The following is a 57,671-nucleotide window of genomic DNA, read 5'->3' on the forward strand; positions in this document are numbered from 1 at the left end:
CCCCCCAAAAGTTTATCAGGCATTTTCCCCCTACTTTTATATCTTTGGGGTTTTATCATTATTGGCTGTGATGATATTTGGTGAAGTCCGCATGGGCGCTCAACGTTGGATTGATATTCCTGGTTTTGGTAGTGTACAACCCAGTGAATTCATGAAAATCGGCATGCCAATGATGATTGCATGGTTTCTTTCACGTAAAGCATTACCACCGAGCTTTTCTCAGGTCATCCTTTCTTTAATGCTGATTGTTGTTCCGTTTTTATTAATCGCTGAACAACCTGACTTAGGAACTTCATTACTTGTACTTGCAAGTGGAATCTTTGTCCTGTTTTTAAGTGGACTTTCATGGAAATTGATCGCTGCTGCCGCGGGCGCTGCAGGCATAATTATTCCGATCGCTTGGGAATTTTTACTACATGATTATCAACGTCAACGTGTTTTAACACTTTTTAACCCTGAGGCGGATGCACTAGGTACAGGTTGGAATATTATCCAATCGAAAACCGCTATTGGTTCAGGTGGTTTTTCAGGCAAAGGTTTCTTAGAAGGTACGCAATCACATCTTCACTTCTTACCAGAAGGACATACCGACTTTATTATTGCAGCTTATTCTGAAGAGTTTGGCTTGATTGGTGTTACCCTACTTATTCTGCTTTATTGTGCAATTATTATTAGAACTTTCCAAATCGGTTTACAAAGCTTCCATAACTATGGTCGCTTAGTTGCGGGTGCATTTGGTTTGTCGTTTTTTGTTTATGTATTTGTAAATGCAGGTATGGTCAGTGGTATTTTACCTGTTGTAGGTGTGCCTTTACCCTTTATGAGCTATGGCGGTACTGCAATCATCACACTGATGTCTACTTTTGGACTGGTTATGTCTATTCATACACACCGATAATGAGGAACTTAAAAAACATATGTTTCATCAAACTTTAAATAAAACTTTTAAATTTTTGACTTTAGGTGCCAGCTTATTTTTGAGCAGTAATTGGGCACAAGCAAACGAGTTTTATACTAATCCGAATTATCCAGCTTTTAAACAAAAAGCGATGACAACATATGGCTTGAGTAGTGAGCAAGTTGATGCAGCAATGAGTGGTGCTCGCAACTTACCTAATATTTTAAATATCATGACTCGCCCAGGTGAAAGTAAACCTTGGTATGAATATCGCTCTATGTTTTTAGTTGAAGGTACAATTCAACGTGGTGCTCGCTTTAAAGGTCAGTATGAAGATGCGCTCAATCGCGCAGAACAGCAATTTGGTGTCCCTAAAGCAGTCATATTGGGTATTTTAGGGGTAGAAACTGGATACGGTGCAAATAAAGGCTCTTTCATTACTCGAGATGCACTTGCGACACTTGCTTTTGGCTACCCACGCCGTGCTGAGTATTTTGGTGATGAATTAGCTGCGCTTATCTCTTGGACTTATAAAGAAGGCTATCCAACAAATAGTATTGTAGGTTCATACGCTGGTGCGATTGGCTATCCACAGTTTATGCCTAGTAATATTCAGAAGCTTGGTGTCGACTATGATGGAAATGGTCATATTGATCTAAGAAACTCTGCTGTTGATGCAATTGGTTCTATTGCAAACTATTTAGCTCAACATGGTTGGCAACGTGATCGACCAATTGGCTTTCAAGCACGCTACTTAGGCAATAACCCAGATAGTATAATTGCAAAGGATTTAACTCAACCAACTCCTTACGGAGAGTTGAAAAGATTAGGTATTGCGCCTATTGATCCACTTGTAAAAATTGATGATTTAGATTTGGTAAATGTCATCCAACTGCAAGATCAATTTGGTCCAATTTACTATATTACTTATCCTAATTTCCAAGTGATAACGACCTACAACAAAAGCCGTATGTATGCAACTGCAGTATGGTTATTAGGCACAGAAGTAGCTAGTCGATAGACTAGCTTTTTTACAACATTCTGAAAAGTCAATAAATTTTTAATTAAAAAAGTTTAAACAATCAGCAAAATTCATATTTTGTTACAATATTGGTTGTTTTTTAACCAGAAACTGTAAGTTTTTGCCCTTTTTGTAACTATTTATCGTTAAAGACTAGACACACTTCGTAAGCGCTGAATATTATCGCCACAAGTTAAAGTAATTGCAAAAGTGAATAATTAGACATGTGCACTATATTTCAAGGTGGTTTTATTGAAATAGAAAAGCATGATCTCTAGGAGTTTATACAATGCAGTTTTCGCTAAAATATATTCTAGCGCTGACGGCAGGCTTAAGTTTAAGCCCGTTACATGCAGAAATGGTACAATCTTCATCATTAACTAATGATGTGGAAGGTTCCAACCTAGCTGCACGCGTTCTAAGCAAAGATTCTCAAAATTTTAATTCTCGTTTCTCTAACGTTAATAGTCTTTCAATCACTGAGAGTTCAGGTGACAAAGTCCGTCGCCAGACGATTGCTGCAAAGATCGATATCCCTGAAGAAGAGCCTTCAGTGATTGAAAAACTGAATACTGTTGCTTCAAACACCGTTCGTAAATTTACCCAAAATGGCGTTGCATCTTGGTATGGTCGTCAATTCCATGGTCGTAAAACTGCAAGTGGTGAAACATTCGATATGAATGCAATGACTGCTGCACACCGTAGCCTTCCTTTAAACTGTTACATCCGCGTAACAAATAAAGACAATGGTAAAAGCGTAGTTGTGAAAGTAAATGATCGCGGCCCATTCCATGGTAATCGTGTGTTAGATTTATCTTATGCTGCTGCGAAGCAACTAGGTATGTCTAGTGCAGGTACAGGCAATGTAAGTATTGAACGTGTTGATGGTCCAAACTCTTAATTTTTAAGTTTAGATACTCAACCAATAAAAGCCACTTATAAAAGTGGCTTTTATGTTTTCAGCGTCTTGTTTTATTTTTGACCGCTATTAAATTCTTCGGTATATTGATGACATAACACATTGTCATTATTGCAAGGAGTGCGTACTGTGAAATCAATCGATGAATGGTTTGATGAGTATAGCGATAGCCACCAAAATCAAACCAATAAGAAAATTCACTGGGTGTGCGTCCCTGCTATTCTATTTTCAATAATTGGCATTCTTTCCCATTTTAGTATGCTACTTACCGCATTATTGCTTGTACTTACTTTAGTATTCTATGCTCGTTTAGATATCGTTTTAGCTGTTGCTATGGCAGCTTTACTTGCTGTAATGGCTTGGTTGATTGTGATTTTACCTGTAGGCGTTGGATTTTATATCGGCGTTTTTGTGATTGCTTGGATTGGACAATTTTATGGTCACAAAGTTGAAGGCAAGAAACCTTCATTCTTTAAAGACCTCCAGTTCCTCCTGATCGGCCCCGTATGGTGTATGGATGCTTATTTAGCTAAAATCCTACCTAAATGGAAATCTCGTCAAAAATTGGCGCTTACAAGCTAATCTAGTGCATATTTAAAAAATTAAAATTTAGGGAAGGTATTATTGATATACCTTTCCTTTATATTTCAACCACCCATCAATATGTTTTCCGCGTGGATCATGATGAGTCCAATGAATAACACCACCTTTTTCGCTATATTCATATTCACCGTAGAACTCAACGATATCTCCTTTTTTAAGCCCCTCTATTCTTGGCGCTAAATCAATATTGTGCGCAATCAGAACGGTTAAACCATTCTCTAGCTTAAGAATCATTTTTTGATGTCTTGAACCTTCATTATCATCAGCCAAGATTGCTTTTACTTCACCTCTGGATTGAGCTTGAATATTGCTGCGTTGCTGCTGATAAGCTTGCATGATCTTTTGCTGATCATCTATGCTAAGTTGTTGCGCAGAATCCTGAAGATCAGAATTATTTAATGCGTTTTGTTTTAAATCTATACCGAAATATGTGGCAATAAGTAGAACTATAATTGCAACGATTACTAAATTATTTTTTTGAGTTTTCATATCAACCTTTTTTATCCAAAACAAATAGCAAAATGCCAATCATATAGATTGGCATTTTAATCTTACAATGTCTGTATCGCTTAGAATAGTCGATTCATACCATTCAAAGCAGCCACACGATATGCCTCAGCCATGGTTGGGTAGTTAAATGTGGTTTCTACAAAATATTTTAAGGTATTGTTTGGGCTATGCATAACGACCTGACCAATGTGAATAATCTCAGCCGCATTGTTACCAAAGCAGTGAATACCTAACACCTCTAATGTATCGCGGTGGAATAAGATTTTTAATTCACCAACAGTATCCCCCGTAATTTGCGCACGCGCTAAATGACGGAAAGATGCCTGACCTACTTCATATGGTACTTTTTCTTCAGTTAGCTCTTGTTCAGTTTTACCGATCGAAGAAATTTCTGGAATGGTATAAATTCCAGTCGGCACATCTTTGATTGGTTTAACATTCTTTTCGCCAACCATGTTAGCACCAGCACAGCGCCCTTGGTCATATGCTGCTGAAGCAAGTGATGGCCAACCGATTACATCACCTGCAGCAAAAATATTTTCTGCTTCAGTTTGATATTGATCATTTACCGTTAATTGACCACGGCTGTTCGGCACTAAACCAACATTTTCCAAACCTAGACCATCGGTATTTCCTGAACGACCATTACACCATAGGATCGCATCCGCTTTGATTTTCTTACCACTTAATAAATGCAGAACGACATGATCATCAAAAGTTTCAAGTCGATCAATTTGCTCATTATGGCGAATCAATACACCTTGTTCACGTAAGTGATAAGAAAGCGCATCTGCGATTTCATCATCTAAATAACTTAATAATTTTTGCTGAGTATTGATCAAATCAACTTTATGATCTAAACCGATAAAAATTGACGCGTATTCACAACCAATAACGCCTGCACCATAAATGATGATTTTTTGAATTGCGAAATCCAAATCAAGGATCTTGTCCGAATCAAAAACACGTGGATGAGTAAAATCTAAACCTTGCGGTTGATAAGGGCGACTACCTGTTGCAATCACAATTTGCTTGCAGATGATCGTGTCTTTGATTCCATCTGGTCCAAAGATCAAAACAGTATTTTTATCTTGGATGTATGCACGACCGTGAAATACATCAATTTTGTTGCGATCATAGAAACGAGTATGCGTATCTACTTGTTGTTGAATCACTTTATGAGCATTACGTAATACTTGTTTCATAGTGAATTGTTTCCATTCACCTACTTTTTGAAACATTGGATCACGTTGATAACGGATAATACTTGATACTGTTTGACGCAATGCCTTACTTGGGATTGTACCTACGTGTGCACAGTTACCACCGAGTTGATCACGAACATCAACAATTGCAACACGTCTACCTGCTTTAGCTAGCTTCATTGCCGCGCCTTCACCAGCTGGGCCAGAACCGAGAACTACTGCATCAAATTTAACAATGTTCCCACCAACGACCTCTTTCTTACGTGGCATTCAAAGCTCCTTTAATTTCTAACCGTTTATTGCTTAATATATGATAACTAATATGCAGCGGGTTGATGTATTTCTCAACCATATATTTTTATATATTCACATTTTCAAAATGAATACCTGTTTTCAACCTAAAAACCTATAAATTTGACTATAATATTCCAGTATTTCAAGTCAAAGGTTGTGGAAAATATATGTCTGAACACCGTAAACCTGAACAGGGTATAAAACTTCGTGGCGCAGAAAAAGTCGCAAGAATTCCTGTTAAAGTTATTCCTACGGTTGAAGTACCTCGTAAACCAGACTGGATTCGCGTCAAAATGACTGCACCTGAAGAGGTTCAGCGTATAAAAACAACTCTACGTTCGCAAAAACTCCATACTGTTTGTGAAGAAGCTGCCTGCCCTAACCTACCTGAGTGTTTTGGTGGTGGTACTGCGACTTTTATGATTATGGGCGATATTTGTACTCGCCGTTGTCCGTTCTGTGATGTTGCACATGGTCGACCAAATGCTCTCGATCCTGATGAGCCACGTCACATGGCAGAAACCATTTCTAATCTAGGTCTTAAATACGCAGTGATTACCTCTGTAGACCGTGATGATTTGCTAGATGGTGGTGCTCAACATTTTGTTGACTGTATTAAAGAAGCTCGTGAGTTAAGCCCAAAAACATTATTAGAAATTTTGGTTCCTGATTTCCGTGGTCGTATGGATATTGCCTTACGTATCATGACTGAATGCCCACCAGACGTTTTCAATCATAATATTGAAACTGTTCCTCGTCTGTATAAGGCAATGCGTCCAGGTTCAGACTATCAGCACTCTTTAAATCTATTAAAAATGTTTAAAGAATACTGCCCTGATGTCCCAACTAAATGTGGTTTGATGGTCGGCATTGGTGAAACTGAAGAAGAAGTTATTGCATTACTCGATGATCTTCGTGCGCACGATGTAGATTACGTGACCATTGGTCAATATCTACAACCATCGAAGCAACATGCTCCAATTGACCGTTTTGTGACACCAGAAGAGTTTGAGCGCTATGCTGAACATGGTCGTAAACTCGGTTTCCGTAACATTTGGTCTGCGCCAATGGTTCGCTCAAGTTACTTTGCTGATCGTCAATATCACGGCGAACCAGTTCCAGCAGTACGTCGTAAAGTTGACCCAGCTAAAAAGATCGCAGTTCAAACTGTAGAAGCCTAAGCTTTGATCCTAATAAAAAGAGAACACAAGTGTTCTCTTTTTATTTCCAAAAATTTACATTGATTATAAATCCAATGGTTCTTAGCACCCGTGAATTCGGCGTGAATAATTACAACATAGAACTCAAATACAGAAAAATCACATAAAAACATTGTTTTACTTATTGCTCCCCCACGAATAACCTATTTACAAGAAAAAAGATCATTGAAAATAAAAAGCTAGAAAATTTTCAGTTTTTTTATTCAAAACTTTTTACTGAGCATAAAACAACACAAGAAGCGAAAACTTTAATTGCGTTATTGGATCAGTTAACGCTTTCTTAGCAAACAATATCAGGATGAAAATAATGAATAAACAACTTGCTACACTGACCGTAACTGCGCTGACGAGTCTGGCACTATTCGGCTGTAACAGTGATTCAAACAATGATACTGAATCATCAAGCTCCAATACCGGTGATACCTTAATTCTCACCAGCAACGGTATGATTAGTTCAGTTGACCGTATGATGCCAAATAAAATCGTATCCAACATGAAAGTTAAAGGTCTTCAATCAGGAGATGAACTTGTAGGTATAGATTACAGACCTAAAAATAGTATGCTCTATGCAGTAGGATTATTAGGAAATATCTATACCCTTAACCCATCAACGGGTGTTGCTACTTTTGTAAAAAAACTAGTTGCTGATCCAAATGATACGACTGACGGAAATGCGCCTTTTAGTAAAATTATGGGTGATGCCAATTTAATTACAGTGAACTTCAACCCAGTCGCGGATCGACTACGGGTCATGACCAACACAGGACAAAACTTACGAATAAATGTTGATACTGGTGCCACAATTACAGATGGTACTCTTAGTTTAACGGGTAGTAGCCCAGCAGTCATTGCAGGAGCATACACCAATGCATTTGACGGTACTGGCTCAACTAAGCTCTATAGTATCGACCAAAATTCTGATCGAATTTATCTACAAAATGCCAATGCAGGCACACTTGGTATATCTACCATGCTGGGTGACGATGTAAATACAAATGGTGGCGGTGGCTTCGACATTGATCCCGTCAATAATGTTGGATTTGCAGCATTAAAACTCAACACTGGGAATTATAAATTTTATCAACTTAATCTTGCCAATGTCGGAACAAGCAATGCTGCTATTTTTGCAATGGGTGATTTAGCAACAAGCTTTAACTCAATGGGTGTTCGAGGTATTGCACTAAAACGGGCCAACGATGCAATGGCACAAGGGTTTGGTCTTACTCAAAATAATAAATTAGTAAGTTTTGCTTTAAATAACCCAAATATGGTGACAGAAAAAAATATTACAGGTCTGTTAGTTGATGAGAAATTTATCGGGATTGATTATCGCCTTAGAATGATGACAGATCATTCAGGAAAATTGTATGGTCTGACCAATAAAGCCAATATTTATACAATTAATACAGATTCAGGTGTTAGCACCTTGGTTTCTTCTCTAAAAGCAGCAATGGGAAGTAGCTATACAACTTTAGATGGTACAAGCTTCGCTGTAGACTTTAATCCAGCGGCTGATCGTTTACGTGTGATAAGCAATACTGGGCAGAATTTAAGAATCAATGTCGATACTGGAGACACCATTAAAGACGGTGATTTGAATGGCATAATGAACGCCAAAGTTACAGCGGCGGCTTATACCAATAGCTTTAAGACTTCAGTGACAGGTTTGGGTACAGAATTGTTTGATTTAGATCAGATGAGTCAAATGCTTCTTAAACAAAGCCCACCAAACGACGGTACACTAAATAGTATTGGTAATCTTGGTATTAACCTCGGAACTGATAATGGTTTTGATATAGCAGGCGGTGACAATGGTTATGCTCTTGCAACGGTTTCAGGTAGTACAGGTCCATCTATTCTCTATCGAATTGATTTGAATAGCGACACCACTATTACCACTCCACGAGCAAGATTTGCATTGAGTGCCGATGGTATGCCAAGCTCAGCAGCCTCTACAATCGGTAATAGCACAACTCCTCCACTCATTGATTTAGCGATTCTTTTAAAATAAGACATAAAAAAACACCACATGATTACATGTGGTGTTTTTTATTTATAAATGCTTAAGCAATATGCTTTTGTACTACGATTGAACCAACCGAATAACCCGCACCAAATGATGAAATCACTGCATATTCACCATTGTTGACTTGCTCACCTGTACGATGCATTGCAATGATTACACCAGCAGAAGAAGTATTAGCAAATTCATCTAAAATAATTGGTGCACGATCTAAATCAGCATCTTTACCAACCACCAATTTTAAAATCAGTTCATTCATATTGGCATTGGCTTGATGCAACCAGAAACGTTTCACTTGTTCAGGTGTTAATTCCAATTTCTCTAATTGCGCAGTAATAATTTTTGCAACTAGCGGACAAACTTCTTTAAATACCTTACGTCCATCTTGACGGAACAATTTATCGTCAACCACTGCATCTTCACTACGGTTTAAGAAACCAAAGTTATTGCGAATGTTATTTGAGAATTGGGTAAATAAATGAATATCTAAGATTTCATAACCTGATTTTGTTTCAGTTTCTTCAATAATCGAAGCTGTCGCAACATCACCAAAAATAAAGTGAGCATCACGAGTACGATAATCTAAGTGACCTGATGTAATTTCGACATTTAGTAATAAAACACGGCGAGCACCACATTTCACAGCATCATAAGCTTGCTTTAAACCAAATGTTGCAGCAGAACATGCTACATTCATATCGTAAGCATAACCCTGAATACCAAGTGCAGACTGAATTTCAATCGCAACAGCTGGATAGGCACGTTGCATATTTGAACAAGCCAAAATAACTACATCAATATCTTCCGCTGTTACGCCTGCATTTTCCATTGCTTGTTTCGCGGCGATAACACCCCACTCTGCTTGCAGGGAAAGTTCTTCATTGCTACGTTCTTGTAAATGTGGACGCAAACGCTTTGGATCCAGAATACCTGTTTTTTCTACGACATAACGGCTTTTGATACCTGATGCTTTTTCAATAAATTCAGGGCTTGAACCACGTAGAGCTTCTAGCTCGCCTGCTTCAATTTTATCTGCATTTTCTTGATTATATTGTTCTACATAAGCATTTAAACTTTCTACCAATTCTTCATTGGAAATAGATTCGGTCGGGTGAAATAGACCTGTACCTGTTATACGGATGCCCATGTAAAACTCCTGTAAAGAATGGTTCTAGCTTTCATCATTGCTCAGTTTAACCGATTGCTAAACGATCCCATAGTTTTTGTAATCTATTTGGCGAAATTGGCATCTTTGTTTTCATCGGTTGAGAAAATAAAGAAATACGAAGCTCTTCCAACATCAAATACAATTCTTTGATTTTAGGATCATTTTTAAATTTAAACACTTTGTCCATCCAAGGATCGACATCATCAATTGCAGCAAGGTCACGTTGTAGATTATTTGGCAAACGATCTAAACGCAATAGCAGTGCTTTCAAATAACGCGGGTATTCCTGCCAAATTTCAGTAGGTCGCGTATAAACAAAGTTAGCTAAAGACATTAAATCAAGTTGGTCCTCAATGTCATCCATACTCCGACCAAAGATAGTTTGATCTAGCACAAGTAACTCTCGACGAATTTGCTGCCACTGTGTAAATATCTCAGTGAGATCACTTAATGCTTGCTGTCCATTGGCTAAAAATTGCTTTTTAGTATCTTGCAACAGTTTTTCAAACTCATCTGCATTTTTAGGAAGCACAGTAATCGACAGCTGTAAAGTTGCATAAACCAACATTTGTTCGAGCTTTGCGCGTTCACCTAATGGTGAGTATGCGAGTGCCAATGGTTTAGAAATTTGCTTTTTCAACTGACGGATCAGATCTCCCAATTGCATATGAATTAGGCGAATAATCCCCTCTCGATGTTGTTTAATCGCTTCTTCTTGATCATTGAATGTTTGAACCACCACGCCAGATTCATCTTTGCTCTCAAGTTCAGCAAATGATTTAGTTGGAACTAAAGCTTGATACTGCTTAACAACAACCCCTGTGACCTTTTGTGACGCCTCAAAAATAAAACTTTCAGGGAATGTTTGAAACTCACCTTGTTGCTGCTTGACAGGTCGATGTGTTTCAACTCGACAACGTGCTTTTAATTCATCTAAATCACGACCTTGTGCAATCAGCTTGCCTTTTTCATCAACCACCTTAATAAAAGGCACAAGATATTGATCAATACGCTCAAATGAAAAATCTTTTTCCGTAATCTGCTCACCACGTAAAGCAAAAGCTAGATAAGTGAATAAATGCTCACGTAAATGCGTTGCATCTATACCTTTGATTAATTTTCTAGCTGTGTCTGGAATAGGCACGAGATTGCGACGCTTATCTTTTGGTAATGCTTTGAGCAATGCTTCGATTAAATCTTGTCTCCAGCCGGGTATGCCCCACGACCACTGTTTCTCATCAACTTGTGGTAGTGCTTGCACTGGAATCTTAACCGTTGCTCCATCTTCATCATGGCTTGGATCGAAGCGATAGCTTGCAGCCAAACGCAGCTGACCATTATGTAGATAATCAGGAAATTGTTGTGTTGTTGGTCGATCATTGAGCCACAGCGCATCATCTTCAACGAAAAGATAACGTGGCTCTTTAGATTCAACTGTAGCACGCCAATCTTCAAAGCTATGACGACTCGCAACATCGGTGGGCACTTTTGCGGCATAAAATTGGTAAATGGTTTCTTCATCAACGACCAGATCACGGCGACGTAATTTATCTTCAACTCGCTCAACTTCTTCTAGTTTGAGCAAGTTATGTTTTAAAAACGGCGGCGTTATTCCTAGATTCCCAGTCGTGAGTGCATCGCGCAAAAAGATTTCGTGCGCTGCTGGTTGATCTACTTTTTCAAAATTAATTAAACGCTTTGGCTCAATAATCAGACCAAATAATGAAATCTGTGCATAGGCATTAACCACACCTGTTTTTTTAGACCAATGTGGTTCAAAATAATGATACTTCAACAAATCTCGCGCAGCTAATAAAATCCATTCAGGATCAATTTTTGCCAAGGTTCGCAGATAAACTTGCGAAGTTTCCACCATCTCAAATGCCATGATCCAAGAGGTATTGGTTTTATGTAAGGTACTGGCTGGAAAGACTTTAGCTTTTTGCTGGCGTACTGCCATAAAGGTATTACGTTCATCGGTTTTATTAGCGATGAATGAAAGCAAACCTGTTAATAATGCACGATGCAGATTTTCATAATTTGCACCTTTTTCATTAAAACTCAACTTCAAACTTTCAGCGAGCTCAACGAGTTGTTGATGTGTTTGTTTCCACTCTCGCAAACGTAACCAGCTCAAAAAGTGCTGACGTGCAAACTGACGACGCTTATTCTCAGATTGCGTATCTGGGCTAGTTTGCAACGTATTCCAAAGTTTTAAATAGAATAAAAAGTCTGAATCAGCTTCTTTAAATAGTGCATGCTTTTGATCTGCTTGCATTTGCTTATCAGCTGGGCGCTCCCGCGGATCTTGAATCGCCAAAGCACTCACAATAATCAAAGCTTCTTTGAGTACACCAAAGTGTGCACCACCAATAATCATCCGTGCTAAACGAGGATCAATTGGCATGCGTGCCATCATTTGTCCGACTTTTGTTAGCTCGTTTTTACGATCATTCAGTGCACATAACTCGATCAGTAATTTACGACCATCATTGACTAAGCGAAAATCTGGTGGTTCAATAAAATCAAAGTCTTCTAAGCTACCTAAGCCTAAACTTTGCATCTGCAAAATCACTGATGCTAAATTTGTTCGCTTAATTTCAGGTTCAGTAAACTCTGGTCGACTCATAAAGTCTTCTTCGCTGTACAAGCGAATACACACACCTGCTGCAATACGACCACAACGACCTTTTCGTTGATTTGCTGCTGCTTGCGAAATAGCTTCAATAGGTAAACGCTGCACACGCGAACGATAGTTATAGCGAGAAATACGGGCAAAACCGCTATCAATCACATAACGAATATTCGGTACAGTTAAAGCGGTCTCTGCTACGTTAGTCGCAATGATGATACGTCGACCTTTACCACCTGGATTGAAAATCTTTTGTTGTTCAGCAAGTGCGAGACGAGCATACAAAGGTAGTACTTCGGTATGTCTTGGCCCATACTTTTGCAAGGTTTCTTGTAGCTCTCTGATCTCTTGTTCCGTACTGGCAAAAATCAAGATATCAGCATGCTCAGGATGACCTTTTCCTTCTGCGTCAGCAAAACATTCTTCTACTGCTTGAACCACTGCTCGGGGTAGGTTTTCTTCAAAATCATCGAACTCATCATCATCACTACCCACGATGCTGAGTTCTGAAATCGGACGATAACGTACTTCTACAGGAAAACTACGCCCTTCAACTTCAAAAATAGGCGCGTCATTAAAATACTGACTAAAGCGATTAACATCTAAAGTCGCCGAAGTCACAATCACTTTTAAATCTGGGCGCTTAGGTAAAAGCTGTTTGAGATAACCCATGATAAAGTCAATATTGAGTGAGCGTTCGTGTGCCTCATCAATAATGATTGTGTCGTATTTAGACAGAAAACGGTCATTGGTTAACTCTGCTAACAAGATACCATCCGTCATTAATCGGACAATAGAATCTTGTGAGCCTTGTTCATTGAAACGAACCTTAAAACCAATCGACTCACCTAGCTTTTCACCAACTTCTTCCGCAATACGTTGAGAAACACTGCGTGCAGCTAAACGTCGTGGTTGAGTATGCCCAATCATTCCAGTTAAGCCACGGCCAGCCAACATGGCAATTTGCGGAAGCTGTGTGGTTTTACCCGAACCCGTTTCACCCGCGACAATAATGACTTGATGCTGCTGAATCGCCTCAATTAAACGATCTGCATATTGCGTCACAGGTAAGTCTTGATTCAGTTTAATTTTAGGCAATCGTGCTAAACGCTGCTTAACTTTATGGTTCGACTTTTCAAAGAATTTTTCGATTTCAGCTGTTTCTGTTTTCTTATCTTTACGCAGTCTATTTAAACGGTGACGGTCACGTGCCATAACCAATTGATCTACATTTAAATGACTCTGCACTGAACAGCTTTCCTGAAAAATAAAATAATCGGCTATTTTACGCCTTAAACCCTTGCTATGCAAAGCAAGTACAGCAATTGAATTAAATCAATTAACCCTTTTATGGCTTGGGTGTACGACCAAAACGATCTCGGAAACGTTTGATGTACCTTTTAAATGGCCAAGTAAACTGCTTCACAAAGCTGTTTGGAATTTTATATCCCACAGTTCCATAAACACTTGCCAAATGATTTGGCATATACACACTTTTAAAAATGACATCATAAAGCGGAATAAATGCAGCATAATTTTTATCAATTGCAGGTTTTTCTGAAGAATGATGCCAGTGATGAAACTCAGGTGTCGCAATCAACCAACGTAAATAAGGAAAACGAAAACGCACATTTGAATGAATAAATATTGCATGGAATGAAATAAAAATTAGATAAGCAAATACCGCAGAGGTATGAAACCCGAGCAGGAAAATTGGTAAAGTCGCAATAAAGCGCGTCATCAATACTTCAACGATATGTAATCGTGACGAAGCAAGCCAATCCATATATTCAGTTGAATGGTGAATCGCATGAAAACGCCATAAAAAGTTAACTTCGTGCATTGCCCGATGCAACCAATACACGACGAAATCAACAACAATCAATAATTCAATGAATTGCAACCAAATCGGTTGTGCTTGTACATAAGGCACGATAGGATTATTCGGTAGATGGGTAATCCAATACTGAATTGGCATCACTGTAAGAAAGGTAAATAATTGAATCCCAATATGACTAAACATGAAATATTTCATATCCGTCACCCAGCCTACTCTTAAAATCTTCTGCTCTGGATTCTTGGCAAAAAAACCTTCTAATGGAATAAATACCACTGCCAAAATCACTAAAGTAAGAACGAAATAATCAATCCCAGCGTAAAAAGGTAAATTAGGTAGTGTCGGTGCTTTAATTAGACCACAGCCTAATATTGCGGCGAATAGTGCAAAACAAATACCATAAAAACCATAACGATTTTGACGAATAATTGAGCTAAATGCCCCAAAACCTACACTCAGAACAATACCTAGCATTAAACTAAAATAAAAAACTTTGTAGTGTTGAACGTAGACTGGACGTAATTCAGGCATCGTCAATACCGTCGGAAACAGAAAACACAGTGCTCCAAATAGGCTTAATAGGCCGAGTGACATTGAAATAAAAGCACTGATTTTTCCAAGTCCAGCATTCAGCTCTAAGTTTTCGAATTTTTCTCTTAATTGATCAGTCATGTTTGGTATAAATTCACTATTTATGCGAGATATATTTATTCGCTCATCACCTTATTATTTCACTGATGATAAATACTATTCATCATTTCAATGATTTAAATTTATTCTAAGATAAACATCTAATGATGTATATGATTAAAAAATAACAAGGCGATTCAAATGCGACCAAAATGACTTATGCGAAACTCATTCAACTAAACAATCAAAATAATTGAACAGAAGTTATTGCAATCATCACAATCTATTAGCCGTCATCTCTTAACAACATATATCGCAGAATTTTTAATAGTATATCTCGGTTTTTTATCTATTTTTATATTTTTTCAATTTTACCCTTGAATTTTAATGGCGCAGGCTGCATGTTGTTATGCGAGTTAGTTTTCGGATGTTTTGTCATTTTTGCTTCATCTCGATGAAGTCAAATAGTGAAATATCCTTGGGTGAAAGTCGAACTTTATTGAGTTATTCAATTTTCCGATTTTAGTCATGTAAAAATACTATTTCCCCAATAACTAAAAATTATTTATTCTTGCTTTCGTAAACAAGTAAGGCACTAGCCTCTCAATAAAACCTCAATCATGGAGACAATGATGAGCTTAATTAATACTGAAGTTAAACCATTTAAAGCGACTGCATACCACAACGGTCAATTTGTTGACGTAACTGAAGCTGATCTTAAAGGTAAATGGTCTGTTGTATTCTTCTATCCAGCTGACTTCACTTTCGTATGTCCAACTGAGTTAGGCGACCTTGCTGACAACTACGCTGAATTCCAAAAATTAGGCGTTGAAATCTACGGTGTTTCTACTGACACTCACTTCACGCACAAAGCTTGGCATGACACTTCTGACGTAATTGGTAAAATCCAATACCCATTAATCGGCGATCCAACTTGGACTCTTTCTAAAAACTTCGAAGTATTAATCGAAGCTGCTGGTCTTGCTGACCGTGGTACTTTCGTGATCGATCCAGAAGGCAAAATCCAAATCGTTGAAATCAACGCTGGTGGTATCGGCCGTGACGCATCTGAACTTCTTCGCAAAGTAAAAGCTGCTCAATACGTTCACGCTCACCCAGGTGAAGTATGCCCAGCTAAATGGAAAGAAGGTGAAGCGACTCTTGCTCCATCTATCGACTTAGTTGGTAAAATCTAATCACTTAGATTAACCAATTTCCAAATAAGCCACTTTTTTTAGAGTGGCTTCTTTTTTGTCTGATATTTTTACTAATCAATGCTTTTTTCGTCGTCTATTTCATAGCAAATTTTTTACAATTCTTATACTTATAAATTTATAGCTAAATTCATTTATTAATTGTCAGCCTCTAAAAGTTGGAGTACTGTCAAATTATGAAATAAAAGAGTTCTTAATATGTAGTTAGTGATCAAACTCAGATGGGGGTAAATATATGGACAAAGCTGTAGTTGTAACCTCTTGGAAATACGATGTTTCTTCTCGTTATCTAAAAATATTTTATAACAATGGCTCAGGAGAGCTATACCACCCTGTTCCAGAGTTTATTTATGACAATTTGCTTCGTTCTACAGACAAAGCTGCATTTGTGCATAAATACCTTGAGTTTGATCTTCATTTTAAACGACTGTGTATATCAACTACTCAGCAAAAAACAGCCCTTCTATAGGGCTGTTTTTATTCATTTACGCAGCTTCAATCTGATCTGTTGCATACTTTTCTAATATCTGCTCTTTGGCTTCTGGATGAATATTAATTCGTTGCAGATCACCTTTATAATGCTCAACGACTCGATCATCCATAATTTTCGACCACCAAGAAGGGATAAAGGCTGGCAGAATTAGTGCACCATAACCTGCTGGCAACTGTGGCGCATCTTCAAAGTGTCTCAACGTTTGGAAACTACGTGTTGGATTTGCATGATGGTCTGAATGACGCTGCAACTGATATAAAAATAAATTCGTTACAACGTTATTATTATTCCAGCTATGCTCGGGCAAAGTGCGCTCATAATGCCCATTGGCTTTTTTCTGACGTTTTAAACCATAGTGTTCGATATAATTGACCGATTCAAACAAGGTTATCGCATAAGCAGCTTGTGTGACTTGGAAAGGTAATGAACGCGCGCCAAATCTAGTCAACATTCCTGCGTGATAAATAGCAGACATTGCCCAGCCACGAATAAGCTCATTTTCCATGCAGAAGAATGGTAATTTTTTACGTTCTAGACGTTTCTTTTCAATTTCAATCGCGGACTTAAAGCTACCTATGACAGTACGTGGTAAGAATTTCCAAAAGGTTTCACCTAACTGTGATGATGCTGGATCTTCAGGTGTCGCTACGCGGCGATGATGACCATAAGGATGCTCAATACGGAAATGGTTATAGCCTGAAGGTGCTAATGCTAAATGTGATAAATATTGTTCTAATTTTCCAGTCTTATGGCTCAACTCATGCGCAGTATTGATTGCAATACCATTTACCATTCCAATCGTTGTTCCTAATAAAACTTGGTCAGCCAGTGAAGTTCCTTTGCGACTCGCAAGATATGTTCCATATAGGTTGGCAGCATATTGCAACGGGATATATAGTTTTACAATACGTGCATAATAAGGATCAGCTTCTAAATCAGCGATGGCACTAATTGGTGGATTTTCTGTGTCTTCACCGATCAGTTTATCTAGCGCAGGAATCACACCGTGTAAAAACATTGGGCCAAAAGATGCAAAGAATTTCTTAGTTTTCTTTGGACCAAACTGATAACCCGCTAAACCGCTCATCGCAATTGCTGGTACTGCCAATCCTAATAACCATAAATGACGCTTTTTATCTTTAAAGGGTGTTGTTACTTGTTCTACATCCAGTTCAGTTAGCATATTCATTAGAATTTCCTCAATCAAACACACTATGTTTTGCTTGAGTTTATTTTGGTCTTTTCAGATGACTATATATTATCATTTTAAGACTTGATATTATCATTTTAAGACTTTACTGAGTTTATATTGTGCAAAAGCAGCAGATACCCGTTATCCCAGCACGTTACTATCTACGTTTGATTGAAATTTTAATCAATACAAATCAGTATGATAACCAATTCCTTTGTGCTTTTAGAGATGAATTATCTCAAACTGAGCTTTTGTCTATTCAACAAATTGAACAGTTTATTGCAATGGGGTTAAGCCTACCGAATACCAAAGACTTAGCCTTTGAACTTGGGAAAAATCTCAAGCTGAGTTCGCATAGCTTGGTCGGCTATGCACTAATGACCAGCCCTAACTTAGAACATGCTTTACGCTTAATCGCACAGTATTTCCGTTTAATCATGCCGAGTTTCAAACTTTCTATACATTCAGCGACAGACCCTCAAAAGATTGAATTATTGTTTGAACCCATCTTACAAATGAATAAACAATGTCTTGATTTTCATACTGAAGCGATTGCTGTGGCGTTTTATTACAGTCTGTTTGAGCTGGCTGGACAACAATTACAACGCTATCAAATTTACTTGAATATTCCCGAGCCGATTTACCAAGAACGTTATCTACATTTAGTCAAAGCACATTTCCATTTTAACTACACATGGCTTACAGGTATCCGTGTCATTATTGATCGACAGCAATTGGCTCTGCCCTTGCCCCTCGCCGATGCGCACAGCTTGAAAGTGGTCGAGCAACGTTGTCAGGAACAACTACAAAAAATTTATCATCAAGGTGAAATTGTAGAATGGATAAGCATGATGCTTCGTCAAGCCAATCAAGTACCGACTCTGACTGAATGTGCGAAGGTTCTGAATATTTCCACCAAAACCTTACAGCGTTATTTACAACAACAAGGTGTGGAGTTCCAAACTTTGAAACAGCAAATTAGTACAGAAAGAGCGATTGATTTACTTGCAAACTCAAACTACACGATTACGCATATTGCTTATGAGTTAGGTTATACCAATCCTGCTAATTTCACGCGTGCATTCAACAAAGTGATGGACTGTAGTCCTCAAGCTTACCGTTTAAAATCGCAAGAAAGAAAGGCTACTTAACCACGACCATACATAACCCAGCACCCACGGGTAAAATAGTGCTCATAAATTTTTCGTCTTGTTTAATCAACTCAAGTAAAGGTTTAACCTCAGCAGTATGTGAAATCACATTATCAATGATGAGCGTGCCGCCTGTGGGCTTTAATAGTCTTTTTAAATCATGCCAGTAGCTCACATAGCTACCGCGTTCCGCATCCAACAAAATTAAATCAAACTGCTCAACACTTTCTGTCAAATAGTCAGCGGCATCACCCACCCAAAAATCAATATATGCTTCTAAGCCAAATTCTTCGGCATATTTTTTAGCTTGTGCACTGCGAAATGCATTTATTTCTAAGGTTTGAACTTTTGCCGAGACAGATTTTGCTGCTTCAGCCAACCATAAGGTTGAATAACCTGTCGATGTTCCGATTTCTAAAATATGTTGTGAATGCTGAGTACGCACTAACATTCCAAGCAGCTTCGCCGATTCAGCCTCAATGTTGCGATAGCGTCTAAGACGGTCTGATTGCCGAGCATCATGTTGTTTAAACTCATCATATAAATCAGCAATACGTTGTAAAAATACTGTGCTGGTCATATCTGACTCTCCATGATGCTCTTATTTAAAACACTGAATCTAGGTCGTTTGAATTAACTTAAAACGAGGAACAGTCTGTCCATCTTCAAGCTGAACGGTTTCTGTAAACATGGTTAATGGACGTACCCACATTGAATAATCACTATATAAGCACTGATATACAACTAACTCTTCTTCAGTTTCGCTGTGTCGAGCCACATTGAAAACTTGATAAAGCTGCCCTTTGTAATGTTGATAGATTCCACGCTGTAGTGCCATGTTGTTTACCCTTAAATTTATGCCATGAAATGATTGCAGTTATATAACAACTTTCAATCTAATCAAATTTTTATACACACAAATGATCATAAATTTATCGATTGCCATATAAATCCAAAAAACCGATTAAACTCATAAAAACATACTGTTTTACCTATTTAACGCTTTTGCGTACTATAGCTTCATTGAATGAATTTAGCAGATTTTAAAGTCTTAGCATTTGGAGAAATACATGTTAGATCAAAATATTAAAACTCAATTAAAAGCTTACTTAGAACGTTTAGAAAGTCCAATCGAGTTGGTTGCTGCTTTAGATGAATCTGACAAAGCAGAAAAAATCAAAGAACTGGTAACTGAGATTGCTGAACTTTCTGATCAAGTTACGGCGCGTTTTGATGGTTCAAACGCTCGCCGTCCTAGTTTTGGTGTAGCTAAAGCAGGTGAACAACCACGTGTGTTCTTTGCTGGCTTACCAATGGGACATGAGTTTACTTCTTTGATCTTGGCATTATTACAAGTGTCTGGTTATGCGCCAAAAGTCTCTGACGAGGTTTTAGCTCAAATCAAAGGCTTAAACTTAACTGCAAACTTTGATGTCTTTGTATCGTTAAGCTGTCATAACTGTCCAGATGTGGTGCAAGCTTTAAACCTGATTGCGATTAATAATCCAAACACCACTGCGACCATGATTGATGGTGCTTTCTTCCAAGACGAAGTGGAAGAACGCAAAATTTTGGCAGTGCCAATGGTATTCCAAGACAATCAGCATATCGGTCAAGGTCGTATGACCTTGGAAGAAATCGTGGCTAAATTAGATAGCAATTCTGCTGAGAAAGATGCTGCTGCAATCAATGCCAAGGATGCATTTGATGTATTGGTGATTGGTGGTGGTCCTGCGGGTGGTACAGCGGCGATCTATGCAGCACGTAAGGGCATCAAAACAGGTATCGTTGCTGAGCGCTTTGGTGGTCAGGTGATGGATACCATGGATATTGAAAACTTTACCACGGTTCAAAAAACGGTTGGTCCGAAGTTTGCGCAAGATATGGAAGCGCATGTACGTGAATATGGCGTAGACATCATGAACTTGCAACGCGTCAGCAAAATCACTGGTGCAGATCAAACAGCCAATGGTTTGGTTGAAGTTGAACTTGAGAATGGTGCTAAGCTTGAATCAAAAACCATCATTCTATCAACAGGCGCACGTTGGAGAGAAATGAATGTACCAGGTGAAGCAGAATACCGTACTCGTGGTGTGGCGTACTGCCCACACTGTGATGGTCCATTATTCAAAGGCAAACGTGTTGCTGTGATTGGTGGCGGTAACTCTGGTGTTGAAGCTGCGATTGACCTAGCTGGGATTGTTGAGCATGTGACTTTGGTTGAGTTTGATACCAAACTTCGTGCAGACCAAGTCTTGCAAGATAAGTTAAATAGCTTACCAAACACTACAGTGATCATGAATGCTTTAAGCACAGAAGTGGTGGGTGATGGTTCGCAAGTCACAGCATTGAAATATAAAGACCGTGCCACAGATGTTGAACATACTGTAGAACTTGCAGGAATTTTTGTACAAATTGGTTTATTACCAAATACAGATTTCTTGAAGAACAGTGCGGTTGAACTCAGCAATCGTGGTGAGATCGTGATCAATGATCGTAACGAAACCAATGTTAAAGGTGTGTTTGCGGCAGGAGACTGTACGACTGTACCTTACAAACAAATTATCATCGCGACAGGTGAAGGTGCGAAGGCCTCTCTCTCTGCTTTTGATTACATGATTCGTTCAGGTTCATAACAGAACACTCAAAAAACATGTGCACGCATTTACATTTCTAGATGTAAGTGCGTGTTTTTACAAGTTATCAACAAATTTTCAACTTTATTCGTCAACGTTTTTATGTTTATATTTTCGCTATCCATACTTGTTGGATGCCACAACGAAAAGGAAATATGAAAATGAATAAATTACTTGTTGCATTTGGTCTCGCTGCTACTGTTGCGCTTGTGGGCTGTAATAAAGATAAAGCGCCTGAAACTGGTGCAACTACGGGTGAGCACTTAGAAAATGCTGCAGAACAAGCAAGCGCTGATATCCAAAACGCGACTGCTACTGCAACTGACAACATCGCAACTGCTGCGGACAATGCTGCTGATCAAATCGATGCTGCTGCTGATCACACAGCTCACGCCACAGCTGAAGCTGCTGCTAAAACTGAAGCTGCTGCACGTGATGCAACTGCTGACGTAGCTGGTGCAGTAGAATCTACTGCTGCTGATGTTAAAGAAAAAGCTCAACAATAATTTATTGTTGATCATTAAAAAAGCCTCTGGAAACAGAGGCTTTTTTAATGGCGTATTAGATTAAGCTAATAAACCTTCGTCACGCATTGCAATTTGAACAGACTGACGCTCAGCAACTTTATTACGTAATGCAATGATGTTGATATATGGCATAAGGTCATGCTCAATATGATTTGACCAATTCGTTAACACAAACAAGTAAGCATCCGCTGGCCCAAAGTTATCGTCAACTAAATAATCATATTCAGACTCAGCCAGATGATTATCAATATATTTCAATAAACGATCTACCTCAGCATAAGCTTTAGTTTTCTCATCATCAGTTAAATGACCACCAAAGAACACCGCATAAGCATCGTGCAATTCAGAATTTAAATAACCTAACCACTCTAGAACTTTAGCACGCCCCATTCCAGATGGCGGGATAAGATCCTGTTTAGGATCATGCTGAGCAAGAAATGGTAAAATCGCAACGTTTTCAGTCAAAATCAAACCCGGATTAATCTCTAGAGCAGGCACGTAACCTTTTGGATTAATCTCATAATAATCTGAACCTTTTGAAGTTTTATGAGTCTTTAAGTCAACTTTTTCTAAATCAAAATCTACGTTTATTTCATTTAAGATAATATGTGCTGCTAAAGAACATGCGCCTGGTGAATAATACAACTTCATATCTAATCCTTGTTTTCTAATAACTATTTATGCTCTTGAACATTCAAACGAAACCCGAGAGACAGATATAGACTCACATTTAAAATAACTTTAAAGCTAAAAATATCTACACACTTACTATTAATGAATTTTTTTCTGCCTTGCAAGTTATATTCCGTGACGATTGATTAAAATATGAAAGAACAGATTACTCAATGTCACGGATTTCATTTTTTATGCTCGACCAAATAATTGGCTTAACCATGAGAATAAAGCGTTCAAGAACTCTGAAATGATATTCTTAGGATGCTGATCAGGCTGCGTAGCAGAACCTTTCATATCCAAATCCACGATCACGGGGTCATGGTCAGATGAACGATATGGATCAGCAGAGTAGAATAGTTCCTTTTGCTCCTTTGTCTTATATTCTTCGTTGTAATCAAGGACTGTTGGCTCGTCGGCATTGATATGCCAAGCAAAAGCTTTGACAACACGTTTGTACAGTTCAGAATCTGCAATCGCATGATCAAGGTTGCCTGCACCACCATAACCTTCTGCATTACTTGAAACACCGAATACATAGCTATAGGCGTTTGCACCCTCTCCCACTTTTACGTCGTTTAACAGAACTTTATAATTTGCTTTTTCAAAGGTCAAAATTGGATCTTCTTTGGCATAGCTATTCATGTCTCCGAGCAGCAAAATGTTCGGGTTTTTAACTTGGGTTGGATTCTTAGCAATCCATTGTGTTAATTGTTCAACTGCTTTCACACGTGTAGGATTCCAACAACCTTGTCCATCATTTTGATCTGCATCCAAAGATGTTGTATCAACGCCTGAACAGCCTTTTGATTTTAAGTGATTCGGAATCACTGTAAAAATTTTCCCACCTTGAACTGGCTGGAAAGATTGTGCGATTGTGCTACGGTTTTTATCGCCTAAATCTAGCACTGCTGCTTTATTGACGGGTTTAACACGTTTACTGTTATAGATAATCGCGACTGCAATCACGTCAGTACCTAATTTATCTTGTCCCTCAGGAGTGACATACTTCCAATCATTGCCCAATGCTTTCGTTAAATAAGCGACTGCACTATCGCTACCATAACCATTGTTTGCAATTTCCATGAGTCCATAAACATCAGCATCAATTGTTTTTAGCGCACTTACAATTTTACGGTGCTGCTTATCAAACTCAGCTTGGCTTGTCGCACCGCGCTCAGTTGGGAAACCATTTTTACCATTGTCATAATTCAAGACATTGAAAGCAGCTGCACGGATATATTGGCTTTGTTTTGCTGCAATTGTTTGACGTGGATTGGTATTTGCAACCAACTCTGGCAAATTACGTCCAACCACGGGCTGTACACGCCAGTTATTAAAACGATATTCTAAAATCCCTTCAGCATTTTTAAGTTGATAGCCTGAACGTAATGTATTCAATGCACTAAAGTTTTGTGGCAACCAAGGCGTTCTATTCTGATTGTTATAACCATCATCAAAAATGATTTTTGAAAGTAAGTTTTGTTGTGCTAACGCTTTTGCTTCATTTGATAATGCTGGATAGAGATTAGTTGGAATAAATAAACGCCCTAAACTCAACGATAACTCGCCATAACGACCAAAATTATAATTTTCACTGACTGTTAACGTTTGAGGAAGTTTAACCAACATCCCTTGATAGCGTTTTGCTGAATTTTCTGAACTATCACTTAAACTTGAAAATGGGAGATTGATTGCCAGTGGTTGTACTTGATCAGCCATATTCAGATTACAGGTTTGAATATCTTGTTGTAGTTGATCAATTTGTAATTGATTTTGATAACTGGTGAGACGACCTTTTAAGATCACTTCTTCACCTACTTGCCCACCTTTTATCGCACTGCTCGCTGGGATATATACAAAAATCGCATTGCTCACATTTGCCTTAGCTTTGCTATCTGCAGTTTGAACATAAAAACCTGAGAAACCATTGCTATAACGATAATCCGCGGTAATGATGCCTCGAATCGTATAAGTTTGATTTTGTGTTGCTTGAGCTAAATCTGCAATTGGCGTATCGCTACTGCTACATGAAACAGTTTCTGTCGTTGGTGGTGTCGTCGTTGATCCAGTTAAATTTGAGAAATCATTGCGATCAGTCCAAGCTTGCCAAGATTGATCTAAATCAAAAGGACTTGTTGGATCAACACTCAAAACAGGATTTTCTGCTTGAATACGCTTAAAACTGTTCGCAATACTATAGGCAGTTGTCCCCCAACCTGAAGTTGGACGTTCACCGATACGACCAAAACGATCTAGAGGCGTACCACGATAAACCAAGACAATCGCATCATCACCATTGAATGACAAACCTGCAACTTGATTTACCTTACTGCCAAGCTGTGCTTGTAATTCAGAACGACCAATTAAATATTTTTGCTTGCTCGCTAAAGTCCCCTGCAACTGGAATGTTGCAGTTTTGGCTGTTCCACCATTGTTGAATTGTTGGATTTCATAATCAGCCAAATTCACAGTTGTTCCGTCAGGGTTATAGATTTCTAAACCCTTACGATTACTACTGCCATCTACATATTGGCTAAACATGAGTTGCGAATGCGCAACTGAAAATATAGATGATGCACCTAATAGGCTTAAACACATTGCGATCGAGTGAAATTTAAATGTTTTCATAGCTTTTTTACTTTATGTTCAAATCGACAATAGGCTATGCAATTACTGTGACATCCACATGAAGTTTTCTTTACAACTTTTAAGCAATTTTAGAAATTTTCTCTTAAATAAAATGCCTTAAAAATTTGACTTGATCCCCTGAACACTTAAAATACGGCCTTTCTATATTTATATCTCCAGAATCATGTCAAACGATCAGTTAGAAACGCAAATTACGGAACTCGACAATTTGCCTGAGCACCGTGAAATTGTGACGTTTATGCGTCGTTCAGCTCCGCTCAATACTTCACAACGTACTGCTTTAGAAGATTATCGTGATTTAATTTTGGAATATCCTGTTGGTGATTTGCGTCAACACTTTCAACATCCTGAACGCCCTTTAACTGTTGAAATCGGTTTTGGTATGGGTCGTTCTTTGGTGTTAATGGCGAAAGCCAACCCAGAACGCAACTTTGTCGGCATCGAAGTTCACGTACCAGGTATTGCACAGTGTGTCTATGAAGCAGGCATGGCAGGTTTAAAGAACTTGTTTGTACTGGATGCCGATGCAATCCAAGTATTACGTGAGATGCCAGACAACAGCATTAACTGTGTACAGCTTTATTTCCCAGATCCGTGGCAGAAAAAACGTCACTTTAAACGTCGTTTTGTGATTCATGAGCGTATGCAACTGGTTGAACAAAAGCTTGAGTTGGGTGGTACTTTCCACTCAGCAACTGACTGGGAACCGTATGCAGAGTGGATGCTTGATATCCTAGATAACCGTCCAGATATGGAAAACTTGGCAGGTAAAGGCAATAGCTACCCTCGCCCAGAATGGCGTCCAGTGACTAAATTTGAGCGTCGTGGTCTGGAATCTGGTCATAAGATTAATGATTTTATCTTTAAGAAAATTAAATAAGCTGATTTAGTTATCAAAGGAAGCCACTCATTTTTAGTGGCTTTTTTATTGCTAAGCATCTAAATGCTATGCTTTCTTATCAAAATAAGCTTCTGGATAGGGATCTTGGCCTTTTAACTTATTACGATATTTCATTACACTAATCTGAACGCCATCATCAGTTAAAAAGTCATTATAAAAATCCTGCTCTTTGGGATATTCAAAATTTAATTTTTCGAATATTTGTTCGGATAACTCACCAAAAATTTCATAAGATTTTCGAAAACTAAAATAATTTATAAATGCAGAAAATGAAACTGAAATAAAAAATGCGATAAGTATTGCCTGAAAGAAAAACAATATACGTTCAACGGAATAATCAAAAGAAAAAATAAAACTAAATATAAGTACAATTAAAAACAAGCCAAATGATGCAATACTAAAATAATAGGTCTGCATCATAATCGCTTTATAACCCATTTTTACAGAACGCCCCATTTCATAGATCATATACAATAAGCCGGATTTAGGATCAATAATGGCATAGACCTGATAACGTCCATCTACAGGCATATCATTAATTACAGCAATCAATTCATCATTTTCTTTAAAACGTACCGTCGTAAATTGTCCTAGCAAAGGACACCCCTCTATTTCACCAATAAAAGTTATACCATCTTTTGCTTTTCCAGCCATTAATAAAATAGGCGAGCTTGTAAGCAATGAACTACTTCCAGCAAGTACACCTGCAAAAGCGGTGCCTGCTGCAATCCCACTAATATTCTGATTTACAGGAATTTTGGACTTGGCTTTCTCTAGAGAGTGAATTGGACCTTGAACAAGCTTTAAGTTTAGTTTCAAATGATTTACCTTAAATAACCTTAATTTTAGCTAGTTATACATTCCGTTCTTTTTGCTCTATATAACTGTCTGAGTATGGATCTTCTTTAATGACCTTACGGTACTCAAATACTGCTTCAAGCAACAAATGATCTTTTTCACTCATGTAGCGACTTGGTAATAAAAAAATCTCTTGAGGATCTTTAAATCCATATAAAGAAAAAATCTGCTCTGATTTTTCTGACAAATGCTTTAATGAATTTGAAGAATTTTTTAATAATAAAAAATAAAATGAAGTAGAATAAAATAAATACAAAGGCTAAAATTAATAATGTATTTAAATTTATTCCACGAGCTAATAAAACAATAAAACTTGTTATGATTATGGTTATAGAATACCAAACTAACCCACCTTTCATAACTGAAATATTATGAGGTTTAGGTGAGGCTCCCATCCCAACCTGCATATGAAGCAAACCTGTTTTAGGGCTCAATACAGAATAAAGCTCATATAAGTTGTTTTCTAGCCGTCTTACAATGCAAATAACATACTCTTCCTGTTCGAATAGAGCACGATGAAACTGGCCGATGCAAATTTTTTCATCTATTTCCAAAACAACTGACTTGACATGTAAACGGCTACGCGATGCGAGAAATACAGTCTGTGCGGACAATGAAACACTTTCTGCTACACTGCTTAGAATTGCAGAAGCTGCAATTTGAGCATCACCAGACTTACCAAATGCACTTAAAGAGTCATCATAAACCTCTAACCTTTGAATGCGACCTTCGATTTTTAGTAAATCATACATTCCGTTCTTTTTGCTCTATATAGCTTTCTGGGTATGGATCTTGTTCAATGACCTTGCGGTATTCATAAACTGACTCCAATAACAACTTATACTCATCACTGATATAACGAGATTTCAACAAAGATAAATCATCAGCATTATAAAAACCATAAATATTAAAAACTTTTTCAGATTTTTCACACAAATATATTAATGATTCTCCAGCTTTTTTAACAACATAATTTATAACTATATATCCAAAAACCGATATAATTAACCAAAAAATAAATTCTCACTATTAATACCAGTTGCCCATAAAAAAATTATGGAAAATAAAAAAATACCACTCCATAATATATTAACCCTTCCTTTTTGAGACCCTTTTTATTTTTTTCTACTGACTCCCCCATCCTCACCTGCATATGCAACAGGCCTGTCTTCGGGCTTAATACTGAATACAGTTCATACAAATTATTTTCAAGTTTTTTTGCTATACAAATTACATACTCATTTTCTTTTAATAAAGCACGATGGAATTGACCTATACAAACTTTCTCATCTATTTCCATAACAATAGATTGCACATGTAAACGGCTTTTTGAAGCTAAAAAAACAGTTTGTGCTGAGAGTGAAACACTTTCTGCTACACCGCTTAGAATTGCTGAAGCTGCAATTTGAGCATCACCAGACTTTCCAAATGCACTTAAAGAGTCATCATAAATCTCTAACCTATGAATGCGACCTTCGATTTTTAGTAAATCATACATTCCGTTCTTTTTGCTCTATATAGCTTTCTGGGTATGGATCACTTTCAATAATTTTTCTATATTCATATACAGACTCAAGCAATAAGTGATCTTTTTCACTTAGATAGCGACTTGGTAATAAGAAAACTTCTTGAGGGTCTTTAAATCCATATAAAGCAAAAATCTGTTCTGACTTTTCTGAAAAATGTTTTAATGAATTTGAAGCACTTTTAATAATAAAAAATAAAATAAAATAAAATAAAATAGCCACTCCTAAAAAAATTAATATATCAACCTGATTAAAACCTCTTGCCCAAAAATAAATTAAAGATCCCAAAAAAATTGTTATCGCGTACCAGACATTTCTACCTTTAGCTATAGAAGTCTGATGAGCTTTAACAGAAGCTCCCATCCCAACCTGCATATGAAGTAAGCCTGTTTTAGGGCTCAATACTGAATAAAGCTCGTATAAGTTGTTTTCTAGTCGTCTTACGACACAAATGACATATTCATTCTGTTCAAACAACCCACTATGAAATTGGCCAATACAAACTTTACCAGCTATTTCCATAACCACTGTCTTAACATGTAAACGACTACGTGAAGCGAGAAATACCGTCTGTGCAGACAATGAAACACTTTCTGCTACACCACTTAGAATTGCTGAAGCTGCAATTTGGGCATCACCTGATTTTCCAAATGCACTTAAAGAGTCATCATAAATCTCTAATCTTTGAATGCGACCTTCAAATTTTAACATCTCATACATTTTAAACGCTCACTATCGCTTTCATAAACTCTTCATATTCTTCATCTGCAGTTTTGAATTTCTTCTCATTCCTAGATGTAGATTTAAATATAGACTCTTTTTTAGGATCAGATGCTAACTTAAATGCGGTTTTCTGACACCAGTCTTCCATTGCATCATCCAAAACATATTTTTTAAGTAAAATTTCTGCACTAATTAAGCCTAATGTTAATAAATTTAATCCAGCAATCACTCGGGCACCCATTAAAAATGCAACTAGAGCATTCGCTGTGAATTTAGTTAAAACTCTTTTAATTACTGCATTTTTACTATATTGTAAAATGGCACTAGCTAATACGCCTGCCTGTCCAATTGATAAGCCTAAGTTGATCAAAATTCTAGTAAATAACATTGTTTGGATAACAACTGAGTTTGTCTCTTTTAAGGTTTTTGAATCTACATATAAACCAGTTACTCCACCTAAGGTACCAAGACTTCCAGCAGTCAATCTAAAAGCCGCTGCAGAAGCTGCTGCACCTGCCGCAGTCTTACGCCCCCAACTCTCACCTAACATATCAAATGCAACAGCAGATACCGAGAACATCGAACCCACCAATTGTACGGATAGCTCTGGCTTATCTTTAATATCAGACTTCCACGCATCATATTGGAAGTAAAAATTTAGTAACTCAAAAATACCTACGATAGCAAGTATTCGGTTTTTGGTAATATCAGGTTGTCCTTTAACTGCAAGGGATACCGAGTTTTTAATTTCCACTGCTCTGGTGTTACGGTAGGTATACGTCGTACCAGTTTGCGGTAAAGCTGCAATTGCAGCGGCTCTAAACTCCAGGTTATACATCAAGCGCATCAACGGAACCTGTTGAGCTAAGTTCCCTGATCTTAAATAAAGCAATTGAGCCGTATGACGTTGTGCACCTTGCGTCGCCATAACCGTAATTTGACTAATATGTAAAGTTTTTAAGCGGATATCACCAAACTCTTTTAGAGCAGTATTCAACATCAAAGACATCCAGTAGAGTAGCTTCTCTGGTAACTTAAAGTTTTGTGCTGAAATAAACTTTTTCCCTTCAATACTGCCTAACCAACTATCAAAGGCTGCATCGGCTGCGGTAAACACACCAAAACTCTGTTTACTATAATCCAGCAAATCTTTTGTTGAACTTGGACTTTCAAAAATCTTGGCATATTCATCTATTAACCGTTTATTGTTAAAACAATATGCTCTCAGGAATAAGTTTTTATCTGAAACCTTTTTTTCACATATCCATTTATTCAGTAAATCTTTCCCTTTTTGCAATAAATTCATGCCATACATTAAGTCCATAATGACTGCATGGAAAATAAAACCATTGCTTTCTTTCGGTGTTTTCCCCTGTTTCAATTCTTCACTTTGGTCAAAATAGAATAGACCTTTTAAAAGATTAGAAGAAACCAGCCAGTTATAATGATCATCTACATACCGAGCTGCAGCAGCGTAACTCTCTTCTGATTTTTTATCCACGTCCTTACGGAACTTCTCCAAGCCATTCATATCTAACTGTGCTTGGTATTTTTTCCATGCATTATTGCCATCTACAGTTGCTTTTTTAATAGCCTCTGCTCTCTGTTTCCCAAGTTCAGCTGCAGCTTTTGCAGGCGCATTTTTTTCGACATTCTTTAGATTCTCGAGTCCTTTTTTATCGCCCATACGTTCAGCTCTTTGAATCGCTGCTTGGAGATAAGGATCTGTAATTCTCTTCCTTTGCTGTTCATTTGAATCAATAATTTTGAACTTTGCTTGAATGGAATTTGCAACCAAGTTTTGCTTCATATTATCAATTAAAGTCATGGTCTGAAGCTTATGTTCATTGCTAAAACCATCTTTATCTTCTTTTAAAAAGCTATCAATTCCCTGAAAACTTAATATATTACGATCTTCATTTAACTTAGAGGTGATTCCAATCGGATCATATAAGGCAACACCAATATGCTCTTTCGGCTTCTCACTAAATTTCTTGTTTATTGCCCCCCATCGAGCAGAACCATAACTATCTAATGCCATCGCTATCGTAGTTAATTGGGCACCAGAAAGACAATGTTGCTGAGTAGCTCCTTTTGCTACATCTATTTTTTGCCAATAACCTGAAGTTGCATATTGATCAGCATTTTTTTCAAACTGCGCTCTCATTTTTTGACTGAGTGGTGCATGAGCATGCAGTAAATAGACCGTCTGGGCATCATCATTATTTACTGAAGGAATCGTAATTAAAGAGGCATTAGCACTATGCCCTGCTTTATTACAAGCAAAATCCTGAGCCACAAGAGGCGCTTTACTACCTATAGGAAACTCCTGATGAAATCCTTTTTTATTGGTAATGTAGGCAACCCACTCTTTCTTTCCAGACTTTCTTTTGATCAATAAATAAATATACCCCGAGTCAATCATTCGAACTGTATATTTATACTCCTTAAGTGCAACATTAGTGACATTTGCACCTAACTGTGCAGGTAATGGCTTCACACCCAAACGCGCCACCGAATACTTAAGCGGTAATATATTGATACCCGTCGGTCGACAAAAGTTAGTGCATTCCTTTTTGGCGACCTGAGTCACTGGAATTTTATTATTCTGAGTTGTGGATGCAGCAGCTTGTTGGCTAATTTTGCTCGGATTTGGGCTGACACCTAAAGTCTGGGTTAGTTTTTTCTGTTGCTGGTCAACTGTCCCAAACTTTTTTATATTATTTGCGAAAGTTGGTTTATCATTAGTCATGCTAGCCCTCTTCACATTCTTGTGTAACTTGTGAATATTGATTTTCTTCTAAATAGTCCATCGCTGTTGTAAAAGAGTTTGCTTCCAATCTCTCAATCCAATAATGACTAATTATTGAAGATACTCGCGAACTTCTCATAAAATCTTTATGCAAAATAACGGAATACATCCCATAAGCGATCAGATCAGTTACATGTAAAATTCCATATTGCCTTATCGCTTGATGAAGTGATTCTAATATCTCATCCTGACGAATCGATAATTGCTCATCATATATAAGAGATTGCTTGATCACTGTATTCGATAGCTCAATTAAATCTAGTTTTGCTGACTCGTCATTTGTAAAAGTAAGTGGAAAAAGTGCCCTTTTTTCCTGAGTTTTCACTTCATACAAACCATTAAAAAAACAAAATGCCAATCCTCTAAAAATGCTTCAATTCGTTCAATTTTTTTATCAATAATTGCAGGTAAATAAACCAATACACGAGGGTCATACCACCGAAAAATAAATTTACTCTTTGTATCTTTCGCAATAACAAGTTTTTTAAAAAATTGAACTTTGTTTTTTAGATCATTAACTTTTCCAAATCCATGAATAAAATAGCCGTCCTCATTTTGATCTAAATTCATAAGTAAGGTTTGAATGATAAAAGCCAATGAATGTTGTAAATCTTCTTTTACTTTTATCTTTATAAAGAAAAGAGCTGGATGAATATTCTTTTTAGAAGCTGCAATCTCTATTGGCTCTAATTCATAATCTGTTAACTCATCAACAAACTCATCAAAAAAACCACTTAATAAAGTTTCATCACATAAAAAAGTGACATGACCATTTTGTTCAAACAAATCAGCGATTAATTCACTTAAATTTTCAGAAACTATCTCTTCTTTTGGCAGTAAAAACTTCATTCTAGTCTAATATCACTTTTGCTGAACCATTTTTTGCCGCATCAGCCTGCTTCGCAGAACAGTCTGGTAAATCAATTGCTGGTACACTCACCGATGCGGCACCCATAAACAAATGTTGCCCCGCCTTGACCTCAAACTTACCACCTGTGGTCGGGAAAATACCTGAGCCATCCAACTTGATCTGAGAACCTCCCGCAGTAATCACAATCTCTTTCGGACTGGTGATTTCAATTCTGTCTTCTGTCGAAATAATCTGAATACCTTGCTTCGCAAGTAAATCCATGCCATCCCCTTGAGCTTGAACCTCAAACTTACCTTTGGCTGCGACTTGTTTAATCCCACCTTGCGCGGCAAACAGGCTGACTTTACCACTGACATGCGCCACCAGATTCTTTTGCGTACTTAGATTAATACTGTCGCCTGCAAACTGGTTGATTTGTCCATCAGCTGATAAATGAATATCTTCATTGGTACTTAGACCAATGCCTGCTGGCGAACTCAATAACAGCATCGCCTTGTTAAACTTAGCAATATCAGCTTCAATCTCATCAGCAAAAGCTTTTAGCTGATCCAACGATTCAATTTCATCAGTTTGCTGATTCTTGGCAACTTCACTCAGCGCTTTGGCATTAGCTTGGTTACCTTCGAGCTGTTGCTTGGCTGGTTGGGCATCAAGGTGCTCGCCTTCAGCTTGTGCTTGGGCATGAGTTGTGATGAGTAAGCCTTCACCTGCTCGTACTGCACCCCATTGGTCAGTGCGCAGTTCAAATCCCTCTCCACGGTCTTCACTCTCTGCTTGGTCTTTGGGATAGCTGAGTTTACCTAGATTGAGTTGACTGGCGGCATGACTGCTTTGCAGTTGGGCACTGATCTGTCCTGTAGTGTCATCAAAGCGCAATTGGTTAAAACCTTCACCTTGATATTCCTTGGACTTGATCCCTGCCAGTTTCTTAGTGTCTGGGAGCTTGCCTGCATTGTCGAACTTGGTCGGGCTGCGTTGTGCTTCATGAATGCGTCCCACCACAAACGGTCGGTCAATGTTGCCATCAAAGAAGTCGATTACCACGATTTCATCAATGCGGGGGAGAAAGCGTGCGCCATAGCCTTCTCCTGCCCAAGGCGTCAGAACATCGACCCAAGCTGAATCGGTGTCGTTGTCATTGGTGCCTGCGCCTCCATCATGTTCATGGTCTTCATTTCTTGTGAACAGAAAGCGGACTTTTATGCGCCCCCATTCATCCACATGGATTTCTTCTCCACTTGGACTCACTACTTTGGCGCGTTGTGGGTGTACTGATGGTCGGTGTTGCTGTGGGTGATACTCTGGGACTATTTTGATACTACGACGTTGTAAGGTCAGTGTATTGGCTTGGCGTTCTTCTGTATTGGTTTGGGTATTGGCATTTTGCCAATGGCTTTGTTGTAGCAATTGGTTAATTTGCTGATTCAAGTCTTTGGGAAGGTTGTTTTGGTTATAGTAGCTTTTGCCTGTAATCAGAAATTCTTGGTCTGATCCACTGTGTTGGTCTATTTCAGGGTGTTCGATGAGTTGAAACCAGTAGCCGACTTGTGTATCTCGTACCGTACTTTGAGCGGTGAAGTATTTGGATTGTAGGTCGTGATAGTGGCCTAAGTTTTGGTTCAGCTTTTCGATTTGTGAGTTGCCTGATGCAGTTGCTCCATCTTCTCCATTGAGGTCTTGCATCCAAGCTGGGCTAAAGTGCCATGCATCTTCTAAGCCGAGGCTGGCATTGTCGTAGTGTGCACTATGTTGATGGGTACTTTGAACGCTACCTGCACCCTGTTCTTGTTCCAGTGCATCAGCTTGCCAGCGTTGGATATGTACACTGTTGGGTTGCAGTGAGCGTTGTCCTATCAAACTGGTCATACTGTCGTATTGTTCTGTGGCACTACTGCGATGGTATCGAATCTGGCGACGTGCTAACGCCTGATATTGGCTATTGTCATCAATCAGACGGAGTTTTTGCGGTTGAATCGCTGCACTGCTGTTCGGTACGATCAGTTGTGCTTCATCAATCAGCCAGTTGATGCCTTCACTACGTAGTAGTCGAGTTAAGAACTCATAGTCCGTTTCGTTGTGTTGCATGATAAAGGGACGGGCATCATAGTTCTGACTAAGTCCGCTTAAATCAAGGCTTAGGCTCGCAGCAAAGAGTGGGCTTTTTTGTTGCCATTCTTTAAAGACAATCTCGATAACATTAACCACAGTTTTATTCATAAACACTCGGCTATTGCGGCGTTTTTTCCAAAGTGTGGTGGGGTCTTCAAGTGTGAGTTTATAGAGGCTTAAACTACCGTCGGATTGGCCTTGTAGGGCTTGAATAATAATACCTGTAGTGCGAAACAATTGTCCTGAATCGGTGACTTGGTCAACCGCAACTTGGCTACCAATGAATTGTTTTAATGGAATCGTAGCATCAGTGGATAAGCAAATCAGTTCTGCACGAATGCCTTGATTGATTTCATGTTGCCCATCTATACGTTGTAAAAAGACCTGAGCATTTAATATGGGATTAGAAAATTGAATATGGATGGCACGTTTTTGTGGGGTGATGCCTAATTGATCTAATGCGCGAAATATATTATTCAACATCTCTTGTTATTTAATATTGACTTAAATTTCGCGCATATTATACAAAATAGACTAATTTGTCTATTTTGTATAATTATCGTTAAAAAGGTTTGTTTTGTCTTTCATAAATTCCATCACTCATTATTTTATAAATATTTTCTAAATCAGCACGATGCGCATTTATTAATAGATTACGATGCTTACTTAATATATTTTGATCACCACGCATTGCTGGCCCAGTCTGCATTTTTTGAGGATCATTCTGCGTTGCTTTATTTGCTGTTTCCATAATCAAAGGGAATAACAAATTAAAATCAACGCTTTCGGCATCTACAATTTGTTTGGCCATGTCATAACAATAATTACTAAAGTTACAAGCAAACACAGCAGCTAAATGCAATGTTTGGCGCTGCTTAGAACTATATTGATAAACACAATCACTTAATTCATTTGCTAATTCAGTTAATACGTTTAGATCTTGTGTGTTGGTTGCCTCAACAAATAAAGGTGTATCTGACCAGTTGACTTCTCGCTCAAAACTGAATGTTTGTAATGGATAAAATACACCTGCTCGAAGATGTGATTCAGTAAGGACTGATAAACTCGTACTGCCAGAGGTATGAACAATTAGGCTATCTGGAACATATTGAGACACGTTCTTAATTAACTCAGAAATTGCTTGATCACTTACAGCAATGATGACTAAATCAGTCTGGCGATTTAACTGCTCTATTTGATTGATTGCTTCTGCATTTACTCGATCTGCTAAGTTTTGTGCGTTTTGCTTATCACGACTAAAAACTTGAACAATTCTATGCTTTTTTGCTAAAACTAAAGCCAAATGGTTTGCCACACGTCCAGTACCAATCAATGTAATTCGCATCATCTCAATCTAGAATCTTTATTTGCACAAAGCTAAGCATGCCAATAAAAAACGGATGAATCAATTTGTGCTTTTATAATTTATACATTGAATACAACATTTCCCAATTTAATCAAAAGACTTCCTCCACCAAGTTCAAAATACTTATTGAGCAACAGATGCATCCAAATCATCTACAGGAACTTCGAGCTGCTGATGGTGACAAGACTGCCACAACCACACAATTAATAGACCTAGAATCAAAAAGCCAATGATTGGAAAAATACCTATCTTGCGACCGAAGTTAACAGATGAATGATTTGATTCAGTGTTCAAATTTTGTTGATTTAAGATCAAGCCAACTGGTATTAACAAACTCATTACCCAAGTAGGTAATAGCGACTGAATAGAATCTTTATGTTGCTTCAGATATTTCAAAATACTAGCGCTATCATTCCCTGCTTCGTTTGTTAATGCTGTTAAACATTTTGGAATTGCTTTATTAATAATTTGTTCAGTTTCAAATGGAATAAGTTTGGCTGTTGAGATATTAGCTAAAAATACCGTTTTAATTTGCTCATTATGACCAAGTAAATCTGATAATGAAGGCATAATAATTTCTTTTAGCTTCTGAATAAATTCAGGTTTAGCCGTTAAGATAGATAAAAATATGGGATAAAACTTAGAAAGCAACGCACTTTTTTCGTTAGATAAACCATCTTGCTCTTGAATAAGCTCGGAAGTCACTTTTTTCTTTAACAATTCCATCGGATTTGTCGACATGGTAATCGCTCCAATAAATATAATTTTTCATTTAGACCGCTTATTTAATTATTGTTTCAAAGCTTCCAAAGTTTTTCTTATTGTAGCTAATTATCTTGTTTTTATTCGTTTTTTATATCATATGAATACAATATTCATATTTTGGTTTACAAAGCAGAATAAGCCGATAAGTCTTATTCTGCCTAGTTCCAAACGAGCTTATACAAAGGTACTAAGCACTTTACCAGTCAGTTGCTGACCGAGTAATGGTGTATTTTTACCTTGAGAAATAATCGTGTCTTTAGAAACTATCCATGTCAGCGTAGGATCAACTAAAACCCAACCAGATTCTTGCTGCCAGCGTGCTGTCATATTCGCAACTGCTGCTGGAGTAGAGGTAACTTTTTCAACCCATTCTAAAGGTTCAAAAACACCTTCTTGAATAAGCTGGATACCTAAACCAACATAAGTATCAAAAGCTGTAATTCCAGATTGGGTCTCAGCAAAAGGTGCCATCTTTGCAGAACTGCTTAATGGTTCATGATGTGTACAAATCGCATCAATCACACCGTCTTTTACACCTTCACGCAATAACTCTTTATCTTGAATTGAGCGTAATGGCGGACGAACATGTGCAAGTGAATTGAAGCCATCTGTTAACTCTTCGGTTAAATGCAGTTGATGCATTGCGACATCAGCAGTCACAGGTAAGCCTTTATTTTTTGCAGCGCGGATCAACTCAACAGAAGCACCACAAGACAACAAACCAAAATGTGCTTTCACACCGGTTGCTTCAATCATTAAAAGATACTTCGCAATTGCCACTGTTTCAGCAATTGCTGGAATCATTGGCAAACCTTGACGTGAGGCAATAAAGCCCTCATGCGCACAACCATCTTTGGCAATTTGTGGCTCTTCTGCATAGAAAACTACGGTTAAACCCAAACCTGCTGCGTACTCTAATGTACGAATCACAACATCATCATTTTCAAAAGCAGCATTAGCATTTGAAACAGCCGTACAACCACCCTTCTTTAAACCCGCCATGTTTGCAGGTTGTTTTCCATTTAAACCTTGGGTTTGTGCACCAATGATTTGTAAATAAATACCACCATCCAGTTTTGCTTTTTCAATTAAGCCATGAATAAGCGCACCATTATCTTGAACAATTGGCTTGGAATCGGGTGGTGTTATGACATGCAAAATACCATTTGCGAGTGCCGCTTTACCTTCTGACTTTAAGGTTCCGTGTTGTTGCTGGCCAGGTTCACGCAGACGTGCACATAGATCGACCATTGTCGGCATTAACCATTTATCTTGACCATCAATCGTTTCATCAACTTGATCGACAGCATTGATCAACTTGCCATTTTCAAGATAAACCGTTTTCACTTGATCAGTCTTCTCAATCGGATCGAGCACACGGACATTTTCAATTTTTACAATACTCATGTGATCTACCCTTTATAGTGAAATCGCTTCAATTAAACCTTGCTCTTGGAGCTGTCCTTGCATTGCTAATGCCAGTACTGCCATACGTACAGCAATACCATTGGTCACCTGTCTAAGAATCACAGATTGATTACCATCAGCAACACTTGAATCAATTTCCACACCGCGATTCATTGGTCCAGGATGCATCACAATACAATCAGGTTTAGCTAAAGCGAGTCGTTCTTTATTTAAACCATACATCTTGTAAAATTCAGATTGTGAAGATAGTGCTGGAGAATCAATACGTTCATTCTGAATACGTAGCGCGATGATCACGTCACAATCCGTCACACCCTCATCCATTTTGTTAAATAGACGAACGTGCTCACCATATTCATTGAAGCCAACTGGTAATAACGTGTTCGGTGCAATCACGCGAATATCTTTGCAACCGAGTGTTTGCAATGCCGCCACGTTTGAACGTGCAACGCGCGAGTGTTTGATATCACCAATAATTGCCACAGAAAGTTGTTCAAATGGCTTGTTGGTTTCACGACGAATGGTCAACATATCTAACATGGCTTGAGTCGGGTGTGCATGTCGACCATCGCCTGCATTAATGATTGCGACCTTAGGACAAACATCTTTGGCAATAAAATGTGCTGCCCCAGAAGATGAATGACGAACCACAAAAATATCCGCAGCCATCGCTTCTAAATTCCAAAGCGTATCTCGTAACGTTTCACCTTTCGATGTACTTGAACGTGCAATATCAATATTTAAGACATTTGCTGACAAACGTTTTGCCGCTGCCTCAAAAGTTGTACGTGTACGAGTTGAATTTTCAAAGAAAAGATTCATCACCGTGAGTCCTTCTAATAAAGGACGGTTGATCAAATTATTATTTTCATCTAAGAAGCTTTGCGCTGTATCTAAAATCTTAGTGAGGCTTTCTTTGGAAAGGCCTTCAATAGTTAAAAAGTGCTTGAGATTTCCTTGTTGATTGAGTTGAATCTGACTCAAAGTATGCAATGCCGCCAAGTGCATAAGAGATTCCTGACACGTTAAGTTAACGTATTATACAGATTTTGGATTTCATGCGCAGTTGAACTTTTCAGCACTTAAGTAAAATCTCTAGATCTTTTTCATAATCTTATTTTTATTCAACATGAGAACATCCATTCTGAATATTCTAAAAGAAAGATAAGGATGTAAACATCAGTGCTACATCCTTTTAATTTTATATTTTTTAATGACTTATAATTTACCTTAATGCACCAATATAGTGATGGTGAACTTGCGCTTGATAAATTTCCTCTGCTGTCACGTCCATCGAATATGTTTCTTGATGCACTTCTTTTTGTTTTTTAGCTTCAACCTTCGACTCTTCGATTATTACAGCTGGTTCAGGATATAAATCAATTAATGGGCGCAAACGTGTCACTTGTTTTTCTAACTCTTCATCTTCAGTCGATAAAGCGATCTCAACAATATGCTTTGCATAATCTTTATTATTCACGAGATACATCACATCAATTACACGTCCACATACACGTCTTAAACGTACATACATTTGCGTTGCAATTGCAAAAGCTTCAGCATTTACTAGCACTTCACTATTCATGTTCTCTTTCATAACAACCCCACAGCCATTCAATTAAAATTCTTAAGTTTCATCAGCTTTGAATTAAATAACTCACTGATAATCTGCAAACTAAAAAGCAAAATATGTACCAATAATTAAAAATGATGAGAAAAAATGACTATGGTCACATAATCTAATTTCAGTAATTCATCATTTCATTGATAAAATAATGACGTTTAATTGATGATAAAGCTGACAATCACACAAATATGCACCGACAGAACAAACAAAAATCAGTTAAAATAGCCGATTGCTGAATTGCTTTGGAAATTTGAATGAACGCTAAACCACGTCTAACAGACTATTGGGTGACCTGTGCAGACGGGCTTGAAACCTTATTACAACAAGAACTCGAAGATTTAGGCATTCAAAATATCCAACGCTTTGCTGGACGTTTAGTATTTAAAGGCACTCTCGAAAATGCTTATCGCGTTTGCATGTGGTCACGTCTTGCATCTCGTGTACTGTTACCTATTCATACACATGAACTGGAATTTACCCACGATGCACGAGATGTCGCAGAAGAACTCTATGAAGGTGCAATCAGCTTTGATTGGTCACTTATTTTTGCACCACAAAGTACCTTTGCAGTTCGTTTACACGTCGAACGTGAGATCAAAGTAAATACCCAATTCGCCACTTTACGTGTAAAAGACGGCGTTGTTGATTCATTTATGGAAGCTGTTGGTAAGCGACCAAGTATTGATATTAAACAACCTGAAATTACATTATATGTTTTAGCTGGTAAAACAGAACATACCTATTGCTTAGACTTATCTGGTGATTCTTTGCATAAACGCGGCTATCGTCGTTATATGACAGATGCACCAATTAAAGAAAACTTAGCTGCTGCAATCTTACAAAAAGCACAACTCAGCCAATATCAGCCGGATATTATTCTTGACCCAATGTGTGGTTCAGGCACATTTATTATTGAGTCTTTATTGATCTTGACAGATCGTGCACCTGGTTTAGTCCGTCGTTTCGGTTTTAATGGCTGGCATGGACATGATCGTGAATTATGGTTATCACTGAAAGCTGAAGCCACAGAACGCCACGAAAAAGCATTAGAACAACCACTACCTAAATTTTATGCTTACGATGCTGATTGGGAAGCGGTCAAAGCAACGCGTCAAAATATCATTGCTGCTGGCTTTGAAAAACTTCTTGATCAAATCCAGATTGAAGAACGTACTTTAGCTGATTGGGATGATTTCCATGCTGAAGGTAAAAAAGCATTTATCGTAACGAATCCTCCTTATGGTGAGCGCCTAGGAGATAAAGCATCTAATCGTTCTTTATATCTAGGTCTTTCTGCTCTTTTACAAAAGAATTTTCCAAATCAACGTGCTGCAATTATTGCCGCACAAGTTGAACAAGCAGATGTACTTGCTTTTAATGACCCGCAAACCCTACGTTTGATGAATGGTAAGTTACCAATTTACATTCGTTTTGGCACAGTGAAGCCTGCGACTGTCACTCAACCATTCTTGGCAAATTGGCAACCACAACAATTTGACCCAATCGAAGGTGCTGAAGACTTTACCAATCGTTTGCAGAAAAATATGCAAGCCTTGAAAAAATGGGCTGTTAAAGAGAATGTTTACTGTTTACGTTTATATGATGCAGATTTGCCAGATTTTAATCTAGCAGTTGATTTATATGGCGATAAGCTACACGTTCAAGAATATGCGCCACCTAAGAAGATTGATCCAGAGAAAGCAAAAAAACGTTTTAACCTTGGCCTTGCTGCAATCCGTGCAGTAACAGGTCTAAATCGTGATGCCATCTTTATTAAAACCCGTGCCCGTCAAGCTGGAACAAATCAGTACACCAAACAAAGTACTGCATCTAAACGTTTTATCGTACAAGAAGGCAATGCACGTATCTTGGTGAATCTGACCGATTATCTGGATACAGGTTTATTCTTAGATCACCGTCAAATTCGTTTGAAAATTGCTAAAGAAGCTCGTGGCAAACATTTCTTGAATTTATATAGCTATACTTCTACCGCAAGCTTACATGCTGCGCTTGGTGGTGCAGCAAGCACAACAAGTGTCGACTTATCAAACACCTACCTCGGTTGGTCAAAAGAAAACTTTGTTTTAAATGGTTTAACCGTAGACCATGCAGATGAACAACATATGTTCTTTGCAAGTGATTGTTTTGAATGGCTAAAAGAAGGTCATGAACAATATGACTTAATTTTTATTGATCCACCAACTTTCTCAAATTCGAAAAAGTTCTATGGAACATTCGATGTACAGCGTGATCATGTATCTCTTCTTAAACGAGCAATGAATCGCTTAACAAGTGATGGCACACTCTATTTCTCAAACAACTATCGTGGTTTTGAGTTAGATGAAGAAATCGAAGCACTCTATAAAGTTGAAGAAATTACGTCTGAAACAATTGGTTTAGACTTTAAACGTAATCAAAAAATCCACCGTGCTTGGAAAATCCAACACTTAGGAATGTCATAAATTTTAACTTTGGATCACTTAATCGTTACGTTATATCTTTTAATATTGGGTGATTCAAACTCATAAATCATATAGCGATCAGGAGCCTCATCATGGGGTTTCATGGTCGCTTTTTTCTTTTCTCGAACATCTAAAACAGATGTTTTCTTAGCCTCTTCATAAGGAGATAATGCTCCTTCTGCTAGCATACTGATACGAATTTCACGTAAATTACGATCACTCAATACACGCTGTGAACGCCAGCGTTCTTCATCAGGTTTAAGCGCGTCTTGTTGTGCTTTTTGGATGATACTTGGTAACGCATTATTCAGTAATGCAGTCTGAAGAGCCAAACTCCCTTCCGTCATTGCTTGAGCAGACCACCCTATAGATGGCAAGACAGCCATGAACAAAATCACACTGATACCTGTGTAATAATGTTGCTTATTTTCCATTCCAATTCATCCTGAATTTTTTTCTTATTTGTTTCGAAACTACCAACCTTTTCACAAAATCGCAATGTCATTGGTAATATTCCAGAAAAAATCAGATAAATTGCATGTCTATAAAAAAAGATGGTGACTTTCATCACCATCTTTTTATCCATTCGATAAAATTTAAACTTAACTCAGTTTCATTTTATCGAAAACAAGATGACCATTTTCACCTTTAATCAAGATGTTATCGCCTGGTTGGAACTCAGCCGCTAGAATTTTCTGAGCTAAGCTGTTCTCTACCTGTTGCTGAATCGCACGTTTAAGTGGGCGAGCACCATATACAGGATCAAAACCAGCATCAATTAATAGATCAAAGGCTGTATCATCTACAGTTAAGCCCATATCGCGATCACTCAAGCGAGAACGTAAACGATCTAACTGAATATCAGCGATTCCACGAATCTGTGCTTTTTGAAGCGAATGGAAAACTACTAACTCATCTATACGATTAATAAATTCAGGACGGAAGTGCTGACCAACTGCATTCATCACGACAGCTCTTACTTCATCATCAGTTGCACCCTCACCTAATTCACGTACATCTTGTGAACCTAGGTTCGAAGTCATGACAATAACCGTATTTTTAAAGTCGACAACACGACCTTGTGAATCGGTTAAACGCCCATCATCCAATACTTGTAGTAAGATATTGAATACATCAGGATGTGCTTTTTCGACTTCATCAAACAACACCACACTATATGGTTTACGGCGTACCGCTTCAGTTAAAACACCGCCTTCCTCATAGCCGACGTAACCCGGAGGAGCACCAACTAAGCGACTCACAGAATGTTTTTCCATAAATTCCGACATATCGATACGGATCATGGCATCATCACTGTCAAATAAGAAGTTCGCTAATGCTTTGGTTAACTCAGTTTTACCGACACCTGTTGGACCAAGAAATAAGAAAGAGCCACTTGGACGGTTTGGATCAGATAAACCTGCACGCGAACGGCGTACTGCATTAGATACAGCAACGACAGCTTCATCCTGACCGACAACACGATTGTGTAAGAACTCTTCCATATTAAGCAGTTTCTCACGCTCACCTTGCAACATCTTAGATACAGGAATACCTGTAGCCGCACTCACCACTTCGGCAATTTCGTTCTCAGTTACTTTGGTACGAATCAGTTTAGGTTCTTCGTTTTCCTCAGCAACTTCTGCTTGTTCCAAACGCTTTTGTAACTCTGGAATCACGCCGTATTGTAAACGTGCAGCTTCAGCCAAATCACCTTCACGTTTTGCCTTTTCTAATGCACTACGTGCTTGATCCAGCTCAACTTGTGCTTTTTTATCACCTTCAACCAGTGTTTTTTCAGCTTTCCAAATTTCTTCAAGATCATTGTACTCTTTTTGCTTTTCAGCAATTTGCTGTTCAAGATGATTGACTTCAGCCTTACTGCCCGAATCCTCATCTTTTTTCACTGCTTCAAGTTGCATTTTTAACTGAATCAAGCGGCGATCCAATTTATCTAAAGCTTCTGGCTTGGAATCAATTTCCATTTTGATACGCGATGCTGCTTCATCGATCAAATCAATCGCCTTATCGGGTAACTGACGGTCTGTAATATATCGATGTGACATTTTTGCAGCAGCAATAATTGCCGAGTCTAAAATCTGCACTCCATGATGGGTTGCATACTTCTCTTTTAGCCCACGCAAAATGGCAATGGTATCTTCAACACTTGGCTCATCGACCAACACTTTTTGGAATCGACGTTCAAGCGCTGCATCTTTCTCAATATATTGACGGTATTCATCTAAAGTCGTTGCACCGACACAGCGTAATTCACCACGTGCCAAGGCGGGTTTCAACATATTACCTGCGTCCATCGCACCATCGCCTTTACCTGCACCTACGAGTGTATGTAACTCATCGATGAACAGAATGATTTCCCCTTCATGTTTTGCAAGATCTTTGAGGACAGCTTTTAGGCGCTCTTCAAATTCACCACGATATTTTGCACCTGCAAGTAATGAACCCAAATCCAAAGACAACACACGCTTATTCTTCAAACTTTCAGGGACTTCACCATTAATGATACGTTGCGCTAAACCTTCAACGATCGCAGTTTTACCTACACCAGGTTCACCAATTAAGACAGGGTTATTTTTGGTACGACGAGATAACACCTGAATCGTGCGGCGAATTTCATCATCGCGACCAATCACTGGGTCAAGCTTTCCTGCAAGTGCGCGCTCAGTTAAATCAATCGTATATTTATTCAATGAGTCACGTTGATCTTCATGATTATTGCTCATGACTTTGTCATTTCCTCGAATATTTTCAATTACTTTACGTAAGCTTTCTGGCGTTACACCAACACTGTTCAATATCGTTTTGGTTTCACCAGTTTCAGCCAACCCTAACATCACCCAATCTGTCGATAGAAACTCATCACCTGCTTTCTGTGCATAGCGGTCAGCTAAATTCAGCGCCTTTACCGCTTCAGGATTTAGATTAATATCACCCGTTGGATTTGCTATAGTCGGGGCATTTTGCAATGCCTGTTCAAGTTTTTGCTTCAGCTCTGGTAAACGAGCACCTGATTGTTGCAACAAACTTAGATTGGCTGGTTCTTCAAGTAAAGTCGACAGAATATGAATACCTGCAATCGCAGTATGATCTTTACCCATTGCCAAAGATTGTGCATCAGAGAGTGCTTGCTGTAAGCGGTTTGTAAATTTTTCAAAACGCATTCTTGTTATTCCTCACAACAAATTTTTAACTTAACACTTAGATGGGAACTATTTTTTAAATTTCAAATAAATTTTATATATTTTTCAAAGTTTTAAAATATTTTACTCAAATAAAACTCAGTAATAATATGGGTATATAAACAATCTATTTCAAGTATATTTTGTATAATTTTTCAGTCTTTGCATATTCGCACAAAACCATTCTTGTTCTTTAATCAATAAGGTTTTAGCTTATTGTTTTGCTACAAACTAAAAAAGATGATGATGTACTTTAAAAAAATTATTCTCGCAGCAACATGTATGATTCCGATTCAGTTACTTTTTGCTCAACTTCCTCAAGACTCTCGTCGTGCTGGTGGCATTGCCGTGATCCCTTTATCAAAAGACATCTCTCAAGTCTCTTATGAAGGTAAAGCGGTACTCATCAGTAAGGAGAATGAACAACATTATGCTGTGTTTGGTATCCCTCTCTCTGCTCAAGTCGGAACACTAACTCTTAATACCAACAAGAATCCTATTCAGATTGAAATCAAACCTTATCGATACGCGGAACAACGCTTAAATGTTAAAAATAAAGACTATGTCAATCCAAATCAGGAGCAACTAGACCGCTACGCGCGTGAGGCAAAAGAACAAAATGATATTTACAGTTCTTTCAGTCAGAGTTCATGGACACAATTCCCAAATTTCATCAGACCTACTTCTGGAAAATTTAGCAACTCTTTTGGTCGTAAACGTTTTTTTAATGGTGAAGAACGTGCACCACATTCAGGTCTAGACATTCCAGCGCCGATTGGGCAAAAAGTCGTTGCACCAGCAGATGGTGTAGTTGTAGGGACTGGCAATTATTTCTTTAATGGTAATACAGTCTTGATTGATCATGGCCAAGGCTTAATTAGTATGTTTTGCCATTTGAGTAAAATTAATGTTGAAAAAGGTCAACATATTACTCAAGGTGAAGTTTTAGGCTTGGTCGGCAAGACGGGACGTGTAACAGGACCGCATTTACATTGGGGAATGAGCTTAAATAATGCGCGTGTAGATCCTCAATTATTTTTAAAATAAGCATAAAAAAAGTGATCTATTTAATAGATCACTTTTTAGAAAAACTTAACAATAAAGTATTAAGCAGCTTCAATAATTTCGAAGTCATGTGTAATTTCAACACCGCCATCAGAAAGCATTTTGCTCGCAGAGCAATATTTTTCAGCTGAAAGTTCGACAGCCTTTTCAACCTGCTTCTCTTTTACAGATTTTCCTGTTACAACGAAGTGTAAATGGATTTTGGTAAACACGGCTGGAATTGAATCAGCTCTTTCTGCTTTAAGCTGACATACGACATTCGTCACATCTTGGCGAGATTTCTTTAAAATAGTCACAATATCAAACGAAGCACAACCACCAAGTCCCATTAAAATCAACTCCATAGGACGTGGGCCACGGTTTTCCCCCCCATATTCAGCAGAACCATCCATCACCACAGTGTGGCCACTTTCCGATTTTGCCTCAAAAGCAACATTCTCTAACCAATGTACACTTGTTTGCATTGCAACTACCCAAAAAACGTTATAAATTTACTCTGTTCTTGTACACTAACATAAAATGAGTTGATAAGGAATTTCATCTCTTCTGTGTAGAAAAGGCTCTTTTAAGGGTCTGTGCGATCGGTTTTATCCAAATTCGGAAATTTTAAGCATGACTTCAAATTTTTCACAACTTAGCACTGATGCTTTATCTCCAGGTCAGTTACCTGAATCAGTTAAAGCTCTGCTAAAACGTGCTCATATTAACAGATACCCTAAACGCACCACGATTATTGACGCTGGAATGGAATCAAAATCACTGTATTTAATATTAAAAGGTTCAGTGTCAATTATCTTACGTGAAGATGATGAACGTGAGATCGTGGTTGCATACTTAAACCCTGGTGATTTCTTTGGTGAGATGGGTCTTTTTGAAAAGAATCCACAACGTACCGCAGAAGTACGCACTCGTGACGTTTGTGAAATTGCAGAAATTTCATATGACAACTTCCATGAGCTAAGCAAACAATACCCTGATTTAAGTTATGCGGTATTTGCTCAGCTTGTTCGTCGCCTCAAAAACACGACACGTAAAGTAACAGACCTTGCATTTATTGATGTTTCTGGACGTATTGCTCGCTGTTTAATTGACTTATCTGCTCAACCTGAGGCAATGATCCTACCGAATGGTCGTCAGATTCGTATTACGCGTCAAGAAATCGGCCGTATCGTTGGTTGTTCTCGTGAAATGGTTGGTCGTGTACTTAAAACACTTGAAGATCAAGGCATGATTCAAACAGATGGTAAAGCTATTTTAATTTTTGATACTTCTTTAGAAGAGAATAGCTTTTCTGAAGATGAGTTTGACGACGAAGAATAAATCTTACTAACGTTGTGATACTCAACAAAGCCAGTGTTCTTCACTGGCTTTAATTTTTATTGTTTAGTACAGATAATTGGGGACGGTTGATGTTTCACAGATGCTTGCGACAGAGGACATTTTTAGATGGTACAAGGCATGTTTTGCGAAACTTAGTCATTCTAAGTAAGCAAGACGTAACGCAGTAGCAGCAAAAAATGTCCCTGTCCCGTAGGGTTATGGCTAAAACTTCCCTAAACTGCGTTATGAAACTTATCAATGATGTCGATGTCGCTAATGCCTACGTTTCATGTCTTGTTTATGTTGTTTTAGTCTATAACGCAACGCATGGTTGAAATATCAACAGACCCTATAAATTCACAGAAATTTGATTACATAATTACAATGATTATAGAGATATTCAGAATGTAAAGCGCCTCCAACATTTTTTATAATTTACAATATTACGATGAAACTCATAAGATACTGATTTGGAGCAAATAAGTATGAAAAAATTGGCTTTAAGCCTTTGTGCCGCAACTGTCATGACTATCTCAGGTTGCGCTTCTTTTGCCGATATGGCGGGTGCAGATAGTGCAACTTTAAATGCTCAGTCAGCACAAAGCTTTGCAAAAATGACACAAGAAGCACGTTCGAAGAATCAGCTTGATACCAGCTCAAGCACATACAAACGTATTAATGCTGTGTTTTTACGTTTAAAACCTTACGCAGATCAAATGAACCAAACAGGTCAACGATTTGATTGGCAACTTGCAGTATTAAAATCAGATACCGTGAATGCTTATGTTGCCCCAGGGGGTAAAGTTGTTTTCTATACAGGTATTGTCAATAAACTAAATCTGACAAATGATGAGATTGCTGCAATCATGGGACATGAAATGACCCATGCACTCGAAGAACATGCGAAAAGTAAAATTGGTGCGCAAGCACTTACTAATCTTGCCATTGGAATTGGCAAATCATATGCAGGCGACAGTATTGGTAGCCTCGGTTCTGCTGCTATCGATCTAGGCAGTCAAGTCGGTGTTGGTTTACCTTATTCGCGTAATCTCGAAAGCCGTGCCGATTATGGTGGTTTAATGCTGATGGCTAAAGCTGGTTACAACCCAAATTCCGCAATTACTTTATGGGAAAAAATGGCTCGTAATGACGGTGCAAGTGGCTCATCATTCTTATCCACTCACCCATCAAATGAACAACGTATTAACGACATGCGTAAGAACTTACCTGCTGCTTTAGCAGTGTATAACCGCCGCTAATCTAATATTAATACTGAAGCCATTAAGTTCAACATTGATCTTAATGGCTAATTTATTTCAGCAATCTTTTCATCCGCAGTTACAGTTTTATTAGGCTGTACCAAGCTACAGATTAGACCAGTTCGATGGGCAATAATCTGCACTTCCATTTTCATTGCTTCCATCACCCCGATTACATCCCCCTCATTTACGAATGTATTTTCAGTAACTTTCCATTGCATTACGACGCCACTGATAGGTGCTAAAACATCATTTTCTTGATGAGCCTGAAAAGTTTCTTCAGACTTATGGATTTGTGGTGAAGCTGTTAAATTAAATAATGATGTTGGCAAGCCTATTTGATGTATTTTCCCATCAATCTCAATATCATGTCGTTGCAACATAGAGGATGATGTTATCCTCGCCCGCTCTTGAGTTGGATATTGCAAATAGTCTGCTTGCTGAATCCAACGCGTATGCACCTTGAACTCTTTCACAAAATCTGGCTCAGACAAGATCAATTGATGAAATGGCAATACAGAAGCAACCCCTTCAATTTCAAACTGTTCTAATGCCCTTTTGGCACGTTGAATTGCAATATCTCTGGTTGCGCCAGTCACGATTAGTTTTGCCATTAATGAATCAAATTGGCTTGAAACAGCGCTACCTGTCTCGACTCCAGTATCAAGACGAATACCAATGCCTGATGGCGGATTAAAACGAGTTATTTGACCAAATGAAGGAATGAAGCCTCTTGCTGGATCTTCTGCATTAATCCGAAATTCAATTGCGTGTCCTTGGGCTTTTGGCATTTCAACAATCGATAATGTTGCACCTAACGCAATGTTGATTTGCTCAACAACTAAATCCACGTCAGTTGTTTGCTCAGTGACAGGATGCTCCACTTGTAAACGCGTATTTACCTCTAAAAATGAAAGCTTGCCATCTTGGCTTAATAAATACTCCACAGTACCCGCGCCTACATAGGAAGCAGCTCTACAGATATCAATCGATGCTTGCTGTAGCTGTTGCTCTATCTGCCGACCAAGAAACGGCGCTGGTGCTTCTTCAACCAATTTTTGATTACGGCGCTGTAAGGAACAATCGCGAGTTCCCACCACCACAACATTACCATGTTGATCAGCAATAACTTGCGCTTCAATATGACGCGGTCGATCTAAATATTGTTCAACAAAGCACTCACCCCGCCCAAATGCTGCCTGAGCTTCGCGTACAGCTGACTCATACGAGCGAGCAACATCCTCTAAATGCCAAACCACTTTTAATCCACGCCCACCTCCACCATAAGCTGCCTTAATTGCAATCGGAAGACCATATGCTTTCGCGAACTCAATGGCTTCATCTGCTGATTGAAGTGGTTGTGCTGTACCATGCACCAGTGGCGCACCGACTGATTGGGCGATTTTTCGTGCTTCAATTTTATCGCCGAGTTTTTGAATTGACTCAGGTGATGGGCCGATCCAAATCAAACCTGCATCTATTACAGCTTGTGCAAATTCTGCACGCTCAGACAGAAAGCCGTAACCAGGATGGATCATGGTCGTTTGTGATTTTTTTGCTATTGCTAGCATTTTATCTATATCAAGATAGGTTTCTTTCGCAGTTACACCAGACAATGACCACGCTTCGTCTGCAAGTTTAACGTGTAAACTGTGTATATCATCATCTGCATACACCGCAACGGAATGAATACCTAAATCTTTACATGCTTGAATAATTCGAACCGCAATCTCACCTCGATTGGCAATCAGTAATTTATGTTGTTTATTTTTCATGATCTTGGATGTCCATAAATTCTGTGATTTTGCGAAACTGGATGAAACTGCATGAAGGAATTTGTGCAACTAAATCGAGATGATGAGCAGCTACCATCGCGATGACGGGATACCCTCCTGTAATCGGATGGTCACTCATAAACAAAACAGGCTGACCATTTGGAGGGATTTGCAAAGCACCGATGCTGCACCCTTCACTAGGAAGTTCATGCTCAATTTCTCTTTGCAAAGCATGTTCCCCATGCAACCTCAAGCCAATCCGATTGCTTTCTGTGGTTACGAGCCATTTTTGTTGGAAAAGTAACTCCAAACTAGAAGTTTTAAACCAATCCGTTCTTGGCCCTAAATGGAGATCTATCACAATCACATCACCCTGTTTTGGCATATCGATAGAGCTCTGGCTCAAATCCACAGAATGAGTTTTCAATTGTGCCGATGCAAGCTCATCGCCAATCTTTAAAGGTAATGCCCCTAACTCAGCTAAACTGTCATAACTAGCACTTCCTAGAATGTTTTCAACCGCCAAGCCTCCCCGCACTGCTAGATAATTTCTCACCCCAGCGTTAGGGACTGCCAAATAAACCTCATCCCCCTGATCAAGTGCAATCGGTTGATAGAGAGGGACTCTAACTTTTTCTTCCTGTACATATTGCACCGAAAGCTCCGCATCAGCGCCAGTAACAGCAATCACTGTAGGTTTAAAAAAACTGAGAACAAGACCACCATTGAGTATTTCCAAGGCAGCGGCATTTTGAGGATTACCTACAGCCAAATTGGCACTTTGAAAAGAAGTCTGATCCATTGCACCAGCTCTACCTACGCCCATTTCTGCCATGTTTAGGCGGCCAACATCCTGTATAAGCACCTGTAAACCAACTTTTTTAACACGTAAAACTGCTTCATTTTCAGTAATTCGTTTTTCCGAAATTGGCACTGTATTGGGAACACAAATTTGTGTGGGTTGATATGTAACATCTTTGAAAATCACTTGATCATTCGGCAGCAACAAAGCAGGTTGTTCTCGTTGAACATCCCACATTTTCAGATCAGTTTTCCCAATCAGTTGCCATCCACCAGGACTATCTTTAGGATAAACACCACTATATTCACCCGCCAGGCCAACTGAACCTGAAGTAATTTTTTTACGGGGTGAAGCCAAGCGCGGAATGCTTCCAAAAGTAGGCTCATCACTCACTAAATAAGCAAAGCCTGGTGCAAAACCAATGAACGCAGCACGCCATAAGGTTTGGCTATGTTTGTAAATAAGCTCCGAAACACTTAACCCAACAAGATCTGCAACATGCTCAATATCCTCACCGTTATAACACACTGGAATGACCAATTCTTTACCATTGAGCGCAGCACATTCGAATATTTTCTGTGTATTAATCCACTTAATTAAGGTCTTTGTATTGATAAATAAAGGATCAAAATAAACCAAAATTGTCCGTGCAGCGGGAACAAGCTCTCGAATATAGGGATGTTGTGCATGTTGTAGTGTTCGATATGCAGCCATCGTATCTTGTAAGCTTGTAAATTCAATTAAAAAAGCATTTGCATTGACCGATAGAAATCTCATATCAGCTCTCATTTATGCCATTGGGTCAGTAAAAGAACGTACTTGAATTTGATGCTGAGTTAGGGTTTGTTGTATCACCTTCGCAATTTCCACTGCACCTAATGTATCACCATGTAAACAGACCGTATCCGCTTGAATTGGTGTAAATACACCTTCAATAGACATCACTCCACCCTTTTGAATCATTTCTAATACACGTTGTGCAATTTGATCGGCATCATGTAAAACAGCTCCATCTTGACGACGAGACACTAATGCACCATCACGATGATAGGCACGATCTGCAAATGCCTCTGAAACGACATTAACACCTTGTTGACGCGCAAACTCAATTAAAGGTGAGCCTGCTAAAGCCACTAATGCCAAGGAAGCATCATAAGCAAGTAATGCATCGATAACTGCTTGAGCCTGATTCAAATTAGTTGCAATGGTGTTATAAAGTGCGCCATGTGGTTTTACATAACGAACCGTTGTTCCTGCAATTTTAGCTAAGCCTTGCAACGCTGAAATTTGATATAACACATCGGCAAATAACTCATCATAAGCAACATCCATATTACGACGACCAAAACCGACAAGATCGGGATAAGAGACATGTGCCCCAACAGATACATTGAATTGAGCAGCTTGCTTTAATGTTTTTAGGATACTTTGTGGATCACCTGCATGGAAACCGCAGGCAATATTCGCACTACTGACAATCGGAAGAATTTGTTCATCATTGCCCATTTTCCATGAGCCATAGCTCTCACCTAAATCGCTATTTAGATCAATATACATATAGCCTTCCAATTGCTTTTTTTCATTTCACATACGTATTTTAGCAATATACTCGAAACGCTCAGTTTAACAACACTGATTTTTATGCATTTTATAAATCAACATCATAGCTTTAACATAGAATCAATTTAGGCCACATTATATTTTTATATAGAATAGAACTTCTAACCCAAGGCTCTTTTGAGTTAGAAGAAATTTTTAATCACTTATTTCATTAATCGTAAATACAGCATGTGTGTCGCACTGGTGTGACGGATATGATCAGGGCGCTTATAAAAATACCTTTCACTTAATCCATCCCCAGATAGATCTTCAGCTACGACATAGCCCATATTCTCTACAGATTGATGTAAATCCTTTGGTCTAAACTGTCCTTTTAAAGGTTCTTTTAAAAAACGAGTAAATTGTGAGACGAATAGACTCCCAAAACGTTCAATACCCGCTAACTCTCGATAATCAATCGAATAATCTAAGACCACTTCACTTCCTTTCGCAGCAAAATTAGCAATACTTTCCAAAGTTTTGAGTGTAGTTTGAGGCTCAAGGTAATGCGTCGTACCTAACCATGAGTAAAATGCGGGTTGATCCTGCTGAAAGCCACTACGTGCTAGAGCATCAGCGATTGACTCTTTTTCAAAATCAATAGAGACGAACTCTACATTGGCAGGAATCTCACCAAATTCTTTTAGTTTTTTTGTTTGGCTGCTTGTGTATCAGGATGGTCAACTTCAAAAATTTTTAATGCTGGATAATGTTGAGCTTGTCTCAAAATAAATGAATCTAAGCCTGCACCGACTAATACATACTGTTTTACGCCACGTTCAATTGCTTCATACAATTGATCTTCAGCATAACTCGAACGCCCTACAACTTGTCCTGTCAGCAGGCCGAGTGTTCGGTTAAATACAAGAGAATTCATCACTTTAACAGTAAGTGACGTCGTAAGAAGCTTTTTCCAACCTTTGCTGGTCAGCTCAAATGCAAATGGATCTGAAAATACTGGATTTTCTGCATGTTGAAAGTGGTTCGCACGTAATGCCGCTGCCGCCTCAGCCGTACGACTTGATTGTCCTTCTTTCATATATCATTCCTAATTTATTTCTATCTCGCAAAAAAATAAGCAGTAAATTTCACCCTAAGATAAAATTTACTGCCCTTTAATCATTTGATAAATGACTTACTATTTAGTTTTTTCAGTTTGATACGTCACTTGATAATCATTTAAGTCCATACGTTTTAAACGCTTTTTCAATGCTTTTAATGACCACGGCCAAGCTGCAAAGTTACGACCATTTGCATCCAAGTAATAGCTCTTACAACCGCCTGCATTAAATACAGTTGTTTTCAGATGTTTTTGTACTAAATCATTATGCTTCTTGATCACTTCAGGCTTGATATTTAACTTAGCAATACCCTTCTCTTTGATTTTGAGTAAACCATCCACAATATAATCAAGCTGTGCTTCTGCTAAACCAATGAATGAATCATAAACAAGCACGTTTGGTCCTAAAACTAAGAAGCCATTTGGTACATTCTCAATACTCGTACCTAAGTACGCTTCTGGAGAACTATTTTTCCATAAATCATTTAAGATTTCGCCTTTCTCGTTTTGAACGCGCTTACCAATAGGTGGATGCGATACCTCAAAACCTGTACCCCAAATAATCACATCTACTTCATGACGTTCGCCATTTGCGGAAACAACTGTATTTCCTTCAACTTTGACCAAACCGTGAGGAATGAGCTTAGTATTGGGTTGTTGTAATGCTGGATAATAGTTGTTAGCGAATAATAAACGCTTACAACCAATGGTAAAGTTTGGCGTTACATTTTTACGTAATTCAGTATCTTCAATTTGGAAGCGTAAAATCAATTTTGCAAGTTCGCCCACTGGTTTTAATACAGCTGGGTTACGTAAACCGAAGTTAATTGCATTTAGTGATTGGGCAACAGTTTTACGCCATGTTTTTTGAATGAGTGGAAACCTCTCAATAAGTGCCTTACTCACATCACCCAAATCAGTATCAGGCTTTGGTACAACCCAAGGCGCAGTACGCTGGAATATGTAAAGCTCTTTTGCTTTTGGCTGAATTTGAGGTACAAACTGGATTGCTGATGCACCTGTGCCAATGACCGCAATACGCTTACCTGTTAAATCATAATCATGATTCCATTTCGCTGAATGGAACATTTCACCTTTAAACGTCTCTAAGCCTTCCAATTTAGGAATCTGCGCTTCAGTAATTGGACCTGTTGCAAAAATTGCAGTACGCGCTAAGAATTGACCTTTGCTTGTGTCCATAACCCATAGATTACGCTCATTGTCCCAAGCTGCTTTGAGTAATTCAGTACCAAATTCAATTTTTGAACTGACACCAAAGTTTTCACTTACTTCCTCTAAGTAGCTTAGAATTTCAGGCTGACGCGCAAATAAATGACTCCATTTCGCACTCGGTGCAAATGAGTATGAATACAGCGCTGAAGGGACATCACACCCGCAACCTGGATAAGTGTTCTCACGCCATGTACCACCTACGCGCGTTGCTTTTTCAATGATCTTATAGTTTGTATAACCCACTTGATCTAAACGAATTGCAGTTGCAATACCAGAGATACCAGCACCGACGATGAATGTATCGTAGATATGTGATGGTAAAGCCTTTCCTTCAGCTGAATCTAATTTTTTTGCTTGAGCTGTCATTTCAAAATATCCTTTCATCTAAAAACCGATGTCAATAACGGTGTCTTACCGAGTTCTCATCTAAATTTCATCATTAGCCTTCGGCTCGACCTACTTTTCTTTCGGGAAAAGTAGGCAAAACCATTTTCATCCGCAAAACCTGTTCACCACTTTCATTTATTTAATAGTTTCTTGAATATAAAACCTTATTATCTTTTTGATACCATGCAGGTTGCGGATGAACATTACGCGTATCAAAACTCGATAGAGATTTTACATTTGGTTAGGCTATTTCATTAATCGGTATGATGTACCTAAGAATTTTGCATATAAATTCGGAGCAGTACGCTTCATTAACCAGAACAACTTGGCATCGATTTGTGGAATGGTATAAAGCTGGTCTTTGTCCAAACGATCTAAAGTAAGTTTTGCTACCTTATCGCTCGTCGTGAATGCCAGATTGGTCAATGCATAATCCAAAAGACCTTTATGCGGAACTTTGCCATTTTTAATAATATTGGTTGGAACTAAGGTTGGGCACAACACATTTACTTTGATGTTATGTTTTCTCAGTTCAGCTGAAAGTGTTTCTGATAAAGCACGAACACCAGCTTTGGTCACGTTATAAGCCGTCATTTCAGGCGCTGCGGTATACGATGCGGCAGACGCTACATTGATAATTGCACCACGACCAAGCTGCTTAAACTTAGGTACAAAATAGTGGCAACCATGGACAACCCCCCATAGGTTAACATTTGCGACCCATTTCCAATCGTCTAATGTCATTTCATCAAACTTGCCACCGAGACCGACACCCGCATTATTAATCACTAGCGTCGTAGGATGTTGCATCAACTGTTCAGCTTGCTCAGCGAGTTTCTCAACTTGCTTAGCATTGCCCACATCGCATTTGACTGCGAATGCCTTTGCACCAAGTTCCTCAATCAAAGCCACTGTTTCTTTTGCGGCGTCTAAATCAATATCAGAACAAACAACTGTGCCACCACGTTTTGCCAATTCAAGTGCAAAACTACGACCAATGCCACTACCCGCACCTGTCACTACTGC

Annotated in this window: 43 protein-coding genes and 4 pseudogenes (1 of these 47 running past the window's edge); 16 read left to right on the plus strand and 31 right to left on the minus strand. The window is 38.4% G+C overall.

The annotated features are described in order from the left end of the window. The 4 genes from rodA to ACT4_RS12935 form a co-directional block, all read left to right on the plus strand. Nucleotides 1–898, plus strand: an 898-nt coding sequence (rodA, locus tag ACT4_RS12920) for a rod shape-determining protein RodA (protein WP_007482788.1), incomplete at its 5' end; no start/stop codon positions are given. A 19-nt stretch (nt 899–917) separates the two neighbouring features. Further along, nucleotides 918–1,919 carry a lytic murein transglycosylase B gene (mltB, locus tag ACT4_RS12925; protein ID WP_007482789.1) on the plus strand — a complete coding sequence of 334 codons (1,002 nt, stop codon included), beginning with the start codon at nt 918–920 and terminating at the stop codon, nt 1,917–1,919. Between the two features lie 289 nt (nt 1,920–2,208). Next, nucleotides 2,209–2,820 (plus strand): septal ring lytic transglycosylase RlpA family protein, encoded by a 612-nt coding sequence (locus tag ACT4_RS12930; RefSeq protein ID WP_004880143.1) that lies wholly within the window; start codon nt 2,209–2,211, stop codon nt 2,818–2,820. Nucleotides 2,821–2,967: 147 nt separating this feature from the next. Beyond that, nucleotides 2,968–3,420 (plus strand): DUF962 domain-containing protein, encoded by a 453-nt coding sequence (locus tag ACT4_RS12935; RefSeq protein ID WP_004880144.1) that lies wholly within the window; start codon nt 2,968–2,970, stop codon nt 3,418–3,420. A 39-nt stretch (nt 3,421–3,459) separates the two neighbouring features. Here ACT4_RS12935 and ACT4_RS12940 read toward each other — a convergent pair whose 3' ends face one another. After that, entirely contained in the window at nt 3,460–3,930 is a 471-nt protein-coding gene (locus tag ACT4_RS12940; protein WP_004880146.1) for a DUF3465 domain-containing protein, read from the minus strand. Nucleotides 3,931–4,010: 80 nt separating this feature from the next. Then, a complete protein-coding gene (gene sthA, locus ACT4_RS12945) occupies nt 4,011–5,426 on the minus strand; it encodes a Si-specific NAD(P)(+) transhydrogenase (RefSeq protein WP_004880147.1) in 1,416 nt (471 codons plus the stop codon). Nucleotides 5,427–5,617: 191 nt separating this feature from the next. On the opposite strand from sthA, the gene lipA reads away from it, so the two are divergent. Continuing rightward, complete coding sequence (gene lipA / locus ACT4_RS12950) at nt 5,618–6,631, plus strand: lipoyl synthase (protein ID WP_007482791.1); 1,014 nt, start codon at nt 5,618–5,620, stop codon at nt 6,629–6,631. Between the two features lie 346 nt (nt 6,632–6,977). After that, the gene (locus ACT4_RS12955; protein ID WP_007482792.1) at nt 6,978–8,681 is read left to right on the plus strand and encodes a DUF4394 domain-containing protein; all 1,704 of its coding nucleotides are present in this window, start codon (nt 6,978–6,980) and stop codon (nt 8,679–8,681) included. 52 nt (nt 8,682–8,733) lie between these two features. Here the strand turns inward: ACT4_RS12955 and ACT4_RS12960 are convergent, their stop codons facing one another. From ACT4_RS12960 to ACT4_RS12970, 3 genes are all read right to left on the minus strand, one after another. Continuing rightward, a complete protein-coding gene (locus ACT4_RS12960) occupies nt 8,734–9,840 on the minus strand; it encodes a beta-ketoacyl-ACP synthase III (RefSeq protein ID WP_007482793.1) in 1,107 nt (368 codons plus the stop codon). 46 nt (nt 9,841–9,886) lie between these two features. Beyond that, the gene (gene hrpA / locus ACT4_RS12965; RefSeq protein ID WP_007482794.1) at nt 9,887–13,741 is read right to left on the minus strand and encodes an ATP-dependent RNA helicase HrpA; all 3,855 of its coding nucleotides are present in this window, start codon (nt 13,739–13,741) and stop codon (nt 9,887–9,889) included. 100 nt (nt 13,742–13,841) lie between these two features. Then, entirely contained in the window at nt 13,842–15,002 is a 1,161-nt protein-coding gene (locus ACT4_RS12970; RefSeq protein WP_007482796.1) for a sterol desaturase family protein, read from the minus strand. 590 nt (nt 15,003–15,592) lie between these two features. Between ACT4_RS12970 and ahpC the strand changes: the two genes are divergently transcribed. Both ahpC and ACT4_RS12980 read left to right on the plus strand, forming a co-directional pair. Then, a complete protein-coding gene (gene ahpC / locus ACT4_RS12975) occupies nt 15,593–16,156 on the plus strand; it encodes an alkyl hydroperoxide reductase subunit C (protein ID WP_004880160.1) in 564 nt (187 codons plus the stop codon). A 253-nt stretch (nt 16,157–16,409) separates the two neighbouring features. Then, complete coding sequence (locus tag ACT4_RS12980) at nt 16,410–16,643, plus strand: KTSC domain-containing protein (protein ID WP_004880161.1); 234 nt, start codon at nt 16,410–16,412, stop codon at nt 16,641–16,643. A gap of 16 nt (nt 16,644–16,659) precedes the next feature. On the opposite strand, the gene ACT4_RS12985 is transcribed toward ACT4_RS12980, so the two are convergent. Next, the gene (locus tag ACT4_RS12985) at nt 16,660–17,856 is read right to left on the minus strand and encodes an alkane 1-monooxygenase (protein ID WP_007482798.1); all 1,197 of its coding nucleotides are present in this window, start codon (nt 17,854–17,856) and stop codon (nt 16,660–16,662) included. Nucleotides 17,857–17,978: 122 nt separating this feature from the next. Here ACT4_RS12985 and ACT4_RS12990 point away from each other — a divergent pair, with 122 nt between their 5' ends. Beyond that, the gene (locus ACT4_RS12990) at nt 17,979–19,010 is read left to right on the plus strand and encodes an AraC family transcriptional regulator (protein WP_007482799.1); all 1,032 of its coding nucleotides are present in this window, start codon (nt 17,979–17,981) and stop codon (nt 19,008–19,010) included. Here ACT4_RS12990 and ACT4_RS12995 read toward each other — a convergent pair. Both ACT4_RS12995 and ACT4_RS13000 read right to left on the minus strand, forming a co-directional pair. Beyond that, complete coding sequence (locus tag ACT4_RS12995; protein ID WP_007482800.1) at nt 19,003–19,590, minus strand: O-methyltransferase; 588 nt, start codon at nt 19,588–19,590, stop codon at nt 19,003–19,005. The genes ACT4_RS12990 and ACT4_RS12995 overlap by 8 nt on opposite strands. Nucleotides 19,591–19,629: 39 nt before the next feature. Next, on the minus strand, nt 19,630–19,848 hold the full coding sequence (locus tag ACT4_RS13000) for a DUF1653 domain-containing protein (RefSeq protein ID WP_004880168.1): 219 nt from the start codon (nt 19,846–19,848) through the stop codon (nt 19,630–19,632). A 232-nt stretch (nt 19,849–20,080) separates the two neighbouring features. Between ACT4_RS13000 and ahpF the strand changes: the two genes are divergently transcribed. Continuing rightward, on the plus strand, nt 20,081–21,646 hold the full coding sequence (gene ahpF / locus ACT4_RS13005) for an alkyl hydroperoxide reductase subunit F (RefSeq protein ID WP_007482802.1): 1,566 nt from the start codon (nt 20,081–20,083) through the stop codon (nt 21,644–21,646). 161 nt (nt 21,647–21,807) lie between these two features. Then, complete coding sequence (locus ACT4_RS13010) at nt 21,808–22,152, plus strand: hypothetical protein (protein WP_004880170.1); 345 nt, start codon at nt 21,808–21,810, stop codon at nt 22,150–22,152. 60 nt (nt 22,153–22,212) lie between these two features. Here the strand turns inward: ACT4_RS13010 and ACT4_RS13015 are convergent, their stop codons facing one another. Both ACT4_RS13015 and ACT4_RS13020 read right to left on the minus strand, forming a co-directional pair. Beyond that, complete coding sequence (locus ACT4_RS13015) at nt 22,213–22,824, minus strand: glutathione binding-like protein (protein WP_007482805.1); 612 nt, start codon at nt 22,822–22,824, stop codon at nt 22,213–22,215. A gap of 213 nt (nt 22,825–23,037) precedes the next feature. Beyond that, complete coding sequence (locus ACT4_RS13020) at nt 23,038–25,476, minus strand: ExeM/NucH family extracellular endonuclease (protein WP_007482807.1); 2,439 nt, start codon at nt 25,474–25,476, stop codon at nt 23,038–23,040. 184 nt (nt 25,477–25,660) lie between these two features. On the opposite strand from ACT4_RS13020, the gene trmB reads away from it, so the two are divergent. Then, nucleotides 25,661–26,377, plus strand: a complete 717-nt coding sequence (gene trmB, locus ACT4_RS13025; protein WP_007482809.1) for a tRNA (guanosine(46)-N7)-methyltransferase TrmB — start codon at nt 25,661–25,663, stop codon at nt 26,375–26,377. Between the two features lie 66 nt (nt 26,378–26,443). Here the strand turns inward: trmB and ACT4_RS13030 are convergent, their stop codons facing one another. From ACT4_RS13030 to ACT4_RS13085, 12 genes and pseudogenes are all read right to left on the minus strand, one after another. Then, nucleotides 26,444–27,217: a putative type VI secretion system effector gene (locus ACT4_RS13030; RefSeq protein ID WP_007482812.1), complete on the minus strand. Its 774-nt coding sequence runs from the start codon at nt 27,215–27,217 to the stop codon at nt 26,444–26,446. A gap of 34 nt (nt 27,218–27,251) precedes the next feature. Beyond that, nucleotides 27,252–28,008: pseudogene (locus tag ACT4_RS13035) on the minus strand (putative type VI secretion system effector). Further along, nucleotides 28,001–28,754, minus strand: a pseudogene (locus ACT4_RS17690) (putative type VI secretion system effector). The pseudogenes ACT4_RS13035 and ACT4_RS17690 overlap by 8 nt, the downstream one beginning before the upstream one ends. Then, the gene (locus tag ACT4_RS13045; protein WP_139023483.1) at nt 28,747–29,493 is read right to left on the minus strand and encodes a putative type VI secretion system effector; all 747 of its coding nucleotides are present in this window, start codon (nt 29,491–29,493) and stop codon (nt 28,747–28,749) included. Before ACT4_RS13045 ends, ACT4_RS17690 begins: the two are co-directional and overlap by 8 nt. A 10-nt stretch (nt 29,494–29,503) precedes the next feature. After that, nucleotides 29,504–32,257: a T6SS effector BTH_I2691 family protein gene (locus tag ACT4_RS13050; RefSeq protein WP_007482823.1), complete on the minus strand. Its 2,754-nt coding sequence runs from the start codon at nt 32,255–32,257 to the stop codon at nt 29,504–29,506. Nucleotide 32,258: 1 nt separating this feature from the next. Next, a pseudogene (locus ACT4_RS13055) lies at nt 32,259–33,166 on the minus strand (hypothetical protein). A 1-nt stretch (nt 33,167) separates the two neighbouring features. Beyond that, entirely contained in the window at nt 33,168–35,780 is a 2,613-nt protein-coding gene (locus tag ACT4_RS13060) for a type VI secretion system Vgr family protein (RefSeq protein WP_007482827.1), read from the minus strand. 79 nt (nt 35,781–35,859) lie between these two features. Next, nucleotides 35,860–36,642, minus strand: coding sequence for a Rossmann-like and DUF2520 domain-containing protein (locus ACT4_RS13065; RefSeq protein ID WP_007482829.1), 783 nt, complete (start codon nt 36,640–36,642; stop codon nt 35,860–35,862). Nucleotides 36,643–36,786: 144 nt separating this feature from the next. Beyond that, nucleotides 36,787–37,404: a hypothetical protein gene (locus tag ACT4_RS13070; protein ID WP_007482831.1), complete on the minus strand. Its 618-nt coding sequence runs from the start codon at nt 37,402–37,404 to the stop codon at nt 36,787–36,789. Between the two features lie 198 nt (nt 37,405–37,602). Further along, a complete protein-coding gene (locus ACT4_RS13075) occupies nt 37,603–38,835 on the minus strand; it encodes a dihydroorotase (protein ID WP_007482833.1) in 1,233 nt (410 codons plus the stop codon). Between the two features lie 12 nt (nt 38,836–38,847). Further along, nucleotides 38,848–39,864: an aspartate carbamoyltransferase catalytic subunit gene (locus tag ACT4_RS13080; RefSeq protein ID WP_007482834.1), complete on the minus strand. Its 1,017-nt coding sequence runs from the start codon at nt 39,862–39,864 to the stop codon at nt 38,848–38,850. A gap of 217 nt (nt 39,865–40,081) precedes the next feature. Continuing rightward, nucleotides 40,082–40,453 (minus strand): hypothetical protein, encoded by a 372-nt coding sequence (locus ACT4_RS13085; protein ID WP_034605177.1) that lies wholly within the window; start codon nt 40,451–40,453, stop codon nt 40,082–40,084. A gap of 284 nt (nt 40,454–40,737) precedes the next feature. Here ACT4_RS13085 and rlmKL point away from each other — a divergent pair, with 284 nt between their 5' ends. After that, nucleotides 40,738–42,945, plus strand: a complete 2,208-nt coding sequence (gene rlmKL / locus ACT4_RS13090) for a bifunctional 23S rRNA (guanine(2069)-N(7))-methyltransferase RlmK/23S rRNA (guanine(2445)-N(2))-methyltransferase RlmL (protein ID WP_007482839.1) — start codon at nt 40,738–40,740, stop codon at nt 42,943–42,945. 14 nt (nt 42,946–42,959) lie between these two features. Here rlmKL and ACT4_RS13095 read toward each other — a convergent pair whose 3' ends face one another. Beyond that, on the minus strand, nt 42,960–43,379 hold the full coding sequence (locus tag ACT4_RS13095; RefSeq protein ID WP_007482841.1) for a hypothetical protein: 420 nt from the start codon (nt 43,377–43,379) through the stop codon (nt 42,960–42,962). Between the two features lie 168 nt (nt 43,380–43,547). Continuing rightward, nucleotides 43,548–46,127 carry an ATP-dependent chaperone ClpB gene (gene clpB, locus ACT4_RS13100; RefSeq protein ID WP_007482843.1) on the minus strand — a complete coding sequence of 860 codons (2,580 nt, stop codon included), beginning with the start codon at nt 46,125–46,127 and terminating at the stop codon, nt 43,548–43,550. Between the two features lie 264 nt (nt 46,128–46,391). Here clpB and ACT4_RS13105 point away from each other — a divergent pair, with 264 nt between their 5' ends. Then, nucleotides 46,392–47,192 carry a M23 family metallopeptidase gene (locus ACT4_RS13105; protein WP_007482845.1) on the plus strand — a complete coding sequence of 267 codons (801 nt, stop codon included), beginning with the start codon at nt 46,392–46,394 and terminating at the stop codon, nt 47,190–47,192. Between the two features lie 59 nt (nt 47,193–47,251). Here the strand turns inward: ACT4_RS13105 and ACT4_RS13110 are convergent, their stop codons facing one another. Continuing rightward, nucleotides 47,252–47,674 carry an OsmC family protein gene (locus ACT4_RS13110; protein WP_007482847.1) on the minus strand — a complete coding sequence of 141 codons (423 nt, stop codon included), beginning with the start codon at nt 47,672–47,674 and terminating at the stop codon, nt 47,252–47,254. A 148-nt stretch (nt 47,675–47,822) separates the two neighbouring features. Between ACT4_RS13110 and crp the strand changes: the two genes are divergently transcribed. Continuing rightward, nucleotides 47,823–48,530: a cAMP-activated global transcriptional regulator CRP gene (crp, locus tag ACT4_RS13115; RefSeq protein WP_004880197.1), complete on the plus strand. Its 708-nt coding sequence runs from the start codon at nt 47,823–47,825 to the stop codon at nt 48,528–48,530. Between the two features lie 485 nt (nt 48,531–49,015). Continuing rightward, entirely contained in the window at nt 49,016–49,789 is a 774-nt protein-coding gene (locus ACT4_RS13120; protein WP_004880198.1) for a M48 family metallopeptidase, read from the plus strand. A 47-nt stretch (nt 49,790–49,836) separates the two neighbouring features. On the opposite strand, the gene ACT4_RS13125 is transcribed toward ACT4_RS13120, so the two are convergent. From ACT4_RS13125 to ACT4_RS13150, 6 genes and pseudogenes are all read right to left on the minus strand, one after another. Then, the gene (locus ACT4_RS13125) at nt 49,837–51,564 is read right to left on the minus strand and encodes a biotin carboxylase N-terminal domain-containing protein (protein ID WP_007482849.1); all 1,728 of its coding nucleotides are present in this window, start codon (nt 51,562–51,564) and stop codon (nt 49,837–49,839) included. After that, entirely contained in the window at nt 51,554–53,143 is a 1,590-nt protein-coding gene (locus ACT4_RS13130; RefSeq protein WP_007482851.1) for a 5-oxoprolinase/urea amidolyase family protein, read from the minus strand. The genes ACT4_RS13125 and ACT4_RS13130 overlap by 11 nt, the downstream gene beginning before the upstream one ends. A 12-nt stretch (nt 53,144–53,155) precedes the next feature. Beyond that, nucleotides 53,156–53,923, minus strand: coding sequence for a LamB/YcsF family protein (locus tag ACT4_RS13135; RefSeq protein WP_007482852.1), 768 nt, complete (start codon nt 53,921–53,923; stop codon nt 53,156–53,158). A 206-nt stretch (nt 53,924–54,129) separates the two neighbouring features. Continuing rightward, nucleotides 54,130–55,004 (minus strand): annotated as a pseudogene (locus ACT4_RS13140) (class I SAM-dependent methyltransferase). 99 nt (nt 55,005–55,103) lie between these two features. Continuing rightward, on the minus strand, nt 55,104–56,624 hold the full coding sequence (locus tag ACT4_RS13145) for an NAD(P)/FAD-dependent oxidoreductase (RefSeq protein WP_007482858.1): 1,521 nt from the start codon (nt 56,622–56,624) through the stop codon (nt 55,104–55,106). Nucleotides 56,625–56,891: 267 nt separating this feature from the next. After that, nucleotides 56,892–57,671 carry the 3' portion of an SDR family oxidoreductase gene (locus ACT4_RS13150; RefSeq protein WP_004880207.1) on the minus strand. 45 nt of this gene lie beyond the right edge of the window, so the window shows 780 of its 825 coding nt (coding positions 46–825); its start codon lies off the right edge, out of view; the stop codon is at nt 56,892–56,894.

Origin of the sequence: Acinetobacter sp. NBRC 100985 (assembly GCF_000241225.1) — a bacterium.
Classification (GTDB): Bacteria; Pseudomonadota; Gammaproteobacteria; order Pseudomonadales; family Moraxellaceae; genus Acinetobacter; species Acinetobacter venetianus.

Bases quoted from the DNA above. Each gene is read 5' to 3' on its own strand.
- ACT4_RS13135 (WP_007482852.1), bottom strand. From the start codon at position 53,923: ATGTATATTGATCTAAATAGCGATTTAGGTGAGAGCTATGGCTCATGG.
- ACT4_RS13000 (WP_004880168.1), bottom strand. From the start codon at position 19,848: ATGGCACTACAGCGTGGAATCTATCAACATTACAAAGGGCAGCTTTAT.
- ACT4_RS13065 (WP_007482829.1), bottom strand. From the start codon at position 36,642: ATGCGAATTACATTGATTGGTACTGGACGTGTGGCAAACCATTTGGCT.
- ACT4_RS13070 (WP_007482831.1), bottom strand. From the start codon at position 37,404: ATGTCGACAAATCCGATGGAATTGTTAAAGAAAAAAGTGACTTCCGAG.
- ACT4_RS13145 (WP_007482858.1), bottom strand. From the start codon at position 56,624: ATGACAGCTCAAGCAAAAAAATTAGATTCAGCTGAAGGAAAGGCTTTA.
- ACT4_RS12955 (WP_007482792.1), top strand. From the start codon at position 6,978: ATGAATAAACAACTTGCTACACTGACCGTAACTGCGCTGACGAGTCTG.
- ACT4_RS13020 (WP_007482807.1), bottom strand. From the start codon at position 25,476: ATGAAAACATTTAAATTTCACTCGATCGCAATGTGTTTAAGCCTATTA.
- lipA (WP_007482791.1), top strand. From the start codon at position 5,618: ATGTCTGAACACCGTAAACCTGAACAGGGTATAAAACTTCGTGGCGCA.
- sthA (WP_004880147.1), bottom strand. From the start codon at position 5,426: ATGCCACGTAAGAAAGAGGTCGTTGGTGGGAACATTGTTAAATTTGAT.
- ACT4_RS13110 (WP_007482847.1), bottom strand. From the start codon at position 47,674: ATGCAAACAAGTGTACATTGGTTAGAGAATGTTGCTTTTGAGGCAAAA.
- ahpC (WP_004880160.1), top strand. From the start codon at position 15,593: ATGAGCTTAATTAATACTGAAGTTAAACCATTTAAAGCGACTGCATAC.
- ACT4_RS12985 (WP_007482798.1), bottom strand. From the start codon at position 17,856: ATGAATATGCTAACTGAACTGGATGTAGAACAAGTAACAACACCCTTT.
- clpB (WP_007482843.1), bottom strand. From the start codon at position 46,127: ATGCGTTTTGAAAAATTTACAAACCGCTTACAGCAAGCACTCTCTGAT.
- ACT4_RS12930 (WP_004880143.1), top strand. From the start codon at position 2,209: ATGCAGTTTTCGCTAAAATATATTCTAGCGCTGACGGCAGGCTTAAGT.
- ACT4_RS13085 (WP_034605177.1), bottom strand. From the start codon at position 40,453: ATGAAAGAGAACATGAATAGTGAAGTGCTAGTAAATGCTGAAGCTTTT.
- ahpF (WP_007482802.1), top strand. From the start codon at position 20,081: ATGTTAGATCAAAATATTAAAACTCAATTAAAAGCTTACTTAGAACGT.
- ACT4_RS13130 (WP_007482851.1), bottom strand. From the start codon at position 53,143: ATGAGATTTCTATCGGTCAATGCAAATGCTTTTTTAATTGAATTTACA.
- ACT4_RS13125 (WP_007482849.1), bottom strand. From the start codon at position 51,564: ATGAAAAATAAACAACATAAATTACTGATTGCCAATCGAGGTGAGATT.
- ACT4_RS13080 (WP_007482834.1), bottom strand. From the start codon at position 39,864: ATGCACTTGGCGGCATTGCATACTTTGAGTCAGATTCAACTCAATCAA.
- ACT4_RS12980 (WP_004880161.1), top strand. From the start codon at position 16,410: ATGGACAAAGCTGTAGTTGTAACCTCTTGGAAATACGATGTTTCTTCT.
- ACT4_RS13015 (WP_007482805.1), bottom strand. From the start codon at position 22,824: ATGAAGTTGTATTATTCACCAGGCGCATGTTCTTTAGCAGCACATATT.
- mltB (WP_007482789.1), top strand. From the start codon at position 918: ATGTTTCATCAAACTTTAAATAAAACTTTTAAATTTTTGACTTTAGGT.
- ACT4_RS13075 (WP_007482833.1), bottom strand. From the start codon at position 38,835: ATGAGTATTGTAAAAATTGAAAATGTCCGTGTGCTCGATCCGATTGAG.
- ACT4_RS13095 (WP_007482841.1), bottom strand. From the start codon at position 43,379: ATGGAAAATAAGCAACATTATTACACAGGTATCAGTGTGATTTTGTTC.
- ACT4_RS12960 (WP_007482793.1), bottom strand. From the start codon at position 9,840: ATGGGCATCCGTATAACAGGTACAGGTCTATTTCACCCGACCGAATCT.
- ACT4_RS12940 (WP_004880146.1), bottom strand. From the start codon at position 3,930: ATGAAAACTCAAAAAAATAATTTAGTAATCGTTGCAATTATAGTTCTA.
- ACT4_RS13060 (WP_007482827.1), bottom strand. From the start codon at position 35,780: ATGTTGAATAATATATTTCGCGCATTAGATCAATTAGGCATCACCCCA.
- ACT4_RS13120 (WP_004880198.1), top strand. From the start codon at position 49,016: ATGAAAAAATTGGCTTTAAGCCTTTGTGCCGCAACTGTCATGACTATC.
- ACT4_RS12970 (WP_007482796.1), bottom strand. From the start codon at position 15,002: ATGACTGATCAATTAAGAGAAAAATTCGAAAACTTAGAGCTGAATGCT.
- ACT4_RS12995 (WP_007482800.1), bottom strand. From the start codon at position 19,590: ATGACCAGCACAGTATTTTTACAACGTATTGCTGATTTATATGATGAG.
- rlmKL (WP_007482839.1), top strand. From the start codon at position 40,738: ATGAACGCTAAACCACGTCTAACAGACTATTGGGTGACCTGTGCAGAC.
- trmB (WP_007482809.1), top strand. From the start codon at position 25,661: ATGTCAAACGATCAGTTAGAAACGCAAATTACGGAACTCGACAATTTG.
- ACT4_RS13105 (WP_007482845.1), top strand. From the start codon at position 46,392: ATGTACTTTAAAAAAATTATTCTCGCAGCAACATGTATGATTCCGATT.
- ACT4_RS13050 (WP_007482823.1), bottom strand. From the start codon at position 32,257: ATGACTAATGATAAACCAACTTTCGCAAATAATATAAAAAAGTTTGGG.
- ACT4_RS13045 (WP_139023483.1), bottom strand. From the start codon at position 29,493: ATGTTAAAATTTGAAGGTCGCATTCAAAGATTAGAGATTTATGATGAC.
- crp (WP_004880197.1), top strand. From the start codon at position 47,823: ATGACTTCAAATTTTTCACAACTTAGCACTGATGCTTTATCTCCAGGT.
- ACT4_RS13010 (WP_004880170.1), top strand. From the start codon at position 21,808: ATGAATAAATTACTTGTTGCATTTGGTCTCGCTGCTACTGTTGCGCTT.